The sequence below is a fragment of the Acinetobacter defluvii genome, from assembly GCF_001704615.3.
Lineage (GTDB): Bacteria > Pseudomonadota > Gammaproteobacteria > Pseudomonadales > Moraxellaceae > Acinetobacter > Acinetobacter defluvii.
In genome coordinates this window covers 461,374-519,044 of record NZ_CP029397.2, presented here as the reverse complement: position 1 = coordinate 519,044, position 57,671 = coordinate 461,374, and the positions used below count along the sequence as shown (strand labels likewise).

Annotated in this window: 56 protein-coding genes (1 of these 56 running past the window's edge); 26 read left to right on the top strand and 30 right to left on the bottom strand. The window is 38.9% G+C overall.

The window, feature by feature from the left end:
• Positions 1-259 precede the first annotated feature (259 nt).
• Positions 260-2,050 (bottom strand): DEAD/DEAH box helicase, encoded by a 1,791-nt coding sequence (locus DJ533_RS04780; RefSeq protein ID WP_065994067.1) that lies wholly within the window; start codon positions 2,048-2,050, stop codon positions 260-262.
• A gap of 466 nt (positions 2,051-2,516) precedes the next feature.
• On the opposite strand from DJ533_RS04780, the gene DJ533_RS04775 reads away from it, so the two are divergent.
• Positions 2,517-2,957: an immunity protein YezG family protein gene (locus DJ533_RS04775; RefSeq protein WP_065994066.1), complete on the top strand. Its 441-nt coding sequence runs from the start codon at positions 2,517-2,519 to the stop codon at positions 2,955-2,957.
• 76 nt (positions 2,958-3,033) lie between these two features.
• Here the strand turns inward: DJ533_RS04775 and DJ533_RS04770 are convergent, their stop codons facing one another.
• The gene (locus tag DJ533_RS04770) at positions 3,034-3,864 is read right to left on the bottom strand and encodes an inositol monophosphatase family protein (protein ID WP_065994065.1); all 831 of its coding nucleotides are present in this window, start codon (positions 3,862-3,864) and stop codon (positions 3,034-3,036) included.
• A 129-nt stretch (positions 3,865-3,993) separates the two neighbouring features.
• Positions 3,994-5,898 carry a 1-deoxy-D-xylulose-5-phosphate synthase gene (dxs, locus tag DJ533_RS04765; RefSeq protein WP_065994064.1) on the bottom strand — a complete coding sequence of 635 codons (1,905 nt, stop codon included), beginning with the start codon at positions 5,896-5,898 and terminating at the stop codon, positions 3,994-3,996.
• 302 nt (positions 5,899-6,200) lie between these two features.
• Between dxs and ribA the strand changes: the two genes are divergently transcribed.
• Positions 6,201-6,803: a GTP cyclohydrolase II gene (gene ribA, locus DJ533_RS04760; protein WP_171488532.1), complete on the top strand. Its 603-nt coding sequence runs from the start codon at positions 6,201-6,203 to the stop codon at positions 6,801-6,803.
• A 112-nt stretch (positions 6,804-6,915) separates the two neighbouring features.
• On the opposite strand, the gene hemN is transcribed toward ribA, so the two are convergent.
• A complete protein-coding gene (gene hemN / locus DJ533_RS04755) occupies positions 6,916-8,280 on the bottom strand; it encodes an oxygen-independent coproporphyrinogen III oxidase (protein ID WP_065994128.1) in 1,365 nt (454 codons plus the stop codon).
• A gap of 287 nt (positions 8,281-8,567) precedes the next feature.
• On the opposite strand from hemN, the gene hemF reads away from it, so the two are divergent.
• The 3 genes from hemF to aroE all read left to right on the top strand — a co-directional run bounded on the left by hemF (position 8,568) and on the right by aroE (position 10,853).
• Positions 8,568-9,515, top strand: coding sequence for an oxygen-dependent coproporphyrinogen oxidase (hemF, locus tag DJ533_RS04750; protein WP_065994062.1), 948 nt, complete (start codon positions 8,568-8,570; stop codon positions 9,513-9,515).
• Positions 9,516-9,771: 256 nt separating this feature from the next.
• Positions 9,772-9,978, top strand: coding sequence for a hypothetical protein (locus tag DJ533_RS04745; protein ID WP_065994061.1), 207 nt, complete (start codon positions 9,772-9,774; stop codon positions 9,976-9,978).
• A gap of 86 nt (positions 9,979-10,064) precedes the next feature.
• Positions 10,065-10,853 (top strand): shikimate dehydrogenase, encoded by a 789-nt coding sequence (aroE, locus tag DJ533_RS04740; RefSeq protein ID WP_065994060.1) that lies wholly within the window; start codon positions 10,065-10,067, stop codon positions 10,851-10,853.
• Between the two features lie 448 nt (positions 10,854-11,301).
• Here the strand turns inward: aroE and DJ533_RS04735 are convergent, their stop codons facing one another.
• Positions 11,302-13,644 carry a hypothetical protein gene (locus DJ533_RS04735; RefSeq protein WP_065994059.1) on the bottom strand — a complete coding sequence of 781 codons (2,343 nt, stop codon included), beginning with the start codon at positions 13,642-13,644 and terminating at the stop codon, positions 11,302-11,304.
• 235 nt (positions 13,645-13,879) lie between these two features.
• On the opposite strand from DJ533_RS04735, the gene DJ533_RS04730 reads away from it, so the two are divergent.
• Both DJ533_RS04730 and DJ533_RS04725 read left to right on the top strand, forming a co-directional pair.
• Positions 13,880-15,703, top strand: a complete 1,824-nt coding sequence (locus tag DJ533_RS04730) for an acyl-CoA dehydrogenase C-terminal domain-containing protein (RefSeq protein WP_065994058.1) — start codon at positions 13,880-13,882, stop codon at positions 15,701-15,703.
• 85 nt (positions 15,704-15,788) lie between these two features.
• Positions 15,789-16,226, top strand: a complete 438-nt coding sequence (locus tag DJ533_RS04725; RefSeq protein WP_065994057.1) for a GNAT family N-acetyltransferase — start codon at positions 15,789-15,791, stop codon at positions 16,224-16,226.
• A gap of 12 nt (positions 16,227-16,238) precedes the next feature.
• On the opposite strand, the gene DJ533_RS04720 is transcribed toward DJ533_RS04725, so the two are convergent.
• The 3 genes from DJ533_RS04720 to DJ533_RS04710 form a co-directional block, all read right to left on the bottom strand.
• A complete protein-coding gene (locus DJ533_RS04720; RefSeq protein WP_065994127.1) occupies positions 16,239-16,721 on the bottom strand; it encodes a hypothetical protein in 483 nt (160 codons plus the stop codon).
• 74 nt (positions 16,722-16,795) lie between these two features.
• Positions 16,796-17,947 carry a radical SAM family heme chaperone HemW gene (gene hemW, locus DJ533_RS04715; RefSeq protein ID WP_065994056.1) on the bottom strand — a complete coding sequence of 384 codons (1,152 nt, stop codon included), beginning with the start codon at positions 17,945-17,947 and terminating at the stop codon, positions 16,796-16,798.
• A 106-nt stretch (positions 17,948-18,053) separates the two neighbouring features.
• Positions 18,054-18,509 (bottom strand): surface-adhesin E family protein, encoded by a 456-nt coding sequence (locus tag DJ533_RS04710; protein ID WP_065994055.1) that lies wholly within the window; start codon positions 18,507-18,509, stop codon positions 18,054-18,056.
• A gap of 421 nt (positions 18,510-18,930) precedes the next feature.
• On the opposite strand from DJ533_RS04710, the gene DJ533_RS04705 reads away from it, so the two are divergent.
• Positions 18,931-19,392, top strand: coding sequence for a DMT family transporter (locus tag DJ533_RS04705; protein ID WP_065994054.1), 462 nt, complete (start codon positions 18,931-18,933; stop codon positions 19,390-19,392).
• Between the two features lie 95 nt (positions 19,393-19,487).
• Positions 19,488-20,783 carry an MATE family efflux transporter gene (locus DJ533_RS04700; RefSeq protein WP_065994126.1) on the top strand — a complete coding sequence of 432 codons (1,296 nt, stop codon included), beginning with the start codon at positions 19,488-19,490 and terminating at the stop codon, positions 20,781-20,783.
• Between the two features lie 62 nt (positions 20,784-20,845).
• Here DJ533_RS04700 and DJ533_RS04695 read toward each other — a convergent pair whose 3' ends face one another.
• Positions 20,846-21,058, bottom strand: coding sequence for a DUF1737 domain-containing protein (locus tag DJ533_RS04695; RefSeq protein ID WP_065994053.1), 213 nt, complete (start codon positions 21,056-21,058; stop codon positions 20,846-20,848).
• A 196-nt stretch (positions 21,059-21,254) separates the two neighbouring features.
• Between DJ533_RS04695 and DJ533_RS04690 the strand changes: the two genes are divergently transcribed.
• Both DJ533_RS04690 and DJ533_RS04685 read left to right on the top strand, forming a co-directional pair.
• Entirely contained in the window at positions 21,255-22,553 is a 1,299-nt protein-coding gene (locus tag DJ533_RS04690) for an ABC1 kinase family protein (protein WP_065994052.1), read from the top strand.
• A gap of 226 nt (positions 22,554-22,779) precedes the next feature.
• Positions 22,780-23,028, top strand: coding sequence for a type B 50S ribosomal protein L31 (locus DJ533_RS04685; protein ID WP_065994051.1), 249 nt, complete (start codon positions 22,780-22,782; stop codon positions 23,026-23,028).
• Positions 23,029-23,096: 68 nt separating this feature from the next.
• Here DJ533_RS04685 and crcB read toward each other — a convergent pair whose 3' ends face one another.
• From crcB to DJ533_RS04670, 3 genes are all read right to left on the bottom strand, one after another.
• Positions 23,097-23,477, bottom strand: coding sequence for a fluoride efflux transporter CrcB (crcB, locus tag DJ533_RS04680; RefSeq protein ID WP_065994050.1), 381 nt, complete (start codon positions 23,475-23,477; stop codon positions 23,097-23,099).
• 76 nt (positions 23,478-23,553) lie between these two features.
• Positions 23,554-24,393: a DUF2071 domain-containing protein gene (locus tag DJ533_RS04675; RefSeq protein WP_065994049.1), complete on the bottom strand. Its 840-nt coding sequence runs from the start codon at positions 24,391-24,393 to the stop codon at positions 23,554-23,556.
• Complete coding sequence (locus tag DJ533_RS04670) at positions 24,362-25,270, bottom strand: DUF2071 domain-containing protein (RefSeq protein ID WP_065994048.1); 909 nt, start codon at positions 25,268-25,270, stop codon at positions 24,362-24,364. The genes DJ533_RS04675 and DJ533_RS04670 overlap by 32 nt, the downstream gene beginning before the upstream one ends.
• A 159-nt stretch (positions 25,271-25,429) precedes the next feature.
• Here DJ533_RS04670 and DJ533_RS04665 point away from each other — a divergent pair, with 159 nt between their 5' ends.
• A complete protein-coding gene (locus tag DJ533_RS04665; protein ID WP_065994047.1) occupies positions 25,430-25,762 on the top strand; it encodes a HopJ type III effector protein in 333 nt (110 codons plus the stop codon).
• A 73-nt stretch (positions 25,763-25,835) separates the two neighbouring features.
• Here the strand turns inward: DJ533_RS04665 and DJ533_RS04660 are convergent, their stop codons facing one another.
• The 3 genes from DJ533_RS04660 to DJ533_RS04650 all read right to left on the bottom strand — a co-directional run bounded on the left by DJ533_RS04660 (position 25,836) and on the right by DJ533_RS04650 (position 28,182).
• Complete coding sequence (locus tag DJ533_RS04660; RefSeq protein ID WP_065994046.1) at positions 25,836-26,246, bottom strand: GFA family protein; 411 nt, start codon at positions 26,244-26,246, stop codon at positions 25,836-25,838.
• A gap of 84 nt (positions 26,247-26,330) precedes the next feature.
• On the bottom strand, positions 26,331-27,533 hold the full coding sequence (locus DJ533_RS04655; RefSeq protein ID WP_065994045.1) for a TIGR03862 family flavoprotein: 1,203 nt from the start codon (positions 27,531-27,533) through the stop codon (positions 26,331-26,333).
• A complete protein-coding gene (locus tag DJ533_RS04650; RefSeq protein ID WP_171488591.1) occupies positions 27,523-28,182 on the bottom strand; it encodes a class I SAM-dependent methyltransferase in 660 nt (219 codons plus the stop codon). The genes DJ533_RS04655 and DJ533_RS04650 overlap by 11 nt, the downstream gene beginning before the upstream one ends.
• Before the next feature lie 81 nt (positions 28,183-28,263).
• Between DJ533_RS04650 and DJ533_RS04645 the strand changes: the two genes are divergently transcribed.
• Positions 28,264-28,437: a DNA gyrase inhibitor YacG gene (locus tag DJ533_RS04645; protein WP_065994043.1), complete on the top strand. Its 174-nt coding sequence runs from the start codon at positions 28,264-28,266 to the stop codon at positions 28,435-28,437.
• 118 nt (positions 28,438-28,555) lie between these two features.
• Positions 28,556-28,732, top strand: coding sequence for a hypothetical protein (locus DJ533_RS18625; RefSeq protein WP_171488530.1), 177 nt, complete (start codon positions 28,556-28,558; stop codon positions 28,730-28,732).
• Between the two features lie 82 nt (positions 28,733-28,814).
• On the opposite strand, the gene DJ533_RS04640 is transcribed toward DJ533_RS18625, so the two are convergent.
• From DJ533_RS04640 to DJ533_RS04620, 5 genes are all read right to left on the bottom strand, one after another.
• Entirely contained in the window at positions 28,815-29,459 is a 645-nt protein-coding gene (locus DJ533_RS04640; protein WP_065994042.1) for an MBL fold metallo-hydrolase, read from the bottom strand.
• A 9-nt stretch (positions 29,460-29,468) separates the two neighbouring features.
• Positions 29,469-30,488: a ferrochelatase gene (hemH, locus tag DJ533_RS04635; protein WP_065994041.1), complete on the bottom strand. Its 1,020-nt coding sequence runs from the start codon at positions 30,486-30,488 to the stop codon at positions 29,469-29,471.
• An 84-nt stretch (positions 30,489-30,572) separates the two neighbouring features.
• Positions 30,573-31,589 carry a DUF4062 domain-containing protein gene (locus DJ533_RS04630; RefSeq protein WP_065994040.1) on the bottom strand — a complete coding sequence of 339 codons (1,017 nt, stop codon included), beginning with the start codon at positions 31,587-31,589 and terminating at the stop codon, positions 30,573-30,575.
• Between the two features lie 126 nt (positions 31,590-31,715).
• Positions 31,716-32,594 carry a glutamate racemase gene (gene murI, locus DJ533_RS04625; protein WP_065994039.1) on the bottom strand — a complete coding sequence of 293 codons (879 nt, stop codon included), beginning with the start codon at positions 32,592-32,594 and terminating at the stop codon, positions 31,716-31,718.
• A 50-nt stretch (positions 32,595-32,644) separates the two neighbouring features.
• Positions 32,645-33,256, bottom strand: coding sequence for a DUF1285 domain-containing protein (locus DJ533_RS04620; RefSeq protein WP_065994038.1), 612 nt, complete (start codon positions 33,254-33,256; stop codon positions 32,645-32,647).
• 203 nt (positions 33,257-33,459) lie between these two features.
• On the opposite strand from DJ533_RS04620, the gene DJ533_RS04615 reads away from it, so the two are divergent.
• Entirely contained in the window at positions 33,460-35,172 is a 1,713-nt protein-coding gene (locus DJ533_RS04615; RefSeq protein WP_065994037.1) for an electron transfer flavoprotein-ubiquinone oxidoreductase, read from the top strand.
• Positions 35,173-35,258: 86 nt separating this feature from the next.
• Here the strand turns inward: DJ533_RS04615 and DJ533_RS04610 are convergent, their stop codons facing one another.
• Positions 35,259-35,810, bottom strand: a complete 552-nt coding sequence (locus DJ533_RS04610) for a hypothetical protein (protein ID WP_228716512.1) — start codon at positions 35,808-35,810, stop codon at positions 35,259-35,261.
• 58 nt (positions 35,811-35,868) lie between these two features.
• Positions 35,869-36,126, bottom strand: coding sequence for a sulfurtransferase TusA (gene tusA / locus DJ533_RS04605; protein WP_065994036.1), 258 nt, complete (start codon positions 36,124-36,126; stop codon positions 35,869-35,871).
• A 190-nt stretch (positions 36,127-36,316) separates the two neighbouring features.
• On the opposite strand from tusA, the gene DJ533_RS04600 reads away from it, so the two are divergent.
• Together DJ533_RS04600 and lnt are read left to right on the top strand one after the other, a co-directional pair.
• Positions 36,317-37,156 carry an HlyC/CorC family transporter gene (locus DJ533_RS04600; protein ID WP_065994035.1) on the top strand — a complete coding sequence of 280 codons (840 nt, stop codon included), beginning with the start codon at positions 36,317-36,319 and terminating at the stop codon, positions 37,154-37,156.
• Complete coding sequence (gene lnt / locus DJ533_RS04595) at positions 37,153-38,712, top strand: apolipoprotein N-acyltransferase (protein ID WP_065994034.1); 1,560 nt, start codon at positions 37,153-37,155, stop codon at positions 38,710-38,712. Before DJ533_RS04600 ends, lnt begins: the two co-directional genes overlap by 4 nt.
• 38 nt (positions 38,713-38,750) lie before the next feature.
• Here lnt and DJ533_RS04590 read toward each other — a convergent pair whose 3' ends face one another.
• On the bottom strand, positions 38,751-39,089 hold the full coding sequence (locus DJ533_RS04590) for a tRNA-binding protein (protein WP_065994033.1): 339 nt from the start codon (positions 39,087-39,089) through the stop codon (positions 38,751-38,753).
• A gap of 88 nt (positions 39,090-39,177) precedes the next feature.
• Between DJ533_RS04590 and DJ533_RS04585 the strand changes: the two genes are divergently transcribed.
• Positions 39,178-39,606 carry a GFA family protein gene (locus DJ533_RS04585; RefSeq protein ID WP_065994032.1) on the top strand — a complete coding sequence of 143 codons (429 nt, stop codon included), beginning with the start codon at positions 39,178-39,180 and terminating at the stop codon, positions 39,604-39,606.
• Between the two features lie 102 nt (positions 39,607-39,708).
• Here DJ533_RS04585 and DJ533_RS04580 read toward each other — a convergent pair whose 3' ends face one another.
• From DJ533_RS04580 to gspF, 3 genes are all read right to left on the bottom strand, one after another.
• Entirely contained in the window at positions 39,709-40,044 is a 336-nt protein-coding gene (locus DJ533_RS04580; protein ID WP_065994031.1) for a hypothetical protein, read from the bottom strand.
• Between the two features lie 271 nt (positions 40,045-40,315).
• Positions 40,316-40,753, bottom strand: a complete 438-nt coding sequence (gspG, locus tag DJ533_RS04575) for a type II secretion system major pseudopilin GspG (RefSeq protein WP_065994030.1) — start codon at positions 40,751-40,753, stop codon at positions 40,316-40,318.
• Between the two features lie 50 nt (positions 40,754-40,803).
• The gene (gspF, locus tag DJ533_RS04570; protein ID WP_065994029.1) at positions 40,804-42,009 is read right to left on the bottom strand and encodes a type II secretion system inner membrane protein GspF; all 1,206 of its coding nucleotides are present in this window, start codon (positions 42,007-42,009) and stop codon (positions 40,804-40,806) included.
• Positions 42,010-42,174: 165 nt separating this feature from the next.
• On the opposite strand from gspF, the gene DJ533_RS04565 reads away from it, so the two are divergent.
• The 6 genes from DJ533_RS04565 (at position 42,175) to DJ533_RS04540 (ending at position 49,698) form a co-directional block, all read left to right on the top strand.
• Positions 42,175-44,412 (top strand): primosomal protein N', encoded by a 2,238-nt coding sequence (locus DJ533_RS04565; protein ID WP_065994028.1) that lies wholly within the window; start codon positions 42,175-42,177, stop codon positions 44,410-44,412.
• A gap of 409 nt (positions 44,413-44,821) precedes the next feature.
• Entirely contained in the window at positions 44,822-46,723 is a 1,902-nt protein-coding gene (locus tag DJ533_RS04560; protein WP_065994027.1) for a monovalent cation:proton antiporter-2 (CPA2) family protein, read from the top strand.
• Positions 46,724-46,777: 54 nt separating this feature from the next.
• On the top strand, positions 46,778-47,653 hold the full coding sequence (gene hslO, locus DJ533_RS04555) for an Hsp33 family molecular chaperone HslO (protein WP_065994026.1): 876 nt from the start codon (positions 46,778-46,780) through the stop codon (positions 47,651-47,653).
• Between the two features lie 349 nt (positions 47,654-48,002).
• Positions 48,003-48,965 carry a DnaJ C-terminal domain-containing protein gene (locus DJ533_RS04550; protein WP_065994025.1) on the top strand — a complete coding sequence of 321 codons (963 nt, stop codon included), beginning with the start codon at positions 48,003-48,005 and terminating at the stop codon, positions 48,963-48,965.
• 28 nt (positions 48,966-48,993) lie between these two features.
• Positions 48,994-49,323: a chaperone modulator CbpM gene (locus DJ533_RS04545; RefSeq protein WP_065994024.1), complete on the top strand. Its 330-nt coding sequence runs from the start codon at positions 48,994-48,996 to the stop codon at positions 49,321-49,323.
• Between the two features lie 111 nt (positions 49,324-49,434).
• A complete protein-coding gene (locus DJ533_RS04540; protein ID WP_065994023.1) occupies positions 49,435-49,698 on the top strand; it encodes a YdcH family protein in 264 nt (87 codons plus the stop codon).
• A gap of 12 nt (positions 49,699-49,710) precedes the next feature.
• Here DJ533_RS04540 and DJ533_RS04535 read toward each other — a convergent pair whose 3' ends face one another.
• Positions 49,711-50,931 (bottom strand): magnesium transporter CorA family protein, encoded by a 1,221-nt coding sequence (locus tag DJ533_RS04535; protein WP_065994022.1) that lies wholly within the window; start codon positions 50,929-50,931, stop codon positions 49,711-49,713.
• Positions 50,932-51,235: 304 nt separating this feature from the next.
• Between DJ533_RS04535 and DJ533_RS04530 the strand changes: the two genes are divergently transcribed.
• Positions 51,236-51,454 (top strand): YdcH family protein, encoded by a 219-nt coding sequence (locus DJ533_RS04530; RefSeq protein WP_065994021.1) that lies wholly within the window; start codon positions 51,236-51,238, stop codon positions 51,452-51,454.
• A gap of 66 nt (positions 51,455-51,520) precedes the next feature.
• Here the strand turns inward: DJ533_RS04530 and pnp are convergent, their stop codons facing one another.
• On the bottom strand, positions 51,521-53,608 hold the full coding sequence (gene pnp, locus DJ533_RS04525) for a polyribonucleotide nucleotidyltransferase (RefSeq protein WP_171488588.1): 2,088 nt from the start codon (positions 53,606-53,608) through the stop codon (positions 51,521-51,523).
• A 272-nt stretch (positions 53,609-53,880) separates the two neighbouring features.
• Entirely contained in the window at positions 53,881-54,150 is a 270-nt protein-coding gene (gene rpsO / locus DJ533_RS04520) for a 30S ribosomal protein S15 (protein WP_065994019.1), read from the bottom strand.
• A 261-nt stretch (positions 54,151-54,411) separates the two neighbouring features.
• On the opposite strand from rpsO, the gene DJ533_RS04515 reads away from it, so the two are divergent.
• Positions 54,412-55,710, top strand: coding sequence for a serine hydrolase domain-containing protein (locus DJ533_RS04515; RefSeq protein ID WP_065994124.1), 1,299 nt, complete (start codon positions 54,412-54,414; stop codon positions 55,708-55,710).
• A 649-nt stretch (positions 55,711-56,359) separates the two neighbouring features.
• On the opposite strand, the gene recD is transcribed toward DJ533_RS04515, so the two are convergent.
• A protein-coding gene (gene recD / locus DJ533_RS04510) for an exodeoxyribonuclease V subunit alpha (protein ID WP_065994018.1) crosses the window boundary here: on the bottom strand, positions 56,360-57,671 show its 3' portion. It continues 440 nt past the right edge of the window; only the last 1,312 of its 1,752 coding nucleotides appear in the window; the start codon falls outside the window, past its right edge; its stop codon occupies positions 56,360-56,362.

The window sequence follows — 57,671 nt, the reverse complement described above, 5'->3', positions numbered from 1 at the left end:
TTTATCTATTCAAGTTTTAAAATTTGGCTCAAATTAGGCTACTGTAAATAAAATACGCAATGTTTGAGATGAGTAATATCGAAAAGATATATAGCATAATTTCTCCATAATTTTGTTTAATCACAAATACACCCCCCTATGTAAAGATAGGCATATTAACATTAATGTGATTAAAATCACAAATATTAAAATTAATGTCAGAAAATTATCCACAAAAAAAAACCAGCATAAATGCTGGTTTTTAAAATCAATTAGGATCTTAGTCGTTAAATTTACGACGACGATCGCCACCTTCACGACGTGGACGATCTTCACCGAATGAACGCTTAGGACGGTCATCACCAAAAGAACGTTGCGGACGATCGGCACCAAAATCACGACGTGGGCGATCTTCACCAAATGAACGTTTAGGGCGATCACCAAAACCACCTTCACGGCGTGGTTTGTAATCTACACGGTTGCCACGGTTGTCATCATTCGAGTCAAAACGTGGTTTATCATTAAAACCACCTTCACGGCGTGGACGATCATTATTGAACTCGCGACGTGGACGATCTTCAAAACCACCTTCACGGCGTGGGCGGTCATTGTTAAACTCGCGGCGTGGACGATCCTCAAAGCCACCTTCACGACGTGGACGGTCATTATTAAACTCACGACGTGGACGATCTTCACCAAATGCTGGACGTTCACCACGTGGTTTGTCATCAAAATTACGACGTGGACGATCTTCAAAACCACCTTCGCGACGTTTAAAATTGCTTTCGCCTTCGAAACGACGACCACCATCACGACCACGACCACCGCCGAAGCCACGACCGCCATCACGACCACGACCACCGCCATTGCGACCACGACCATCACGGCTACCACGTGCAGGTGGTGGAGATGGCTCTAAACCTTCGATTTCAGACACGTCTAAACGTGTTTCTAGATAATCTTCTAAAGCACGGATTTTACCGCGTTCACGATAAGTCGCCAATGTAATCGCTTTACCTGTACGACCTGCACGACCTGTACGACCGATACGGTGTACATAGTCTTCGTTTTTCATTGGAAGACCAAAGTTAATCACGTGCGAAATCGTAGGTACGTCTAAACCACGTGCTGCAACGTCAGTTGCAACTAAGATTTTTGCACGACCTTCGCGGATACTGCGTAAACGACGGTTACGAACTGTTTGCGGCATTGCACCGTGGAGCGCAACAACAGAAAGACCCGCTTCTGTTAATTCTTCAGCAAGCATATCTGTGTCTTCTTGAGTAGACGCAAATACCACTGCTTGATCCAAATCTTCTTCATTTAACCAATGGGTAAGCAATTTTTTCTTATGCTCAAAGCCATCTGTCCAATGTAAAGTTTGGGTAATATCTGTATTAGTAGAATGTCCTGTTTCAATCGCAATACGCTCAGGATCATTCATCATGCGTTCAGCAAGGTTAATGATACGTGGTGCAAATGTTGCAGAGAACATTAATGTTTGTTTACGGTTTGCAGCTAAGTCGCTAATTGCTTCTAGGTCTTCAGAGAAACCTAAGTCAAGCATACGGTCAGCTTCGTCCACAATTAAAGAATCAACTTTATCAAGTTTGATCTGACGACGATTAACAAGGTCAAGTAAACGACCTGGCGTTGCAACAACAACTTGCGCGCCTTTTAATTGTTGAATTTGTTTACCAAATGGCATACCACCCATGATTGCAGCGATACGAACACCTTTCATGTGACGTACAAATGCAATTGCGTCTTGACACACTTGTTGTGCAAGTTCACGCGTTGGAGAAATCACCAAAATATTAGGTTGTGTTACTGCTTTCATGCGTTCTTTAAAAGGAACAAATGTGTCTTGTCCTGCTAAAACGTTTAATGTTGGCAATAAAAAAGCTGCTGTTTTACCAGAACCAGTTTGGCTAGATACTAAAAGGTCTTTACCTTCTAAAGCCGCTGGAATTGATTGTTCTTGAACAGGTGTAGGTGTAGTAAAACCAAGAGATTCGAGTGCTTTATGTAATGACTCGTCTAAAGGAAAATCAGCAAAAGTTTTGCTCATAGAGACTTTCACCCGAATGTGGGTGCTCCATTTAAATATATGATCTGATGGACATCGGCAAAAAGCGGCACAGCAATAATCGCTGAAAATATAGAATCAGCGGCGATCCGAGAACGACGATGCGTATAACGCACACATGATTACAGCCGCAACCTGAAGGAATCGCTTAGGCGATTGGGTGGGGCGCGAAATATTGTCCTCTCTTTGGACCGGACGCGCATACACAATATAGAAGAGAAATGTTCAGGTAATGAACGAATTTAGTGCGTGCGCAGAGTATAGCAGAATTTAAAATAATGTCACGCAGTTTTATTGTTTTTCCTGTGAGTGATTTTTCCATATCCACTTTTCATAATATCTATAGATATACTTCATTCAAATAAATGAATTTAAATCCATTGATTCTACAAACCCACTCACTCACAATCTCAACAATTCAAGAAGTAGCAAAAAATGGAACACATTTATGCAAGAACAAGAAATTTATCAAAAAATCGGTGAGCTTTTGTGGTCAATCATGCCTGAGGAAGCAACTGACATATATTTTTTAGGGTGTGTTTATCCTGACTATTCAGCAGGAGGAGCTGAATGGCTAACACCCAACAATAAAATTAGTAGCTTTGTAATGGGCAAGAGACCTTATGATATCGAAGATCAAATCATGAATTTAATTGAAGGATTGAGAAGCCTTACAAATTTTAAAGAAAAGTGGTCACATTTTAAATTTTCACTCAATAATAATACTATTTTTAATGCAGAGTTTGATTACATTCCTAGAGAAGATAGTTGGGTAAATTTATATATGCGACGAGTAAGTGATTTAAAATTGGAAGAGCTAGATGAATACAATATTCCATTCGAAGAATGGGAAATGCGTATTAAGCTCAGAGAACAAAACAAAGCATAAATTAGCAAATTCTAAGACATAAAAAAGCCTTCACTACTATGAAGGCTTTTCAAAACTCAAACTACAAAAGCATAAATTACTTCGCAGCTTCACCCCAAGCAGGAACAACTTGTTGCATCAATGGTTTTAACATTTTCATAGAACATGCGATCACTTGACCGTTTTCCATAGAATCAGAACCACCACGTGCATCCACCACTGTACCGCCTGCTTCTTTCACGATGAGCTCGCCTGCAGCGATATCCCAAGGTTTCAAACCCAGTTCAAAATAACCGTCTAAACGACCTGCAGCCACATATGCCAAGTCCAATGCAGCAGAACCAGCACGGCGATATTGCGCACCTGCTTCTGTTACATTCAATAATGAATCAAAATGGTTTTTCGCATATGAAACCACTTCACCATTACGGATTTTACGGAATGCATGACCAACACCCATGAAAGTATTTTCAAGGCTGTCTTTAACATTTACACGGATACGGCGTTGGTTCAACATTGCACCGCGACCACGGCTTGCAGAGAATAACTCATCTTTCACAGGGTCATAAATAACACCGTGTTGTGTAATACCTTTATGTTGAACAGCGATAGATACGCAGAAATGAGGGAAACCATTGATAAAGTTTAAAGTACCATCCAAAGGATCAATCACCCAACACCAATCAGCGTCATGACCTTTACCTTCTTGCAGACCAAACTCTTCACCAAGGAAGCTGTGATTTTTATAACTTTTACGAAGCGTATCAATCGTCAACTGCTCAATGTAGCGATCTACACGTGTTACAGGACCATCGATACCTTTTTCTTCGACTTGTAGATCGAGTTTATGACGATTTTGATGCGCTTTTAAAAGCTCTTGACCAACTAATTGAGCCGCACGCGCAGCCATCACCACCATAGGTTCCATTGAACACCCACTACAAATTTGAAGATACTGATAAAGAATAATGCATAAAAGCCCGACCATTTTAACAAATAATCAGGCTGAAAGGGAAATTTTGTTTCTAAACTTTTAAATATGCCATTTAACTTGCTGTTAAATATGCTGAATCATCTTTAACCATGCTTGCTCAATTGAGTTTTGAATGCCTTGCGCATCCAAACCACAAGTTTGCAACATTTCAGCATGTGACGCTTGTGCAAGAAACGCATCAGGTAAACCTAGATTCAGCATCGGTTTAACAATCTGTGCTTGCGCTAAAAATTCATTTACCGCACTACCCGCACCTGCCATTACTGCATGTTCTTCTACAGTGACAAACAAACTGGTTTTTTCAGCCAAATCTCGAATGATTTGTTCATCCAGTGGTTTCACAAAACGCATATTAATCACACGAACTGCGATCTCTAAGTGTTCAGCCAGTTTTCTTGCAGCCTCAATAGCCACGCCGACCCGACTACCAAAAGCGAGAATACTAATACATTCCTCATGCTCAAGGTTAAACTCAGCAACAATTTCAGCTTTCCCAATTTCCAGTGGAGTGAGTTGCTTTTGAATTTCAACGCCTAAACCATTGCCACGTGGATAACGCACTGCGGTTGGACCTTGGTGCAAATACGCAGTGTGTAGCATTTGACGACATTCATTTTCGTCTTTTGGTGCCATGATCACCATATTGGGTACGGTACGCATAAACGCATAATCATACGCACCTGCATGCGTAGGTCCATCTTCACCGACCAGACCTGCACGGTCAATCCCAAAAGTCACATCCAAATTTTGTAAAGCAACATCGTGAATCAGTTGGTCATAGCCACGTTGCAAGAAAGTCGAATAGATTGCAACCACAGGTTTTAAACCTTCACATGCCATGCCTGCAGCCAAAGTTACCGCATGCTGTTCAGCAATCGCAACATCGAAGTAACGCTCAGGAAATTGTTTGGCAAATTGCACCATGCCTGAACCCTCACACATGGCAGGTGTAATAGCTAAAAGACGTTCATCTTGTGCTGCCTCATCACATAACCATTGTCCAAATACATCCGAATATTTTGGTGCTATATTTTGACTTGGTGTGGCATTAATTTTGCCAATCGCATGGTATTTGATTTGATCAGCTTCGGCAGGTGCAAAACCTTTACCTTTCACTGTATAAATGTGAATTAAGCGTGGTCCTTTACGTTTTTTGAGTGCATTGAATACTTGTACAAGTTGATCAACGTCATGCCCATCAAAAGGACCAAAATAATCAAAACCAATCGCTTTAAATAAGTTGTCTGCGGCATCTGTAGCAGATTGGTGCAAACGAGAGGTATATGTCCATTCAGGGCATTCTTGGATAAAAGCTTGACCTTGCTCATCAATATTTACAAACTGACCTTTTTCCCAAATAGCGGCTAAGTGCTTGGCAAAACCACCCGTACTGCAGGAGATCGACATATCATTGTCATTTAAAATGACCATCAAATCAGCATTATGGGCAACCGCATCATTCATTGCTTCAAATGCCATACCCGCAGTCATTGCACCATCCCCGACAATGGCAACAACTTCACGTGGTGTATTTTGATAGCGACTTGCCAAAGCCATTCCAAGTCCTGCTGAGATCGCAGTAGAGGAATGCCCAACACCAAAGGTATCGAACTCAGATTCTTCACGGGCAGGAAATGCCGCCAGCCCCTCTTTGGCACGAATGGTAGTAATTTGTTCTCGACGACCAGTTAAGACTTTGTGTGGATACGCTTGATGCCCCACATCCCAAACTAGACGATCGTATGGCGTATTAAAACAATAATGCAAAGCCACACTCAGTTCGATCACGCCAAGATTTGCACCAAAATGCCCACCGCTTTGACCAGCAGCATAGATAATATATTGACGTAACTCATCCGCGACTTGTGCCAATTGGTCTTGCGCAAGTTGACGCAATTGTTGAGGATGGTCAATCCCATTTAACAATGGCGTAACAGGACGTTGACTTGGTATTTCGGTATACAACATATGTGGCAAAGCCTTCTTAAGCCTGGCAAATCCTAAGCTAGGTAACGGGTTAGCGTAATTGTGAGAACGAATAATATCACATTCGAACGGCCACATTTATAGTAGTGCCGATTTGAATCATTTCAATTCAGCATATATTTGTGCTGCGATTATCCTGAATAATCTTAGTACTTATCAACCATTATCGTGTTGTTTATACAAAAAAGAAATTATTCTGTATAAATTCATGGTTCACGAATATAGCAATGCCCTAGCATTACGCTATACTTTAGCCAATTTATCAGAAATTGATGGAAGAAACTGTGCCTATTGAGTTTGTTGCAACATCAAAATTACCAACTGCTTTTGGTGATTTTAAAATCACCGTATTTCAAGACCCTAAAACTGGTGAAGAGCATGTCGCACTTTCAAAAGGCTTAGACCTTCCCCCAACCACACCCGTTTTGGTTCGCATTCATTCTGAATGTTTAACAGGTGATGCTTTTGGTTCACTCAAATGCGACTGTGGACCACAACTGCACAACACAATGCAAATGATTAATGATGAAGGTCAAGGCGTGATTTTATATTTGCGTCAGGAAGGTCGTGGGATTGGGCTGACCAATAAAATCCGTGCTTATGCCTTGCAAGATCAGGGGCATGATACGGTGGATGCGAACTTGTTGTTAAATTTGCCTGCTGATGCACGTACTTACGACATGTGTAGCATTATGCTCAATCACTTACACGTTCAACAAGTCAAACTCATCACCAATAATCCTTTAAAATTAAAGGCATTAACAGATTTAGGCATTGCTGTGGTAGATCGTGTACCTTTGACAGTTGGTTTAAATAAATTTAATGAAGATTATTTAAAAACCAAACATGATCGTATGGCACATATGTATGATCAGGATGATTTTTAAGTCATCACCTTTTCAACAGTACTTTTCTAGAAGATTGATAAATAAAATTCAGCCATATAAATCACACGCTATAAACAAGGTTTATATGGCGATAAGGTTTCTCGCTGTCCAATCAAATCGTCATCGAAAAAATCTGCGTTTCAGGTTTACGACGTTTTAAATGTAAATCAAAAGCCATACAAATATTGCGTACAAAAGGTTTGCCTTGCTCAGTAATCATGATTCGCTCTTGCTCAATCACGAGCAAATGATCATTCTGCATTTCTTGGAGTCGCTGAAGCACATCTGAAATTTCAGGAAAATACATGGCTGGGTCAGCCCAAGAGGTTTCAAAAGCGCACATGAGATTTAAAATATGTTGACGAATAATTAAATCTTCTGGCGATAAAACATGCCCTTTCACCACAGGAATTTCATTTTGTTCAAGGCGTGAATAATAGTCTTCTAATTTTTTTTCATTTTGTGCAAAGCTATACCAACTATCACTAATCGAGGAAGCCCCTAAACCAATCATAAGTTGCGTTTTCGATGCGGTATACCCCATAAAATTACGATGTAATGTTCGATTTTTAAAAGACTGATACATGCCATCTTGCGCTAAAGCAAAATGATCCATCCCAATTTCATGATAACCATGCGCTAAAAGCTTTTTCTTACCTTCCTCATAACATTGACGCTTCAAATCATCTTTTGGAACATCCTGATCTTTAAAACCCCGTTGACCATTTCCCTTAATCCACGGCACATGCGCATAACTATAAAACGCCAAACGATCTGGCATTAAGCGCTTAGTTTGCTCTATGGTAAATAAAACATCGTCTAAGTTTTGAAATGGCAAGCCAAAAACCAAGTCATGGGAAATAGAACTATAGCCGATCTCTCTCGCCCACTGGGTGACATTTTCAACATTCTCAAAAGGCTGAATACGATGAATCGCTTTTTGTACCGTTTCATTATAATCCTGCACACCAAAACTCACTCGGCGAAAACCAAGATCATATAAGGCTTGTAAATGTTCTCGTGTAGTATTGTTTGGATGCCCTTCAAAGCTAAACTCATATCCATCTGCAATACTTGCTTTGGCTAAAATCCCTTCAATCAACTGCTGTAAATGTGCTACAGAAAAGAAAGTTGGTGTTCCTCCACCCAAATGGATTTCTTTAATATGGGGTTTATCACCTAATAATTGACAATACAAATCCCACTCTTTGAGTACCGCTTGAATATAAGGTTGTTCAACATCATGACGCTTTGTGATTTTCTTATGACAACCACAAAAAGTGCATAACGTTTCGCAAAATGGCAAATGAATATAAAGACTGATTCCTTCGCTTTGATTCGACTCATCAAAAGATCGTTTTAAGGTTTGCTTCCATAATGGCAATGAAAATGTGTGCTCATCCCAATAGGGTACCGTTGGATAGCTAGTATAACGAGGACCTGCAACATTGTACTTTTGAATTAAAGAACTACTCATATCCACCACTCGGTAAACCCTTCATATATAAAGCTAAATCAACACATTTTTTGGCATTCATTTCTATGTTATTGTGCGGTGTTTATGAGCAAAACTCAACCTAGTAGATCAGTCGGATTTATGACTTTAATTTATTCTTTTGTAGGGTCAGTCTTTTGACTTAAGCATGTATTGTGGTGCAAATCGAGAAAACAAATCATTAAAACCTTACTTTTTTTATGGTTTTATGTTTTTATATACTTCAGTTAATACGACTTTAACTTTCCATCTTCCCAATGAGGATCATCATGCAGAATCCTACTTCAGTTGATATTCAACGTGTTCGTGAATTTCTCCTCGATTTACAAGCACGGATCTGTGCAGGCTTAGAAAAACGAGAACTCGAAAGTGGCGGCACAGCAACCTTTGAAATTGATGATTGGACGCGTCCAGAAGGTGGCGGTGGTCGCTCACGTGTTTTGCAAAATGGTATTGTGATTGAAAAAGGTGGTGTGATGTTTTCACACATTAATATTTCAAAACTGCCAGCCTCTGCCACAGAACGCCATCCAAATATTGCGGGCGCAAAAGCCCAAGCTATGGGCGTTTCCTTAGTAATTCATCCTAAAAATCCAAACGTTCCAACCTCACATGCCAATGTGCGTTTATTTGTTGCTGAACCAGAAGGTCAAGATCCTGTTTGGTGGTTTGGTGGTGGTTTTGACTTAACGCCATTTTATCCAGATGATGCCGATGTATTAGCATGGCATCAAAAAGCGCATGATCTATGTACGCCATTTGGTGAGCAGATTTATACCGAACATAAAAAATGGTGTGATGATTATTTTTATTTAAAACATCGTGATGAGCAGCGTGGAGTTGGTGGATTATTCTTTGATGATCTAAATCAATGGGATTTTGAAAAATGCTTTGAATATATCCAAGCAGTAGGTAATGGTTATCTCAATGCTATTTTACCTATTTTCCAAAAGCATCAAAATCAACCCTATACCAAGGCACAACGTGACTTCCAACTGTACCGTCGTGGTCGCTATGTTGAATACAACTTGGTTTATGACCGTGGTACGTTGTTTGGGCTACAAACAGGTGGACGCATTGAATCCATCTTAGTCAGTATGCCACCGCTTGCAGCATGGTCATATCGTCCTGAATGGGATGAAAACTCTCCAGAAAAACGCTTAACGGAATATTATTTAAAACCAAGAGACTGGCTCAAAGAACTCAAAACTCAATAAAAAAATCTCAATTTCATAACCCTAATGACAAGAGATGAGCATTAGGGTTCTTTTTAAACTTGCTCTGACATGCGGATTGAATACCTTCTGGATTTATAGCGTTTTTCCTTACAGGCATAATTTGTCACATTTGCATACAGCTTTTAAACCTATTTCAGCGACATTTCACGTAAACTGAAATAGTATTCAAATAGAATGACATCAAAATGACCTATTCCACTGTTATTTTGCGTACTCATGCACACAGGAAATTAAAATGCACATGAAATCTATCAATCTAAACTGTGTCATTTTTTGCACACTTTTTATAGCCTTAATGAGTGCGATTAGTACTGTGATTTTTTCAGAACAAACTTTGCATGATAATTTTGGCTTTAGTTTAATCATTTTTGCAATCATAGGCTTATGTTTGAATGTAGGTTCTATTTTTGTGAATACCATCCGTGATATTTGTAATCCTTAAGTTTCCCCTTCAATATTCTTGTTCATCTTTAGCACTGTGCATTTTTGACGTATATTAGGCTCATTTAAGTCTAAGGATGTTGCAATATGCGCAAACAGTTTGCCGTTATTGGTAATCCCATCGAACAATCTCGCTCTCCTGAATTACATCATGCGTTTGCTGAAAAAACCGGCATTGAACTTGATTATGTAAAACGTTTTGCGCCTTTAGATGGTTTTGAAAACAGCGTTGCTACTTTTTTTGCTGAAAATGGTCATGGTATGAATGTCACAGTGCCATTTAAAGAGCAAGCTTTTGCGCTTTGTGAACATCTTTCTGAACGTGCCAAAATCGCCAAAGCAGTCAATACCTTATGGATGAAAGATGGCAAATTACACGGTGACAATACAGATGGACAAGGTCTTGTTGCAGCGATTCAAGCGTTAGACTGGTCACTCGCAAATACCTCGATTCTAATCATTGGTGCAGGTGGAGCAACCCGAGGCGTGATTTATCCTTTAGTACAGGCAGGTGTGAAAAAAATCGTCATTGCCAATCGTACTCTTGCACGTGCAGAACAATTGATTACTGACTTAAAAGATGCAGTACCTGAAGCACAATTATCTGCATGTGGTTTAGATGATTTAAACGGTACGTTTGATATTGTCATTAATGCTACCTCTGCCAGTTTATCAGGTGATGTTTTGGTTTTACCTGAAAATTTGAAATTTAATCATGCCTATGAAATGGCGTATGGCAAAGCATCCTCTTTTCTAGATCAAGCCAAAGCTCGTAATGTTCCAACTGCTGAAGGTTTTGGGATGTTAGTGGGACAAGCAATAGAAGCATTTTATATCTGGAATGGGGTTAAGCCAAATATTAAAGATTTTCTTTAAAAAATGGTTTCGCTTTAACATAAAAAGAACCTCCGTAGAGGTTCTTTTATAGTCTTTACTTATTATACCATTCTTGGAAAATGACATCATATAAGTGGTTTATTTTTGACGAAGTCTTACATAGTCTTACATCTAAAGTTTGTATTTAGAGACTAGCCACTGCGTCTTGCGATTCGTCAAAAGTATACTTTGACTTACTCAGGCTCGACCTACTTTTGTTTCGACAAAATGAGAAGTGAAACTTCGCAAGAAAACCATCTTGCGGAGCGTTGCTCCTCACTGCAAAATTCGACAAATACCGCAAATTGATTGATGTATTGCAAAAACATGATCAATCATTGGTAGTCCCGCCTCAGACAATTGCGGATGACGTTTTCGCGTCTCAACTTATGATTGAAAGCAGAAAAATCATTCCAAAAATATATTATAAAACTTTTATAGATTGGTATTACTTTAAGTTAGCATCACTCAAAGCCTCATAAGTTTCTTTAAATATTGCATAATCAATAAACTCAACTGAGTCTTCAGTTAAGCTTGCAATCGTACTGTCTTTAAACTTGTTATTTTTTAAAGCCACGTAAGCCTTACCAAGTATATTGACTGTTTTCTTAAACTCCGCTTGCTGTGCTGCTTCAAGCTCATTGTCTTCCTTAAATTTTTCTGCATAATGATGTGCAAATACTGCTTCAGTGGTTTTATACTGCTTTAACAGCTTTTGCATTTCAAGCATGCTTTTTTGTGCACTCATTGCCTCAACCACGATTTCATCTACATCATTGCCCATATCGTGATCAAACTGTTCATTTTCTTGCAAATGATGTTTTTTCTGAAGTGCCTGAACTTGCTTTAAGGCTTGACCTTTCAAATTATAAATATCTTCATCGCTATAAGCGTAAGCATAAACGGCTGCAATTTCTTGTAAATCCTGTGCCGAATATTGTTTCACAATCTGTGGATAGTCATGCGTAAGTTTTGCAATAAACACGGCTTTATAGGTTTTTTCATAAGACTGTGTTTGTTGATAGAGCTTTTCTGCCAATTGATTTAAATATTCAGAAAAATCAACTGCTGGAGATGCGGATGTTGGATCAGCAGCGCCAAACACCTGTTGCATCGGACTGCCTTTAAAAATATCTTTAAATGACTTGGCTTGATTTAAAATTCGACGATCGATTTTGCTGGCATTGCCATAATTTTTGAACTGCATATCAAACTTAACGTTTAATTTGCGATCAAATTCATCGAGATCATATTTTAAGTCATAATCGGCTTTGACCATACGCCCTTGTTGATCCAACGAAATATCCATAATGAATGGATTACGCTTAGCTTTCGGTACTAAAATAGCATCAATATCCGCTTGATGATCTGACCACAATTGTTTAAAGCGTTGCGCAGTAACCAATTCATCTTTTGAGCCTAGAGAGGCAAACTTCTCAGTCAATGCCTTACTTTTTTCTGATAACTGCAGTTCTAGCAATGATGGTGTTGAAACTGTTTCAAATACATCAATGTCGTAAGAATCTTGGCAATACGTGACATCTCCCATACGCAGACTAGATTTATTTTTACTTAAATCCTCACATTGTTGCTCTGTTAATAATGCACCAGCCGTAGACTCTGCTTCCTCATCCTCTGACGCTGTTTCATCCTCTTCACTGCCAGCTGTTGCATCTGTAGCTGCTGCAATCGCTGCGTCTGTGGCATCTTCAGCTGCTGTCGCTGTTTCTGCTACTGCAATTTCATCCTCTTCATCAGAAATCTCTAAAACAGTTTTATTCACTGCTTCATAAAGTTTATACATCGCAGCAGTCGCTTCATCACGCTCATCTTCACTATCTTCTGCAGGCTCAGCCGCCGCCTCTGCCACTGCTTGGGCAGCTAAAGCTTCTATTGCTGATTGCTCTGCTGCTGCAGCATCTACACCAAATACAGATTGCATCAAATATTCACGGTTAACCGTATTATATAAACTTGCCTGTAAAAATAACTCTTCCACACTACTATTAAGGCGAATTTTTTCCACAATACCTTGCTGTCTTTCAGCATCGGTTAAGCGTAAACTTTGTAGTTGATCTTGCGAAGCTAGAGCATAACTGGTTGCACTCGACTGTTTCAAATACTCAATCAATGCCTGTTTATTGACTTTAGAAAAGTGATCTTTATATTTTGAAAAATCAAAATAAGCGTACTTATCTTGGTCTTGTGGATTGGCTAAATAAGGAACCAGTGAAAAAATCTGTGTGTAAAATTTATAGTCATTAAAATCCACTACCATAGGGACACGTACTGCAACCAATAAATTTGGTTTTTTATACTCAGTTGAAATATTCATTGAAGCCATTTTCTGACGATAATTGACCGTACCGTCATATTGGATATTCAAATCATTTAACATCGTTTCAACAAAATTAGCCCCTTTGCCGAGCACATCAGCTAATGAAGCCACATCTTTTTTTGCGACATTTTTATACAGTGCTTGTTTTTCAGCTGTGTTGAGCTTGATGTTTTGTGCTGCTAAATATTGGTTTAATTTTCTTTCAATTTCAGGCTCTAAGCGCACTTCTGGATTGGCAAGAGTGCTTGTTTTCTCCCCCTGATCTTGAGCTAAATTGACCTTGACCTGACCAGAATAATCAAAACTCGGATATTCATAAACTGCGTTTAACGCTTTGCTTGCACGTTGTGCTTGGTCTAAGCTTGAATGAGCAGGATTGGTTTTAATGACATGAGATGAACATGCTGCCAAACTTAAACTCAATAAACTTAAACTTAAATATTTTAATCGCATAAGATTGCCTAACACCTTGAATAATTATAATTACCAACAGAAGTCTTTAAAATAATATTTTAAAAAATGGTTAAAACTATACCAAACTAAAAGAGAAATAGCTTGTACTAATTCTTACAAATTAGCCTTTCTGACATTTTATTTAGTGACTATTATCAATGTAATTCAAGTCCAATTATGAATAATAAAACTATCGTTAAAAAATCCACAACTATTTTTAAATTAGGATTAAACCATGCCTGCATATAAAGCCCCGCTCCGTGATATTCGTTTTTTAATCAACGAAGTTTTTGACTACGCTGGTCATTATAAGACTTTATCTATTGGCGAAAATGCTGATGCTGATACTGTTGATATGATTTTAGAAGGTGCTGCAGATTTCTGTGAAAATGTACTTTCTCCTTTAAACCAATCGGGTGATGAAGAAGGTTGTCATTTTAAAGATGGCGAAGTGACTACACCGAAAGGTTTTAAAGAAGCTTATGAACAGTTCATCCAAGGAGGATGGCAAGGTCTTTCTTACCCAGAAGAGTTTGGGGGGCAAGGCTTACCTATGTCTTTAAATCTGATCAAATCAGAGATGATGGGGACTGCAAACTGGTCATTTACCATGTACCCAGGTTTAAGCATGGGCTGTATGAACACCATCATGCAGTTTGGTACTGATGAGCAAAAAGCAACCTATATGCCACACCTTACAGCGGGTACGTGGTCAGGTACGATGTGTTTAACTGAGCCACAATGTGGTACTGACTTAGGGCAAGTGAAAACCAAAGCTGAGCCAAAAGAAGATGGTACTTATGCCATCACAGGAACAAAAATCTTCATCTCTGCGGGTGAACATGATTTAACTGAAAATATCATTCACATCGTACTTGCTCGTCTGCCAGACGCACCTGCAGGCACCAAAGGCATTTCACTCTTTATCGTGCCTAAATTCATCCCAACAGCGGATGGCGGTGTAGGTGAACGCAACCCTGTAAGTTGTGGTTCAATTGAACACAAAATGGGGATCCGTGCTTCTGCAACTGCAGTTCTAAACTTTGACGCTGCAACAGGTTATTTGATTGGTGAAGTAAATAAAGGCTTACATGCAATGTTCACGTTTATGAACACTGCTCGTATTGGTACTGCGGTTCAAGGTTTAGCACATGCTGAACTTTCTTTCCAAGGTGCTTTACCGTATGCCAAAGAACGTATGTCTATGCGTGCGCTTTCTGGGAAAAAAGATCCTGAAAAAGTTGCAGATGCCATTATCCATCATGCTGACGTGCGTCGCATGTTATTGACCCAAAAAGCAATTGCTGAAGGCGGTCGTGCAATGATTTATCATGCAGCACAGCTTGCAGATAAAATGGCAGATGCACTTGCACAAGACGACCAAGCAAAATTTGATGAATATGACGACAAGCTTGGCTTCTATACTCCAATTTTAAAAGGTTTCTTAACTGAAATGGGCTTAGAAGCTGCAAACCACGGTATGCAAGTCTTTGGTGGTCATGGTTATATCAAAGAACATGGCATGGAACAAATTGCCCGTGATGCACGTATCGCAACCTTGTATGAAGGTACAACTGGCGTGCAAGCACTTGATTTAATTGGTCGTAAGGTTCTACTTTCTTCTAAAGGTAAAGTCGTTCGCGAATATACTGCTGAAATCTTGAAATTCTGTGGTCAACATGCACGCAACAAATATATGCGTCGTTTTGCATGGGATTTAACCAAAATCTGTGCACAGTGGAACGCTTTAACTGTTCGTATCATGCTTGCTGCACGTAAAGATCGTGACATCGTATCAAGTGCGTCTGTAGACTTCTTAATGTTCTCTGGTTATGCAATGATGGCATATTATTGGGCACAACAAGCAGCTGTAGCTTCTGAAAAATTAGCTTCAGGTGAGGGTGCTGAAGTTCCAGAATTCTATAAAGCAAAAATCAAAGTGGCTGACTTTTACTTTGAACAATTGTTGCCGCGTGCACAAGGTCATGCTGAATCTATGGTCAATCCATCTAAGACCATGATGGCACTTGAAGCTGAACATTTTAGCTTTGATTACTAAGATTGAATGCTTTTAAGCTAGAATAAAAAAAGAGCGCTTCGGCGCTCTTTTTTTTATTCAACTCAAATATCAAATTGGATGACCTATGATACAGATCGCCACTAAAGAAGACTTTCCTATTTTAATTGAAATATGGGAACGCTCTGTCAGAGCAACACATGATTTTCTACCTGAAGCTGAGATTAATGAACTAAAACCATTAATTTTGAATGAATATTTCCAGCATGTATTGCTACATAAATATACACAAGATAATCAAATTATTGGATTTATTGGCACAAGCCCTGACAATATTGAAATGTTATTTATTGAACCTAACTTTAGAGGTCAAGGAATTGGTAAAGCCTTAACACTGTTTGTTATTGAAAAGCTTAATATTCAAAAAGTGGATGTAAATGAGCAAAATCCACAAGCTGTTGGTTTCTATCAAAAACTTAACTTTGAAGTCATTTCCAGATCTGAATTAGATGGTCAGGGCAAAGCCTATCCTCTTTTACATTTAAAACACAGCGCTAAATTTTAGCGCTGTTTATTTTCACTTTTCTTTCTGCACAGTCTCTTTTACTGTTTTTAGTAATTTAAATTTATTATTTTCAAATAGATAAAACCGTGTTGTGATACTCTCCACTTCCCAGTTTTCATCCATATGTTCTTCTTGAGTCACCAATAAACGACTATTGGCTTTGCTTGCAATCACATCCTCCTGGCTACCCTCACCACCAAAACCGCCCTCCAACAACTTTCCTGTACGTTTATTGATAAATGCATAACTACGACAACTCGCACCACAACCCCACATGGTAATGACATATTCACCTGCAAAATTTGGCTTTTCTTTTAATGCATTACGTAGCCGAGTGCGAAACATTCGGGCACTTTCATCCGTCATATCCAATTGTGCGGTTTTGCCTGTATAAGGTTTAACAGGATAATCCTTAAATTGAGGGACATGGGTTTTGGCATAAGCCACTGTCATCCCCAATACGAAGAATGACAGTACGATGAGAATTTTTTTGATTATTTTTTGCATTTTTAGAGACAACACTGATTTATCATTTTCCTGCTCATCATAGCAAAATAACAGGAAGATTTTTACAAAAACGTTTCCAATACTGAATTTAAAAACACATGCCCTTTCTCAGTACAATTCAATATCTTAGTATTATCCACCATTAACTGACGTTGTTTTAAAGCATCTAAAACCGCTAAATCTGCCAAATCTAAACCTGTACGCTCTGCATATAACTGAGCTTCGACACCATCCACCAACCGCAGCGCATTCATCATAAATTCAAACGGCAAATCTTCATCTTCAATCCGTTTAAATTGCAAATTTTCCGCAGGAACTTTGGCTAAATAGTCTTTCGGTAAGCGGGTTTTCTGAAAACGATACACGCCATCCACCTGAGTCACTTTACCATGCGCCCCTGCCCCAATCGCCAAATAATCGCCAAATTGCCAATAATTCAAATTATGTGCCGAGGGTTGTTCTTTACGCCAAGCCGATACCTCATAATTGATAAATCCATTGACTTTTAAGTACGCTTCGCCCTGTTCCTGAATATCTTCCAAAATATCTTCGGCAGGTAAAATTGGTTGCGTACGAAAAAATACCGTATTCGGTTCAATGGTCAGTTGATACCATGAAATATGTGTTGCACCATTTTCTACCGCAAGTTTTAAATCATTTAACGCTTGTTCTAAAGTTTGTTCAGGCAAGCTATGCATTAGATCCACATTGACACGTTTGAAGCCTGCTTGTTTGGCATGCTGAATCGCCAAGATCGCATCGTCATTGGAGTGAATCCTTCCTAATTTTTGTAAATGTTCCCTATTAAAACTTTGTACACCAATCGATAAGCGATTAATTCCCGCAACTAAATAATCTGCAAATGGATCGTGTTCTACCGTTCCGGGATTGGCTTCTAAGGTTATTTCACACTCCTGTTCGAACGGAATCAGTGCTTTTAATTGAGCAAATAACCATTGATATGCTTTTGCTGAAATGAGAGATGGCGTACCGCCACCAATAAAAATACTATGTATTGCACGCCCCTGCGCAAACTCAACTTGAGTTTTAAGATCCTCAACCAATGCTTGTAAATATTCTTGTTCCAGTTCTAATGATAATTTTCCATCAGGTACAGCATGCGAGTTGAAGTCACAGTAAGGACATTTACGCACGCACCACGGCATGTGAATGTAGAGGGACAATGGAATATTTTGAGGGTTTAAATCAGCCAAAGAACAAGCTCGAAATAGTGTAAAGAATGAGGAATTTTAACATGACTCAGGGTTATTCAAATCAAACAAATGAAAAGTTGTTCTATTCATTCGTGTTAATTGTTTTTTATTTTCCAATACAGACCCGCTTATAAATTTTTTGACCAACAAAACTATTCTTAATGGATTCAAATGTTAGGTCATCATAAAATTCAAAGGATTGACCAGTTTCTCCATCCATGCCATATATATTTTGCATCCTATTGATCATTTCGCTGTTGGATGTTTGTCCACTATAAAATTTTGCTTCTCCTACAGATAACGCTTTATATGGACAATCAACAATATAACTCTTAATTGCAGACTGATAATTTCTTGCATATTCATCATTCTTTTTATATTCATATTTCTCATAAATCACAACCCGCATCAGACTTTTATCAATTCTAGTAATCGATTTTTCATCTAAAAACTGTTTTTCCATATATCCTTGATCTATTAATAGCAGTTTAGGTGTATATGCCATTACTGATATTGATAAAAATACAGTTGATAACAAAATAAACTTATTTCTAAATTTCAAAATCTTAAATCCAAAAACATCATTACGCTATTTTTACATTCTAAACCATATTAGGAAACCTCTACCTTTGTCATTTTTTCTACTATGCTTAATCCCTAAATCAAAGTTTTTAATGAAAGTCTCTATCAAGTAAGCTTTAAAAATAGCAAGCTTCTTGCGAAAGTTAATTTCGGCAAGATCTGAAGCAGTATTGAATGTTCCCTCTCCTTTTAGGAGAGGGTTAGGGAGAGGTTTTCTATGTAAGAGCGCTCATCCTCTTGCATAGCTCCCCCTCCTCCCAAAGGGAGAAGGAATCCCCTATATTCTTTTGAGTGTGTAACATCAATTATTAACAGATCATTCAACCCATCAATATTTTCATTCGCTCATGTTATAAATTTCCATTAGACTAAAAATTATCAAGGAGGGAGATAATAACAACATGATGAAACTCACTAGCCAATTTCTGTTATTTTTACCATTGGCAATGGGAATAGGCATTGCTATGAGCATCCAAACTGCGATCAACACCCAACTAAGAGAATATTTATACTCGCCTTTACAAGCTGCCCTTTTGTCATTTTTAATTGGTACAATAGTGCTCGCAATTTTTGTGTTTTTTCAGTCTACCCCCAAACCAAGTTTACATAGTTTAGGACAAATTCCGTGGTATCTCTGGCTTGGAGGTTGTTTGGGTGTCTATGCGATCAGTATTAGCATTTATACTGCGCCAAAACTTGGTTTTTTGAGTTTATCTGGTTTAATTATTTTTGGGCAAATCATGATGTCCATGCTGTTAGATCATTTTGGCTGGCTCGGTGTGGAAAAAACACAACTGAATTGGCAACGTCTTTTTGGTGGCGTGGTGATTTTTATTGGTGTGCTTCTCACTCTACAACGCTAACCCTTCATTTTTCTAAGCACATTTAAAACGAGTAATACGTGTCAAATCATGCTGCCACTACGACCCGCTTTGAATTAAAGCAACTTTTTCATTTAATGTTACCCATTTTGGTCACACAGTTTGCCCAAGCAGGCTTTGGTCTGATCGACTCAATCATGGCGGGACATATGTCTGCACAAGATTTGGCAGCCATTGCGGTGGGTGTGGGCTTGTGGATTCCTGTGATGCTATTGTTTAGTGGCATTATGATTGCAGCCACACCATTGGTCGCTGAGGCACAGGGCGCACGCACCCCTGAAAAAATTCCATCGATTGTCCGTCAGTCTTTATGGATTGGTTTAGTTTTGGGCATTATCGCAGGGCTCATTTTACAAGTCATGCCATTCTTATTACCCTTGTTTAATGTACCTGAAAGTTTGATTCCTAAGGCAAGTTTATTCTTGCATGCGATTGGTTTGGGTATGCCTGCAGTAACGATGTATGCCGCATTGCGCAGTTATTCTGAGGCAATGGGCTATCCTAGACCTGTTACCTTGCTCAGCTTGGTTGCTTTAGTGGTACTGATTCCACTGAACTTTATTTTCATGTATGGACTTGGTCCTATTCCTGAATTAGGCAGTGCAGGTTGTGGTTTTGCCACCGCAATTTTGCAATGGCTTATGTTTATTGCCTTGGCGTTTTATGTCTTGAAAGCCGAGCGTTATCAGAAAACCCAACCATTGAAAGCATGGGAAAAAATTAACCCTGTACTGATCAAGCGCATTTTGAAATTGGGCTTGCCGATCGGTTTGGCGATTTTCTTTGAAGTCAGCATTTTTAGTACAGGCGCAATTATTCTCAGTCCTTTGGGGGATATTACCGTTGCAGCACACCAAATTGCGATCTCTATCACTTCCCAATTGTTTATGATTCCAATGTCTTTAGCAATTGCGCTGACCATTCGTGTCGGCATGTATTATGGTGAGAAAAATTGGGCAGCGATGCGTAAAGTCCAATGGGTCGGTTTAATGACGGGCACATGCTTTGCTGCATTCACCATGTTGTTAATGTGGTTTTTACGCCCTGAGATTGTGGCTGCTTACACTTCAGATATCGAAGTTTCTCAAGTTGCGATTTACTTAATTTTATTTGCGATTGGTTATCAATTAATGGATGCTTGGCAAGTCAGTGCCGCAGGCTGTTTGCGTGGTATGCAAGACACCAAAGGTCCAATGTGGATTACCATGTTTTCCTATTGGGTGATTGCATTCCCTGTTGGGATTTATTTGGCACGCTATACACCTATGGGTGCAGCAGGCGTTTGGACAGGATTAATTGTGGGTTTAAGCATTGCTTGCGTACTTTTAATCAGTCGCTTGTTAGTTATGAATAAACGGCTAAATCAGATTTAACAAATCAGGGCTGCTTTTTTGGAAACTCCTTACTTTATTTGAGTGAGGAGTTATTAAAGTCATCATTCTTGATTTTGTAACGCATCCTTCAACCCTTGCGGTACTTCACTTTCATTGGCAACCTCTTTTACAATTGCCTGCCCCACGATCACCTCTGTACCATTAAAGGTCATCGTAGGCGAACCATACAGTTCATAACCGTCATTTAATGCCTTGGTCACCCTTGCACAAAAATTCACATCATCCCTACCTGTCAAATAACGATAAACTTTCATAGTCATAATTCATTTTTTAAATTAAAATCATTTTAACGCTATGCGAATAATTAATATACGATTAAATAGATAAAAGCATATTTAAAAAAATAGCAACGCAGAAACAATATCTTAACAATTTAAAGTAGGCAGTTTAAGAATAGTCGCCTATGATCAAAATGAGAAAAACTTCATCAAAGTTTAAGGATTTGTCTGAATGTCTAAGAATTCAAGTACACCCGGTCGCCGTTTTATGAAACTTGCAGGTATGACCGCAAGTATCGCCACCAAAACTGTGTCCAATTCTATTCGTAATTTTAATGCTGATGAAGACAAAAAAAACGAAGCTCGCAGTAAACTTTTTCAAGACATCGGCTTACAAATTGCGGATACACTTGGAGAAATGAAAGGCGCGGTCATGAAAGTTGGACAGATCGCTTCTCAGTACAAAGACATTTTCCCACTAGAAGTTGCCAAAGCCATTGCAAAGTTACAACGCCAAGCTCCTGCAATGCCTTTTGCTGAAATCAAAGAACAAGTTGAAAAAGAGCTGGGTAAACCTTTAGATCAAATTTTTAGTCACTTTGAAGAACAACCATTTGCCGCAGCTTCAATTGGACAAGTCCATAAAGCAACGCTACCCAATGGTGATCAAGTCGTCGTGAAAGTGCAATATCCAGGGGTAGATGAAGCCTGTGAAAGTGACCTTAAACAAGTCCGTTTAGCTTTACGTTTAATGGGCGTTTTGAAAGTTGATAAAAAACTACAAGATCGTTTGTTTAAAGAGATTCAAGACAGTTTATATGAGGAACTCAACTACGAAATCGAAGCACAAAACTTACAAGTTTTCCGCACCTTTCACCAAGCCTTAGATCGTCAAATCATTATTCCTCAAGTTTTTCCTGAGTTTTCTAGCCGTCGTATTTTAACGTTAAGCCTAGAAAAAGGTGAAAGTATTGAAACAGCCAGTACATGGGATTTGGAGATTCGCAACCAAATTGGTGAACGTCTAATTCGCGCTTTGGGACAAGAAATATTTTTCTTAAAACGTTTTCATTGTGACCCCCACCCAGGCAACTTCGCCTTTCGTGAAGATGGTAGCGTGATTATTTATGACTTTGGTGGAGTGAAAACGCTGTCTAATGAAATTATCCAACACTTTAAAAACTTAGTTCGTGCGGGTCGTAAAGCGGATATTCGCACCATTGAAAATGAATTAACCGCACTGGATGCTTTGGCTGAAAAAGATAAATTTCCTGAAGCGTTATACCAAGAATGGCTTGAGGTTCTATTACGTCCGCTGACCACACACTATGATTTTGCTGAAAATTCTGCGCATCATGATGGTATGAAATTGGTGAAAAAATCCTTGAAATATTGGGATGTTTTCAAACCTTCACCGGATACCCTAATGGTCAATCGTACCATTTCTGGACATTATTGGAATTTGATTCAACTGAAAGTATATGACGATTTAAGTGATTTATTTGAAGAGTTATTACCTCAGCAAGATTAAGATTATCGCAATTTTTGATTCAGTCTATTTTAAGAATGATATTTTAAAGTAAACTTAATTTGAAGCCTAAACACATCCTCCAGTTTAGGCTTCATTTTTTTGTTTCTTCATTTACAAAATAATTTTTTAATATTCGCATGCACATTTTAAACACTCAGAATTTACTTTACATTTTATATGTTATGTTATAACATTTTACTAAATACAAAAATGATTGGAGTCTACCATGCGTCCGAATATCCATCCTGAATATCGCCAAGTTCTGTTTCACGATACCAATGCCAATGCCTTTTTCTTGATTGGCAGTACCATTCAAACCAAACAAACACGTGAATACGAAGGTCAAGAATATCCTTATGTGGCTTTGGATATCTCGAGTGCTTCCCATCCGTTCTATACAGGTGAAGTACGTCAAATCAATAATGAAGGTCGTATCGCAAGCTTTAATAAACGTTTTGCACGTTTTAAACGCTAATTGTGCGCTCACATTTGAGTTACATGATTTAGCCCTAGCCTAAAGCACTCCTCCCTTTAGGCTATTTTTTATCTGCTATTTAGCATGATTTGAAAAACATAAAATCCTATCGCCAAGCACACCACACCACAGACCACACTAGAAATGCTATAAGCCAATGCGATGGGTAACTGTCCTTGTCGAATCAATTGAAATGTTTCCAAACCAAAGCTTGAAAATGTAGTAAAGCCACCCAAAACGCCTACCATCAATAAAAGTCGGGCTTCGTTGTGTAAAATGGGATATCGCTGGCTTAAGGCAAAAAAGATACCCGCCAAGAAGCAACCGAATAGATTGACTGACCAGGTTGTCCAAGGAAATAAACTGTGTGGTTTAGAAATAATGAATCCAGCGCCATAGCGCAAGCTTGCCCCTATTGCCCCACCGCATGCGACGAGTAGCCAATTCATTTGCACAGCACTCCTGATCATTATGTAATTGTGTATAAGTTAAACTTTATCCACAGGTATTAGGGTTCTTGTGTATTTACGCAACAGGATATTCATTCTGTACATAAAAATCTAAGGTTGGCACAATAAAAGCAAAAGCGTCCTGTGGGTTTACTCCCCATTCTTCAAGCAATGGACAATTCACTGCCACTGCTTGAGCGGATTGAATTTTATCAAAATCAAAAGGCATAAGGATATCGCCTTGTGACATTTTGCTGGGCTGATCCACCCATTCCACCCAAGCATGCTCTTGATCTACCAAATAACAAACCGCTTCATCCCAAGAATCAAACAATGTTTGCCATGCAATAGGCAATTGTTGTTCATCATTCAGCTGTACCGAGCTTGAGAGTTGGTATCGAGCATCGATTGATAGTTGGGTATGGATTTGTTCTGCGTGTTGTTGATGGTGAAATACTGTTGCACATTGCGCAGGCATTGCATCACTTGCCAAACGCCCACTTAAAACATACAACAATTGATCTACCGCAACTTGCTCAAAAATTACGGTTTTCTCTTGTTGTTTTGGATCAATATAAAAACGCCAATTACTTTGCTGAGGAGAGGGCATGAATTTGCGTAATTTTCCTAAAAAGGAGAATCCAAAATGTTCATGTTGGTAAGTTAATATGGTAAAGATCGTTTTACCTTGTTTCTCCCAAAGCTGTACCTGTGCTGGATAACGAGAACGAACGTGCTCAATGTCTACCAACCAAGACAGATAGACGATATTTTTAACTTGGCTTTGCAACTTTAAAAAAGGTAAAAATCGCATCAATACACGACGAATTTTTAATAAAAAAGTCAAACTTAAAATAAAGGCAATACAGGATTCGACCCAGTTACTACGATGATTTTTGTAGGTATGCCGACTCATTCTCATCCCCTTCACACTGTTTTGATGTTACGGGGGTTTCACCCATCACATGGAAATCTAAGTTGGGTATAAAAAAACATAAGGGTTGACTATCAGCACTTATACCAAGCTCAGCCAATAAAGGACAATCCAGATGTTGTATTTCCAAAGCACGGATTTGTTCAAAATCACTGACGATTTGGATATTTCCTTGGGAAAGCTGCTGTGGTTGATCGACGCACTCTACCCAAACATGTTCTTGCGGAACAAAAAATGCTAAAGCATCCTTCCATTCAGGAAATATATTAGCCCACTGCCCTGTGAGCTGTTTACCTTCAACATTTTTTAGTTTTACATCTAAACAATAACGTTCATCCATATGAATTTTTGCATGAATATTTAAATCATGTGCAGTAGTTTGTACCTGATGTTGAAAATTTGGATCATATTGCGCAGGCATTGCATCACTCAACACTCGACCACCCATGATATAGAGCATTTTATCCACCACAATTTGTTCAAATATCACTGTCTTCGGCAGCAAATCATCTGCCAAATAAAAACGCCAATTGCTTTGTCGTGGAGATGGAAATATCTTCCGAGCTGCCCCAAAACAATGAAGCCCAAAATGATGATGGTGATAAAACAAAATACTAAAAATCGTTTTGCCTTGATGTTCCCATAAGCGAATCGGCTCTGGAAAACGTTGTTTAACCAAATCAACATCAACCAACCATGACATATACACCGTATCTGTTGCTTGACTTTCAAGGCGCAAAAAAGGTAAAAAACGCATCAATCCACGACGTAAATTTAATATTATTTTTGAACGAAGCAGTCGCCCAAACAAACGGAAAAAAAGCTGGTGTTGTTTAAATTTAAATAAGTGGCGATTCATAAAGCATCTATCATTGTATTTTTATCGTGTAAGTCATTTTTATCTTAGCAAAAAATCAAAACGAAAGTATTTTTTTATATGGAATAATGATATTGCACACCCCTATTTTTAGTTATGATTTGGCAACCTCTATTCTGAATATAACTTGGAAACTCACCTATGGCACAACAACTTTTAGCACAACTTCAAGCAGGCGAAATAAAATTTGCTGATGTGATTGCATTTATTGAAGCACGTTACCAGCATATCCCCACTGCATTTCAGAATGGTCAACAGTACAATACTGCGACTGAAAATCAAGGCAGTGCTAAAGTTTTTTCATTTGCCAAACTAAATGGCTTAAATCACCACCAAACCTTAAGTTTATTTGCCGAACATTATGCGTCTGTGCAGGCTACACCTCAAGCTACTGACCATCAAAATATTCGCCAGTTTATGCAAAATGGTTGGGATGGGATCAAGTTTGAAGGCACAGCTTTAATAGCTAAATAATCTATTCAAATCATGACACTCCCTCTCCCTTTGGGATAAGGAGTGAAACGCCACAAGCGAATGAGGGGGTCAATCACGGGCGTTCATCATACTGCGGTAAACCATCACAAATCGTTTCCCATTCCGCTTTATATGCAGTAAAAATATGTTGAGTTGGCTTCTGCTCAAGGGGGGTATCCAAAGTCCCGATTCTCAACCGATACGTATCAGGTGTTTCTGCTTTAATACTGATAATGGGTGAAGCACATTCACTACAGAAACAGCGTTGTGTCGTTTCACTTGACTGATATTTCTTCAGTAATGTTTCACCTTGCACAATTTTAAAATCAGCCTTTTTGATAGGTGCATTGGTCGCAAAAGCGGTACCATTTGCCTTACGACAACGACGGCAATGACACTCGATAATATCCCCAATTTGGCCATGAATTTCATAGCGAATGCCACCGCATAAACAACTTCCTGTGTATAATTTTTCCGCAGACATGCACTAAATCCTAAAATATAAAACCATTTCAAATTAGCATATATTGCAAGAGTTAATCTAAATATAATTTTATTAAATTGTTGTTCACTTCATTAAATACTGATGCACACCATTCCCTGCTGCACGACCTGTCGCAAAGCACGCTGTCAGTAAATAACCTCCCGTTGGCGCATCCCAGTCCAACATTTCCCCACAACAAAATACATGCGGATTAGATTTTAATTGTAATTGTTCACTCAGAGCATTTTGTTTGATCCCCCCTGCACAACTAATAGCTTCTTCAATGGGGCGAAATCCTGTCAGTTCAACTTTTAAGTGTTTAATGTGATCCGCTAATTCTTCCGTTTGATGCCATAAAGATTTGTCTACAATTTCACGGATGAAATTAGACTTTACAATATCTAAACCCGCTTTACGCCAAATATTGGCTGTTGATTGCTTCTTTGATGCTTGTAATTTTTGAACTAATTGAGACATGCTGAGATCAGGCAACAAGTCTAAATATAAACTCATATTTTTGTGCTGCTTAAGCTGCTGTCTTAACGCTCGTCCTTGCTTATAAATCAAACCACTTTCCAACCCATAGTGCGTGATGACAATATCGCCTTGTGTTTTACCGCATCCCTTAACCCAAGCATCAACACGTTTTAATGGCTGTCCAAAAACAGGCTGCATAAACTTAGACCATGCTTTTTCAACCCCTGCATTGCTGGCTTGAAAAGCTTCGATCTGTGCTTGATCAAACCATTTTTGCCACGCTCCATCACTGCCTAACTGCGACCAAGACACTGCGCCACAGGCTAAAATAATTGCATCAAAATCTTGTGTGGAGATTTGTTCAGATTTGAGATTTTGAATGGTTAGTGTGTGCTGTTTTAAATCTAAAATTTGATGCCGATAATGGAACTGTATTTTATTTTCAATTAAACGTTGCAACCAAGCACGCAGTAAAGGCGCAGCTTTCATCTCATTAGGAAAGATTCGCCCTGAACTGCCGACATAAGATTCTATTCCTAAACCTTGCATCCACTGTCGAATCCAAGTGGCATCCCATTGCTTGATCCATGGACTGAGCCATTCGACTTGATCATAACGCTGCACAAACTGCGCAACTGGCTCAGCATGAGAAATATTCAGCCCTGTTTTTCCCGCCATTAAAAATTTGCGTGCTGCTGAAGGTTTTTGCTCATACACATGCACCTCATAATCAAATGCACTCAACACTTCAGCAGCCATTAACCCTGCAGGTCCAGCCCCCACAATGGCAATGCGCTGCTTACTTGACATTTTTGGGCTCAATTACTTGGGTATTTTGCCCTTGTAAAGGTTGAAAGCCATCAAAACGTGTTGCATAGTTTTCAGGTTTAGAGATAACCAACTGCTGGCACAACTCTCCACGTTCTAAATATTTAATCTCAAAATGAGTCCGTGCTGAATCAGAGGCAATCACTTGTTTCTCATACGGTAAATTCCAGACTTTTTGTAGTTGTTGTTCGGCTTCTACAATATATTCAGGAATATTACTGGCTAAAGTAATCGTACCGTGGGTTTGTAAGCGAGAAATTAAAAATTCAAAAAATGGCATATTCAACCAGCGTTGTGCTGGGTTATGCGGTTCAGGATTTGGATATAAAATAAAAAAATGTTGAACTTGCTGCGGATACAAAGCATGCACCACCCAAGGCAACGCATCCGCATGAATCGGTGTTAAATTATCTTGACCTTCGAGTTGATGCTGTTTTTGCATGGCTAGAAATTTTTCACGGGTTCTTTCTACAGCGACTAATTTAAGTTGCGGATTTTGCTCAGAAAAAAGTAAGGCATGTTTGCCTTTACCTGCACCAATTTCCACACAAATTGGACTATTTTCAATAGATTGAAAATCACGTGGCGCATGCATACGCTGTGCTTGAAATTGACGAATCGGCATAATCAGATCAAACTAGTAAAAAACGGCACAAGTCTAGCAAGTCTTATGCACTTTGCCTATTTCACTTTGCAAAATGAGGATTAAATCATGCCACGCACTTTTCCATGCCCACGTTGTGGTGAAGCGAGCACTTGGGAAAATAATGAATTTCGTCCATTTTGTTCAGATCGTTGTAAACTAATTGATCTCGGTGCTTGGGCGAATGAAGACTATAAATTACCGACAGAAGATGCGCCTCCAGCAGAAGATGGAGAACCGTAGGTAATATTTTATTACAATATAACAAACCCGACGTAAACAGTTTGCATTATAAATAAACAATACTCTTATAAATTATTCTTATCTTATTACACTTCACTGGTCGTAATTGAGAAAAATTATGCTTCTTATATTAAAAATTAGTTTCACTCTTCTTCTTGTTTTCAGCTTATTTTTTATTGGTTTAGGCATTTATGCGGCTGATGGTTTATTCTTTGCAATCGCATTTCTCTTTATTATTGCAACGCTTTTAGTGGGCTTAGAAATCCGTAAAAGGTTTTCAAATCCTTTTGAATAAAAAGTTCAAAAATCTTATTCACCGATGTCAATAAGATTTCTTTCCTTTATATTTTACCATTCAACCATTTTAAATTGACCTATTAGCCTGCCTGACCTGCAACAAATGGATTATGTTGCTTTTCAAAACCGATCGTACTCATTGGACCATGTCCTGAAATAAACTGAGTTTCATCAGGTAAACTAAAACACTCTCTTTGAATCGAGTCGAGCAGTTGCTGATGATTTCCTTTAGGAAAGTCGGTACGACCTATTGAGCCTTTGAACAACACATCGCCTGTCCACAGTACGCCATATTTGGCATTATAGAACATCACATGTCCAGGTGTGTGCCCTGGTGCAAAACGCACTTCAAACTCTTCTTCACCTAGTTTCAGAACTTCTCCGCCTTCCAGCCATTGATCGACATGCACCGCTTCTGGAATAGGAAAACCATAACGTGCAGAAACTTCTTTGATCATGTCTAACCAGAAAGCATCTTCTTTCTGCGGCCCAATCACAGGAACATTCCATTCTTTAACCAATGCACCGACTGCACCAGCATGATCTAAATGCCCATGCGTCAACCACAAGGCTTTTACAGTTAGACCGAGTGCCTCAACTTCTTTTTTTAACTTTTCAGGCTCACCGCCTGCATCGATCAATACCGCTTCTTTACTTTCACTGTCCCAAACGATCGAACAATTTTGAGCAAATGCAGTAACGGGTACAATTTTAACTTGCAACATATTCTTTCCTTAATTTGGCTCAAATGTACTAAATGTTGTGCGCAAAGGCTCTAAATTTGCCTGTAATAATTGCGCTAATAGTTCAATGTGTGCAGCATCATTATTTAATGCAGGGATATATTGGTAAGACTGCCCACCTGACTGTAAGAATAGTTCTGCATTTTGTAATGCCAATTCTTCTAAAGTTTCCAAGCAATCTGCTGAAAAAGCAGGACTCATAATCTGTACCGATTTAACCCCTTGTGCTGCCCAATCCTGTAATACTTGATCAGTATAAGGCTTCACCCATTCTTGCTTACCAAAACGAGATTGGAAACTAATTTGCCATTGATCATCTTTTAAATTTAAGGCTTGTGCTACTTTTTGTGCAGTTACATGACAACGTTCCGCATAAGGATCACCTTTGTCCGCATAAGGCTGTGGAATACCATGAAAAGACATTAATAATTTTTCAGCTTGTCCATGTTGTCGCTGAAATTTCAAAACACTATCCGCCAGAGCCTGGATATATAAAGGATGTTGATAGTAATCACGAAGAATCGTCAATGCTGGCAAATTACGTTGGGTCAATACCCATTTTGCCACCGCATCATAAAGTGGTGCGGTTGAGGTTGCTGAATACTGTGGAAATAACGGCAATAAAATGATTTGATCATATTTTTGTGATGCTGCATCTTGTAACGCCTGATTAATTCCAGGATTACCATACGTCATTGCAGGAACGACGTGCAGATCCAACTGCGGGTTTTGTACAAGTAAACGTTGTTTTAAAAGTGCTGTTTGCTGCAATAAGATTTCTCGCATAGGCGAGTCCTTCATCCATACTTGCGCATAAGCATGTGCCACTCTTTTAGGACGAAAAGGTAAAACAAAAGCATGTAAAATGATTTGCCAAATAAATTTAGGAATTTCAATCACACGCCCATCAGATAAAAACTGCTTTAGAAAGCGTCGTACAGCAACTTCAGAAGGTTCATCAGGCGTTCCTAAATTAGCAACAATCACTAATACCTTGGGTCTAAAAAGCATGATTTTTTAACCTTATTGAATCAATCTATGCAGTCAATGTATCAGAACTTCAGGCATTTTTTTAACAGATCAAAAAACATTTATTTAAAAAATAGAAGAATGTTTCCCAATCATTTGTGAACCTTCTAACAACCTTAAGCCTTTGTTGGTTATTTGCCACAACATACGTTGTCGATCATCCCTTCCTACTGGCGCAATCCAGTCATTTTGACGCATTTGTTGCTTAATGGTATGTAAGGCACGAATATTGATCTGCGCTCTTGCAACAGCATGCGCTCTAGGCATAGACACTTGCACATCTGCCAAACCCGTTCTATTTAAATATTCATTCAACACTTTAGAAAAGCTATCTTCTAAAGTTGACTCTCGAAACTCAACCGATAAAACTTTTAAAATCTCAATCCATGTCATTTCACGAATTGGATTCATTTCCTTAAAGTTACCATCCTGATAAGCATGCACACGATAATCAAAATTAAAGACATCGTGAATAGAAACCTTAGGTAGGGTTAAAAATGGATCGACTTCTTTACGTTCCTGCGTATTTTTAACTTGTGCCAACTGCGTTTTTAAACGATCAATCTCATCTTGTAAAACTTGGATATTTTGTGGACGTACCCAGCCAACCACAGGATAACGCTCTAACATTTGTGGCATATAAGAACGCACACTAAGTTCTAAATCCCTCAATGTACGATAAGTGACCACTTGCTCGACTTCTTTTTGTAATTGATTGCGAAATTCGTAAAATTTTTCTTTTAAGTCAGCACGAGACTCTTGTAAAGTTTCTTCACGCAACTCAGGTGCTTCATGCAAAAATACAATCACTGGTTTTTGTTTAGTGACTGCGTAGATATATTCTAAATGCATATAACTCACACCAGACACGGATTGCTCACCGTACTGGCTACCTAAAAGCAATAAAACATAATCACAATCATCAATTTGCCGACGAGCAAAAGCCGTACTCAAAGGTGTACGCTGCTCTAATCCCCAAGAAAAGAAACCCATTCCGATGAGCGTTTGTGACACGATCATACGTTCTGGTTGCATATCTCTACCAGAAGTTGTAATAAACACCTGATAACGTTTGTCGAGCATAGGTTAACCCATCCTTCTCATATAGCTTAAATATTGATCCGCCCCAAACAGATCACGAAGTTATATGCCCTACACTTATAAATATAAATAAAATTAAAACTGTCTTAATTTCATATGTTGGACTGCCTACTGCAGTTTATCAATAACGTCACAAATTGACCATGAAATTTTTTCTTGAATTAAATGTTTTAGGACTGGTGTTAAAGTATCCGCATTATGACCACTCACATAACAGCTCAGTTGTGTTTTATTTTGTAATGGCAACTCTGATAATAGATTATTTTTAATTAAAATTCGTGCGGTTTGCCGAGCGACAGCAAGCCCTGAATCCACTAGAGTTAACTGATCGCCATAGAGATTTTGAATGGCATTTTTTAAAAATGGATAATGCGTACAACCTAATACCAAATAATCTGCCTGCTTTGCCAATATGGGGTCTAAAACATTTTTTAATGCAGTTTTACATTGTTCACTGTTTTGTAACCCGGCTTCCACAAAAGGAACCAGCTCTAAACAAGTGACAGGCATCACATCTACACCCGAAGGTTCTGCAAAACGTAATACCACATCCTTGATCAACTGACCTCGAAAGGTGGCAGGTGTAGCAAGCACAGCCACCACCTTAGACTGGGTTTGCAACACCGCTGGTTTCAATGCAGGCACTAATCCCACAATGGGGAAATTTTCACCATAATGCTCACGCAAAAAATCTAAACTAAATGCAGATGCAGTATTACACGCGACTACTGCAATTTTGCAGCCTTGTCGATATAACCATTCAATCGCCTGTGCAGTTAACTCACGGATATTTTGATCATCTCGTGCACCATAGGGCACATGTGCAGTATCGGCATAATATAAAATACGCTCATTCGGTAAATAGTTGGCAATCTCCTGCGCCACGGACAATCCACCTATGCCTGAATCAAAAATACCGATTGGTGCATCTGCAGATGCTTTTGGCATAGGATTTTCTAAAGGATATAAAGGGAGAATGGCACGCATTTGATCCACTATTTGTATGAGTCAAAATATTAAGCTATCAAGCTTAAACCTCAAGTGCCTAATTGCAAGTGCAAATCACCACTTGTTAACGATAAAATCGTGTCGCCTTGCGCATTTTCAAGCAATTCACCATATTCAATTAAGTGAAAAAATGCAGCACGTTGAATTAAAGCATTTATGCCAAAGCGTACATGCACATAAGGTCGGGCTTCGCCTTGGAACTCTCGCATAAAAATAGGATGCGCTGCATCGACAATAATCACATCTTGATTGGTTGTGGTCAGTTGTAAATATTTTTTATTTTCAACCTCTACTTGCTCAACAGTGTTGATAAATAACGGTTCATCCTCAACCTCAATTTCGATTTGTTCAACAGGTGTTTTTAAGTAGAACTTTCCACTTTCTTTCCAAAGCACACTACTAAACAGGTCCAATAAGGCTTGCCGACGAATCAATTGACCTTCGTGCCACCATTCACCGTTGGCTTTTACACACAAATCCATTTTGCCACAATGCTTTGGCTGCCACTTCTGCAAAGGAGGAATTGACCTTTTGTGACCCAACTGTACAGCTTTTAGGTATTGTGCTATGTCCATTAAGTTTTTATCATCAGAATCTAGTGATTGATTCACCTCTGATGTTGAATTATTTTGATTTACCATGGTTTATGCCTTGCTGACCAAAAAATAATACGACTCAGCCAATTGGCTAGATCAAGGTTTATCCCTATACTAGCGCAACATTATAAAAGGTACGATAACAGAATTGTACCGCGTAATTAAGAACACTCATGGCAGCACCGATTTTTTTATTGTAATAATGAAATGACTACGGTTGCCACCTTTAGACATATGAGGAGTCCTACATGGAACACATCGAACGTGAATCGATGGAGTTTGACGTAGTGATCGTAGGCGCAGGTCCTGCGGGTCTTTCTGCTGCGATTAAAATTCGTCAATTAGCAATTGAAAACAACCTTCCAGACCTTTCGGTCTGTGTGGTTGAAAAAGGCTCTGAAGTTGGTGCGCATATCTTATCTGGTGCTGTACTTGAACCTCGTGCAATCAATGAACTCTTTCCAAACTGGAAAGAAGAAGGTGCGCCTTTAAACGTGCCTGTCACTGAAGACCACACCTTCTTCACACTCTCTGCAACAACGTCTAAACAAGCACCGCATTGGATGGTACCAAAAACCATGCACAATGAAGGCAACTATATTGTTTCTTTAGGCAATGTGGTGCGCTGGTTAGGAACTAAGGCTGAAGAGCTTGAAGTTTCAATCTTCCCTGGTTTTGCTGCATCTGAAATCCTTTACCATGAAGATGGTTCAGTAAAAGGTATCCAAACAGGTGACATGGGCATCGGTAAAGATGGTGAACCTACGCATAACTTTACCCCTGGTTATGAGTTACATGCAAAATACACCATTTTTGCAGAAGGCTGCCGTGGTCACTTAGGTAAACGCCTAATTGCCAAATATAATCTTGATCAGGACGCTGACCCACAGCATTACGGTATCGGGATCAAAGAACTTTGGGAAATCGATCCTGCAAAACATAAACCAGGTTTAGTGATGCATGGTACAGGTTGGCCTTTAAATGAAACGGGTTCTTCAGGCGGTTGGTGGTTATATCATGCAGAAAACAACCAAGTTACTCTAGGTCTGATTGTGGATTTATCTTACCAAAATCCACATATGTACCCATTTGCAGAAATGCAGCGTTGGAAAACTCATCCACTGATCAAACAATATCTTGAAGGCGGTAAACGTATCTCTTATGGTGCGCGTGCGATTACCAAAGGCGGTATTAACGCATTGCCTAAATTAACTTTCCCAGGTGGTTGCTTGGTGGGTGATGATGCAGGTTTCTTAAACTTCGCAAAAATCAAAGGCTCACATACTGCAATGAAATCAGGTATGCTCTGTGGTGAAGCTGTATTTGAAGCCATTCAAGCAGGTGTTGCAAAAGGTGGCGAAGTTGGTTATGCACGTGTTGTTGAAGGTGAAGATTTCTTCATTAAAGAACTGACTTCATATACTGACAAGTTTAATAACAGTTGGTTAAAAGAAGAATTACACCGTTCACGTAACTTTGGTCCAGCGATGCATAAATTTGGTCAATGGATTGGTGGTGCATTTAACTTCATCGATCAAAACATTTTCCAAGTGCCATTTACTTTACATGATTTAGTGCCTGACTTCAGTGCCTTAAAAACAGTAGATGCTGCAACGTTTAAACCGGATTATCCAAAACCAGATGGCAAATTAACATTTGACCGTTTGTCTTCGGTGTTTGTATCAAATACAGTGCATGAAGAAAATCAGCCAGCGCATTTAAAACTTACTGATCCAACAATTCCTGTAAACGTCAACTTACCGAAATGGGACGAGCCTGCTCAGCGCTACTGCCCTGCGGGTGTGTATGAAATCATGGAAAATGATGATGGTTCTAAGCGTTTCCAAATCAATGCTGCAAACTGTGTACACTGTAAGACTTGTGATATTAAAGACCCATCACAAAACATTACTTGGGTAACCCCTGAAGGTGGCGGTGGTCCAAACTATCCAAATATGTAATTTGGATAGCCATTACACAAGGCTCAGAGTTGAATAGCTGATCCATCTGAGTTAGATAAAATACCTCGATACCATCGGGGTATTTTTTATTTCTGGATACTTTCCCAAATATCAGAATATTTGCTAAACACCATGATTGTAGGTCCGACTGCCGATTTTACTGCACCATGATCTTGAATAATATAAATTACATAGTCGTGGCAACGATATACATAAGCATTGTCTTGGGCTTTCCATCCTACTTTTGGAAGATTAGAATGCTTTAAAATATTTTGCTTAAATCGTTCTAAATCTGTTTCATAAGTTGCCAAAGGACCATCTAGAAAGCTGGCACTAAATGAGGTAATAATCTGCTTTTTACTGTCAAAAGCGATGTGCCCGAAATAAGTCACTCCTACTTTTTTGGCAAGATCATCTACCCCGTCTTTAAACTCAAAACGCTCATGATCATCACCTAACACCTCAACACTTGCTGTCGGATGTTGCTTTTTAAACTCAAAAATAGGTTGCGCCAGTCGGATACTCGCCACTTCAATTTGTTGCATTGGAAGCGCACACGGTTTAGCCCAGACAGCTTGCAAGATGCTCAAAGTAGTTAAAATAAATGACAAAGCTGTTATTTTTCTCATTCGGTGCATATGATCTGCTCATTTTTATTAACATGAATGTTAGCTCTAGCAACTTTAAAAACTGCTTTTAACCTTTTTGCACCAAATAATGAAACTCTTTATTGCCATTTTCATCCAATTTTTCTTCTTGTAACAACAACTCATGCCCCAAGTGCATACAGAACTTTGGAATATCCCATGAAGTGGAATTATCCGTTGCAAAAACCTCGACCACATCACCCGATTTAGATTTACGAATGGCTTGATGTAACATCATCACAGGCTCAGGACAACGCAAACCACGAGTATTAAGCTGGATGCTCGGTGTAGGCAACTGTTCAGACATGTTCATTCTCAAAATCAGAAAAATAGTCATTGAATTTTAACACAAACTGAATTTATGAATAAGCGCTGTAATTTCTCTACAAAATGACGCATTGTTTCATAGAATCAATGCATTTATTCGATAGACATCTTTATTTTCTAAGGTATGATAAAATTCGATTATTTGATATTTAGAGTCTTTAGGAAAGATCATGCACGAGGAATCAGGCACGTCGTGGGGAATGCGTGGCTTACGCAAATGGTTAGGCACTGCACCCGAAACACGCGATGAACTGCTAAAACTAGTACAAGATTCACGTCGTTTTTTAGAACCCGATACTGTTGCTATGTTAGAAGGCGTTTTAGACCTTCCTGCAACCAAAATTCGTGAAGTCATGACCCCACGTACTGCAATGGTGAGCTTGCAAGAAGACGATCAATTGCTCGATATTTTGCATGTTTTGATTGAGTCTGCTCACTCTCGTTTTCCTGTATTTTCAGCAGATCAACCTGAAAATGTGGTGGGCATTTTACTTGCCAAAGATTTATTACCTTATTTAACTGATCGTACGATTAAAGTCGATGTGCATAGCATTATGCGTCAGCCATTATTCGTCCCTGAAAGTGCGCGTTCTGACCAAGTGCTACGTATGTTAAAAAACACCCAAACACATATTGCGATTGTGATTGATGAATATGGTTCAACCGCAGGTTTAGTTACTTTAGAAGATATTTTGGAAGAGATCGTGGGAGAAATTGAAGACGAACACGACAATGTCGATGAAGAAGCACAATTTATTCTCCCCGACCCTTCCCATAACACAGCCAATGCATGGATTGTACAAGCACTTACACCAATCGAACACTTTAACAATGTTTTAGATGCTGATTTTTCTGACGATGAAGTAGAAACTATGGGCGGTCTATTGCTTCAAGAAATTGGCTTGGTGAGTGATTTACAAGGTCAAGTAATTGAACTTGATGCTTGGCAATTTACCATTATTGAAGCAGATGCCCGCACTATTCATCTGATTCGAGCTGTACGTAAATGAGAGCCTACTTTGACAAATTGCTGAAACCATTAGAACAACAAAAGCAACTTCCTTTTATTATTCCATTTTTAATCAGCCTCATCTCAGGTGCAGTGTTTAGTTTTGCACTCGCACCTTTTCATTGGTGGTGGTTGGCAATTTTATCACCTGCTTTACTGTATGCCTGCCTAAAAGGGCGTAACCCAAAACAAGCTTTATTTTTAGGTTGGAGTTACGGTTTTGGTTTATGGTTTGTTGGGGCATTTTGGCTGTATACCTCGATCCATACCTATGGAGACACCAACGCTGTTTTAAGCGTCTTGATGATTGCGATTATGGCTTTGGTGATGGGCTTATTTACCGCTGTACAAACATGGTTGTATCGACGCTTTTTTCCAGAAACGCCGCTCACTTTTGCACCGCTTTGGGTGGCATTTGAATGGACTAAAACTTGGGTCTTTACAGGTTTCCCATGGTTGTTTGCAGGTTATGCCTTTACGGAACGCTTCTTAGATAGTTATGCACCATTGTTTGGTGTCTTTGCTGTGTCTTTTGTGGTCATCATCCTTGCTTGTGCTTTGGTTGAGATTTTACATCGCAAACTAATTTGGATAATTCCCTCCACCTTGTTATTACTTGGCGCATGGGGTGCATCATTCATTACGTTTGTACAACCTAAAGCGGAAAAACCACTGAGTGTTTCGCTGATTCAAGGTAACATTCCACAAGATTTAAAATGGTTAACTGAATACCAAGTTAAAACTTTACAGATTTATGTTGATCTTACCCGGAATGAATGGGGGCGTGATCTGATTGTTTGGCCCGAATCTTCGATTCCTTTATTTCAAAGTGATATTCCTGATTTTTTAAAGATGATGGATCAAAGAGCCAAACAAACAGGTTCAGCATGGGTTACAGGCATTCCATATTGGGACTTAAAAGAGTCACAGCAAGTCGGTCAGCCAATGTATTACAACAGTATGATGGCATCTGGTGCAGACTCCTCAGGTTTGTATAAAAAACAGCGCTTAGTACCGTTTGGGGAATACATTCCTTTGTCTGGTTTACTCAGTTGGGTGTTGCCTGCTTTACAAAATGATCCTTCAATGAGTGGTTTTTCGCGTGGTGAAAGCGACCAAAAACCCTTTAAAATCAAAGATCATAAACTTGCAGCAGCGGTTTGTTATGAAGTTGCCTATCCAAATTTGACGCGTCGTAATGCAGAAAACAGTGACTTTTTGGTGACCGTTTCAAATGATGCTTGGTTTACAGGTACCGCAGGTCCCCAACAACATTTACAAATGGTACAAATGCGTGCCAAAGAAAATGGGCGTTGGTTTATTCGTGCCACCAATACAGGCGTAACGGCTTTTATTGATCACAATGGACATATTGTGAAACAAGCCCCAATCGATCAAAAAGCGGTGTTACGTGGTGATTTACCTGCGATGCAAGGTGAAACGCTCTATACACGTTTAAGTGATTGGCCAATTTTAATTTTGTCATTGCTTTTGTTAATCGTAGGATGGATTTATCGTCCACGTAAAGTTGATGTGAGTTTTAAGTCTCGACGATAAACTCAAAAAAACCTCTCTTAGAGAGGTTTTTTTATGGCTTATAATAATTTTGTACCCAATGGCACCTCCGCATCAGGCACACAAAGTGCTACATGCCCATCCGTATTATGAAAACCTGTCACCAAACATTCTGATTGGATCGAACCAATTTGTTTTTTAGGAAAATTGATCACTGCGACCACGAGTTTTCCAATCAAATCTTCTATTGAATATAAGTCTGTAATTTGTGCACTGGACTTTTTAATACCAATCTCAGTCCCAAAATCCACATGCAGGATATAAGCAGGTTTGCGTGCTTTGCTAAAAACTTCCGCTGATCTAATTTTCCCAACACGTAATTCAACTTTGAGAAAGTCGTTCCATTCAATGTGTTGCATAACTTCACCTTATTTTCATTTTTCATATTCACTGTGCTATTTTAAACTACAAGAAAAATAACACTTAAGGCAAAACGGACAAGAGATCATGTTAAATGGACAATGTTTATGTGGCAGTGTGCAGTTTCAACTAGCATTAAACGATATTGAATTAATTTACCAATGTCATTGTAGTTTATGCCGAAAACAATCAGGTACACACGCTAATCATGCTAGTATGCTCAAAGTTGAAAATTTTGCATGGACGATGGGTCAAGACCACATCAAAACCTATAAAAAAGACACAGGATTTACATCATCATTTTGTCAAAATTGTGGCTCACCTGTCCCTAACCGAATCGGGCAACATCCCTATATGTGGATTCCACTCGGTTTGATTGACAGTGACATTCAACCCAAACAACGACTTAATTTTTGTATGAGCTCACAAGCAGCTTGGGAGAAGAATACACACTATATAGACTATTCTAAACTGCCAACCTGGGACGAATTGAAAATGCTTTTTAAGTTGGAATGAATTTTTATTTCAACGACAATTTTTTATAGCAAATTAAAATAAAAAATGCTGATCATGTCATCACATCATCAGCATTCAAATTTGGTTTTCACACTCAAAATCTTAAATTTGTGTTGCCAAATAAGACAACATGCCTGCCAAGAACAACATTGGCAAATAACGATAAATTTTTACTAAAAGTACATCAGATGCCGATAAATGAGCAAAATTGAATTTAGACACTGTGGCATTTAAAGCATGATAAAAACTAATAATCGCAAGTGAACTAAATACACTCATGCCTAAAAAGCCCATCATAATTTGGCTATTGGCATCTAAGTCTTGCCATACATTAAAAAATACTTGACTCATTGGCAATAAGCTCAAAATCAAAAGAACAGATTTGAGCATAGACCAATGAAATTGATTAATTTCATCTGATAAAAATAATGCTTTCATCCTATTCTCCTAGTAATCTGATCGCCTTTAGAGAACATTATGCAAGCTTTTAAATAAATAAAAAGTCTATTTTTATCCATCATTTAACTTTCTTGTAACTATTCAATATGGAAATAATTCTTATTATATCTCTCAACAAATACATTTATAAATTATTAAAAAATATCAATACATTACTATTAACTTCGGAACTAAGAAACATTATCACTTCACTCAATATTGATTTACTCGATTCAGTGAAGTGATTATTTCCATGATTTTAAATCAAGGATTAAGGCGTGTAATAAATATCTGCATCATTCCCTTCACCACCTTGTTTACCATCTGCACCAAAAGAATATAAATCAAATGGGCGACCTTCAGAACCTGGGATGACATATTGCACATCATTTTCCCAACTGTCTTTTGGATAACCACCTTTTAAGTACCCGCCTGGCATCCAGTTTTTAGCATTCGCAGGTTGATTTACTAACGCATCCAAACCACCTTCTTGTGTATTTGGAAAATGCCCATTGTCCAATTTATATTGATCTAAAGCACCTGCAACGCCTTTTAAGGTAATTTTCGTGGTGTCCACTTTGGCTTTCTCACCACGTCCCATTACATTGGGTACAATTAATGCTGCTAAAACACCCAAGATTACAATCACTACCATTACTTCAATGAGTGTAAAACCCGATTGTTTGTTGCTCTTCATTTTCCGTTGCATTGCAATTCTCTCTTTACACAATTCATTCTAAAAATAATTAAATTCTTGGCTTAAATCATATTGTTCATATTGACGATTGGCAACATCACAGCGATCACGATCACTAAAACGATACCTGCCATAAACACCAACATTAATGGTTCTAACAATGCCAACAATGTTGAAATAAAAGTCGTCACTTCTCGATCCTGCATATTCGATGCACGTTCTAACATCCGATCTAACTCACCTGACGCTTCACCACTTTTAATCATTTGCACCATCATCGGAGGGAAATAGCCACAACGTTCTAATTGTGTTGCCAAGTTTCCACCTTCTGTGACTTTCTCAGCAGCAATATTCACCGCATCTCGAATGACCCAATTACTACTCACGGCTGCTCCAATTTTTAGAGCATCGACTAAGGGTACACCTGATTTTGTTAAGATCGACAAGGTACTGGCAAAGCGTGCTGAGTTTATACCACGTGATAATTTACCAAATAATGGCAGTTTGAGTGTTAAACGGTCAAAAGCATAATGCCCTGCTTGTGTCTTTAAAAAACGTACTAGTAGAATCAGTCCTAATACACTTGCCACTAACACAAATGGCCATGACGTGCGGATAAAGTCACTGGCTTTCATTAGAGCCACCGTAATCCAAGGCAACGCTTGCTTACTTTGATCAAAAGTTTTAACGATGTCAGGCACGACATAGGTCATCAAGCCCATCACAATGCCAAAAGACATCAGCATCAAAATGATTGGATAAATCATGGCACCTTGTACTTTCTTTTGCATGGCAAAACGGTTTTCGGTGTAGTCGGACAATTGATCTAAAATTAAATCTAAATGTCCTGAGCGCTCACCTGCGGCAACCGTTGCAATATATAAATCAGGAAAACGTCCTGACTGCTGCATGGCTTGTGCTAAGGAATGTCCTTCCAAAACTTTAGCACGTACCGCCAAAAGTAAATTTTGCACATGCGTTTTTTCACTTTGCTTGGCAACCGCACGCAAAGCCTCTTCTAAGGGAATAGAAGCTGCCACCAGTACCGAAAGCTGACGTGTCATCAAAGCCAGATCATACGCTGAAAACTTTTTCTGAAATAAACCCGAACTTTGGGTTTTATCTTTTTGCTCAACAGCATCAACTGTGACAGGAATCCATTCTTTGTCCCGCAATTGTTGTCGTATTTGACGTGCTGAATCTCCCTCCAACACGCCTTTTTGCTGCTTTCCTGAAGCATCAATGGCAGTAAATTGATATGCAGGCATTATAATGCTCTAGTTTTCCAAAATTTTTGTGTCTTTTGCAGTTGCATTAGACCCTTAAAATCATTCATATTCTGAACAGTTATTCTAAGATATGTATGAATGCTACACTCTACCATAAGCACAAACCGACACGATACTTTTTCATTCAAGTGTAATTAATCATTTATGCCAAATTCAGAAAATATCAACGTAACACCACAAAACATCATATATCGTGTACGGGTCGCAGTACCTGTATTTTTATATGATTGTTTTGACTATAAAGTCAGTGCTGAACAATATGCGCAGGCAGATGTCGGTATGCGTGTTGCAGTATCTTTTGGTCGGCAAAAGCTGGTTGCAATTATTACTGAAAAGTTAGCAATAGATACCCCGATTGATCCTCGCTTTCAACTCAAATCAGTGACTGAGTTTTTAGACGATCGTGCGATTTTAAATGACAAAGTTTTAAGTTTGTTGACATGGGCTGCACACTATTACCAATTTCCTATCGGTGAAGTCATGCAAACAGCTTTGCCTATATTATTACGTCAAGGCAAACCCTATAACTTACTGGCACGGATTTGGAAAGTGTTAGACTTAAATGCCGAAGACAAAGTCAAACGCTCTGAAAAACAACAAGAAGCCTATAAAATTTTAAAGTTACATCCACAAGGTACACAAGAAAATATTTTAAATCTGAGTGGAATCGAAACTGCAACCCTGAAAGCATTAGAAAAGAAAGAAATTATTATTTGTGATTTAGAGCCACAAAACTTTAAGCCTGAACCTGTTAGTTTGGCGCAAATGCCACTCACTGCCAATGAAGATCAGAAAAAAGCCATTCAAACTATTTTAAAAGCACAAAAAAAATATCAAGCATTTTTACTGGATGGTTTAACAGGCAGTGGTAAAACCGAAGTTTATTTACAAGTCATGCAAGAGATTTTAAAACAAGGCAAACAGGTCTTAGTACTTGTGCCTGAAATCGGCTTAACCCCCCAAACAGTCAGCCGTTTCCAATCTCGTTTTCATTGTAATATTGCGCTACTACATTCAGGTTTAAATGATACTAAGCGTCTACAGGCTTGGCAACATAGCGAAACTGGTAAAGCGTCTATTATTTTAGGAACACGTTCTGCGATCTTTACCCCAATGCCTCATTTGGGTTTGATTATTCTAGATGAAGAACACGATCTTTCGTTCAAACAGCAAGACGGTTTTCGTTATCATGCTCGAGATGTCGCACTCTATCGTGCCCATCTGGAGAATTGTCCGATTATTTTAGGTTCTGCTACACCAAGTATTGACAGTTATTTTCTCGCCCAACAAGGCAAACTCACTCGCTTAGAGCTAAATCAACGTGCTGGTACGGCCATCATGCCTAAAATGCATGTGATTGATTTAAAAATCAGTAAAAAAACCGCAGGTTTAAGTGAGCAACTGATCAGTGAGATTGGCAAGCGCTTAGAGAAAAAAGAGCAAGTACTGATTTTTCTCAATCGGCGTGGTTATGCGCCTGTACTGATCTGTGAAAGCTGTGGTTGGCAAGCCAATTGTCCTCATTGTGATGCACATTTTACCCTACATTTAAAGCCGTATTCACACTTACATTGTCATCACTGCGGCACCATTAACCGCTTACCTGACGCATGTCCTGCGTGCAATCAAAATACTTTAAAGCCGATTGGAATGGGCACAGCCAAAGTTGAAGAAGCTTTAAATGAGCTATTTCCAAAATACCCAGTGGTACGTGTAGATCGGGATTCAATCAGTCGTGTCGGCAGTTGGCAGAAAATTTATGACCAAATCCAAAAAAGTGAACCGACGATTTTACTTGGTACGCAGATGTTGGCAAAAGGACATCATTTCCCCTATGTCACTTTGGTTGCGATTTTAGACATAGATGCTGGCTTACTCAGTGTTGACTTTCGAGCAACTGAACGTACAGCGCAGTTGATCGTGCAAGTGGCGGGTCGTTCAGGACGTGGTGAGAAAAAAGGTGATGTTTATTTACAGACCTTACGCCCAGACCATCCGCTACTAAACATATTGTTGGATAAAAATTATCGAGCTTTTGCCAAACAAACCTTAGCAGACCGAAAAATAGCAGAAATGCCACCTTATCGTTATGCCGTTTTACTGCGTTGCGAATCGAAAAGTCAGGATGAAAATCAAACCTTCTTGACAGAAATGACGCAACAATTACGCCTCAATAGTGAGGAAAATTTGATTGATATTTGGGGACCGATTCCTGCACCAATGGAGCGTAAAGCAGGTCGTTATCAAGCCCATGTTGTACTGTTATCGCATGACCGTGCCAAGATGCATTTTTATATTCGTCAGTGGTGGCAATATGTGCTTCAGCAAAAACCTTCTCAGATGAAACTGACGATTGATGTAGATCCGCAAGAGTTGAGTTGATTTATATATAAAAACCCTACCAAACTATAAAAAACTTTTAATTTTATAAGATTCAACACCGTTATTGCGATCACGTGAGGCGACATGGATGTCGCCATGTTGGAACAAGATTCAGGGATGAACCTTTGCTCCAACAAAAGGGTTTTGTTACTTTTGCCCTGTCAAAAGTAAGGCATTGCCTACACAAATTAATCTAAGTTGTTCATGAAATATGTGGCTGTGCTGAAAGTAAGGATTCATTTAGAAAATCTAAAATAGAAGGTTGATACATGTTTTCATTACATTCTTTTTCATACAATATTCTTTATATAAAAACATTGTACTTATAGAACACTCTATCTCAGTGAAAGTACTGAGCAGATTTCAAATTCAAGGTACAATTTCCAAAGTAAAAAATTAGGACAGCTCAATGTCACCGTTATTGCAAATAACTATCTTTTTGGGTGCTGCGTTATTATTTGTTCCCTTAGGCAAAAAACTCGGCATCGCCACAGTCTTAGGTTATTTATTTACAGGGATTTTACTCGGTCCGAGTGTTTTTAATATTGCCCGCGATCCTGAAGAAATCATGCACCTTGCTGAGTTCGGTGTGATTTTACTGATGTTTCTCATCGGGCTTGAATTACGACCACAACGTCTTTGGGAAATGCGCCAATCTATTTTTGTGATGGGGAGTTTGCAAGTACTCGTGACAGGTATTGTGCTCATGGGCACAGCATTTTTATTATTACAACAATCACTTTCTGCAAGCTTTGTCATTGGATTTGCATTAGCACTTTCCTCTACCGCATTTGTACTGCAACTCTTATCTGAAAAACAACAACTGAATACCACACATGGTCAGCAGTCCTTTTCAATTTTACTGTTCCAAGATATTGCTGCGATTCCGTTACTTGCAGTTATTCCCTTGCTTTCTGGCGCTGAATCTACACATCACGGTATTGCTTATTTCGCCGCAATCATTGCGACATTTACAGGGTTATTTTTATTTAGCCGTTATGTGATGCGTCCGTTTTTCAGATTTGTAGCAAAAAGTGGCGCAACCGAATTGCTTACTGCTGTGGGTTTATTCATTGTTCTAGCAGTTGTGTTGCTGATGGACAGTTTAGGCATCAGTACTACTCTAGGGGCATTTTTAACTGGCGTGCTGTTGGCAGATTCAGAGTTTCGTCATGAAATTGAAGCCAGTATTTCCCCGTTTAAAGGCTTATTACTCGGCTTATTTTTTATGACTGTGGGCATGACCACACAGTTGAATTTATTGGTCGATATTCCTGTACAAATCATTGGCGCTGCTTTGTTGTTGATTGTCATCAAAATGCTAGTCATGACAGCGATTGCTCGATTTAAGAAAATAAGTTGGTCAAATAGTTTGATGATCGCAACCTGTTTGGCACAAGGTGGGGAGTTTGCTTTTGTGGTGTTGAGTGTTGCCAAAAGCGAAAAAGTCCTCACTGCTGCAATTGTAGAACCGATTACTCTGGTGGTAACTTTATCGATGGTCTTTACGCCAGTCATCTTTTGGCTTGTGGGGACATTTATTTTGCCATTATTCGATAAACCTCAAGCACCCCATTATGATGAGATTCCAAATCAGCATCCACCCTTGATCATCGCAGGTTTTGGGCGTGTGGGGCAAATTGTGGCACGTTTGGCGCACATGCAACATTTTTCATTTACAGCGATTGATCAGAGCTTACAAAAAATAGATTTTGTTCGTCGTTATGGCGGTACATTGTATTATGGGGATGTAACCCTACCTGATATTTTGCGTGCAGCAGGGATTGAGCAAGCCAAAGTCTTTGTCCTAGCAATTGATGATGTTGAGGACTCGATGAATGTCGCGCGACATATTCGTCTGAATTATCCAAATCTCACCTTATTGGTACGTGCTCGTGATCGTTATCACATGCATTTATTACGTGACTTAGGGGTTAAACATATTTGGCGTGAAACCTATTTAACTTCTTTGGGTATAGGATATCGGACTTTATGTGCGTTAGGTTTGGACAAATCTGCTGCTTATGACAGCATTGAATTGTTCCGAAATTATGATGAAGAACTGCTCTCTCGCCAGCAACGCATTTATACCGATGAACAAAAAGTCTATGAAAGTTATCGTGATTTCTTGTCTGAACTTGAACATTTATTTGAGAGTGATGCCGAAGCCACACAACATGATCCGAAGCAATTTCAAGACAACCCTGACTTAGATGAGTCAGGCTTGGAACGCAAAACTGTTTTAGCACAGCATCCTGAGCATATTCGTATCAATGATGAAACAAAAAACTCATCTGATATTCAACATTAAATGGCTTGTGATTTAGAATATCGTCACCATTTAAACAGGGATTTGGAGAATTTTATGTCTGATTTACGTCAACGTTTTTATATTGAAGATAGCCCTGTTCGTGGTGAAGTTGTGCATCTAGAAACTGCACTACAAACCATTTTAGCCCAGCGCCAATATGCGCCTGCGGTACAAGTACTTTTAGGTGAAATGCTCAGTGCAACAGCTTTACTCGCCAGTACATTGAAAATTAAAGGGCGAATCAGCTTACAAATCCAAGCACAAGGTACATTTAAATGGGCAATGGCAGAATGTAATCACTTAGGAGAAATACGTGCCTTAGCTGACTATGAGGAAGACCCTCGTTTTATGGAGGGTGAAGACAGCAGTACAGTACTTGCAGCCCTCACTTCTCCAGTCTTATTTATTAACATCGAACCTGAGTTCGGTGAGCGTTATCAAGGTATTATTGCTTTAGAAAAGCCAACGTTGGCTGGCTGTTTGATGCAATACTATGATTTATCAGCACAAATTCCAACACGCATTGTTTTAGCAAGCAACGCAACTCGTTCAGGGGGGTTACTGATTCAACTCTTACCCCGTAACAATGAAGAAGAACAGCAACGTGTCGATGAGGATTTATGGCCTCGCCTGACCATGTTGACTGAAACATTAAAGCCTGAAGAATTAACAGATTTAGATGCTCAAGATATTTTATATCGCCTCTATAACGAAGAACAAGTACGTTTACCTGAAGCAGAACAGCTCAAGTTTGGTTGTACCTGTTCTCGTGAAAAGTGCGCCAATGCTCTCATTCAAATTGGTTTAGAGGCAGTCAAGGAAACCTTGGAAATTAACAATCCAATTGAAATGGATTGCCAATTTTGTAATAAACGTTATATCTTCACAGCCAAAGATGCCTTAAGTTTGTTTGGTGAACATTTAAGCTAAATATTTCAGCTAGGCTTTATAAAAAGAGCAAATAATCTTGCTCTTTTTATTAAAACTCTATCCCTCATTGAACTCTTCCATCTTACGATGAATAACCAGGTTTCAATTTCACATTTTCATCAGTATTCAAATTTTAAAAACCATCTTTCACAAATAATTCTATTTATTTTTTCTTATTGTATTCAGCAGAGATTCTTTTCTCCTTTTAAAACTGCGATTTATAATTTTAAAAGCTGAGTTTTATGCCTCTTGTTAGCTTTTGAAACAATATCTTAACCAAGTAGTCCTTTCAACTTTGCTCAAAATGGCATATTAATGAATGAAATCAAGATCAACAATGAATCAGAACATGGCACAAAATTATTATGAAGACTTAGGAGTTTCTAGAGATGCAACTCCAGATCAAATCAAAAAAGCATATCGAAAATTAGCACGTAAATATCACCCTGATGTCAGCAAAGAAGCTGATGCAGAAGAAAAAATGCAAGCCATCAATGTTGCCTATGACACATTAAGCAATGAAGAAAAGAAAAAGCAATATGACTTTGAGTTAGATCATCCTCAAGGGTTTGCAGGGGGTGGCTTTGGTGGACAAGCAGGTGGACAAGGCTTTGATGGTAGCCAGTTTTATCGTAGCAGCACGGGTGGTCAACAAGACTTTAGCGGTTTTGAAGATTTATTTGGACGTTTTGGTGGTGGGTTTGGTGGCGGACATCAACAAGACTTTGGACAACGTCAATCTCGTCAACAGCGCAGCTTTCGTGGTGAAGATCAACATGCCAGCATAGAAGTACCGATTCATGTCGCATATGAAGGCTCCACTCAAACCATTACCCTACAAATTCCCACCTACAATGCCTATGGTGAACCTGAAGTACAACGAAAAACCTTACAGGTTAAAATCCCAAAAGGGATGAAAGAAGGTCAACAAATTCGCTTATCTAAACAAGGACAAGCAGGAATTAATGGCGGTGAAAATGGTGATTTATATATTGAAATTCTGTATCAAGACACAGATCGAATTCGTGTCGAAGGTGCGGATGTGTACTACACAATAGATATCACACCTTGGGAGGCAGCACTTGGACAAAACGTAGAAATCAACACACCTGCGGGCAAAGTACAAGTGAATATTCCTAAAAATGCAAAACAAAACCAGCAATTACGCTTAAAAGATAAAGGGATTCCAAATAAAACTGCGGGACATTTATATCTGGTTTTAAATATTGTGTATCCAAAAGCAGATACAGCCCAAGAGCAACAAGCATATCAAGACTATGCCAATGCTTTTCCGAACTTTAAAGCGCGATAAACTTTCGACATCTTAAAGGAGCATACTCATGACAACTATACATTACCGTGAAATTGTCTGTAATGGCTATCAAGACGCTGAGATCGTCGATGAACGATTATGTTTTGATTTAACGCATTTTGCCCAAGCGTGTGGCCAAAGCCCTGAATGGGTATTACAACTATTAGAATATGATATTTTGGCAGCCCGTCCTGAAGACCGTATTCATCAATTTTTTGGTGAAGATGTCACCCGTGCCCGACGTGCTTATCGTTTACAGCGTGATTTTGAAGCCAGCTTTTCGGCAGTTGCCATGATGATGGATTTGATTGATGAAGTTCAACAATTACGCAAGCAAGTCAGACATATTCATCATTAAAGTTCATTAATTCATTTCAAATTGTTAAATACAGATGACAGGTTAATCTTCAACCTGTCATGATAGTTTTCTTATACAATCAAAACTGGTGTGAAGAGGTGATCTGCTCCTATGAATTCCAAAATTATGAATAAGAAAATCAAGCATATGTTTCCTGAACATAGTGAACTTGTAAACACGCTCAAAGATGAAAATCCACATTTTTCCAAACTCTTTCAAGAGCATGAGGAGCTGGATAAAACCATCACCCATTTAGAGCTTGATCCAATTAATCATATTCATGATGATATCGAAATTTTAAAGCGTAAAAAATTAAAAATTAAAGATGAGCTTTATCTACTTTTACAGAAAGCTTCAACACTTAGCAACAAATAGCATAGTTAGAAATTATTTCATTTTTGTGATTTTTTCGACTTCTTTCATGGTTTGCCTAATCGGTTCATAGTCTAAAAACCAAAGGAGATTGACGTGTTGATTTTTATGTTGCTGCGCCAACATATCAATGACGCTTCTTTCTCCACGCCCGACCAAATGGCGACGATAAAAATAAACCAATAAAACCACGGTGCAGATCAACATGGCAGATAACATAAGCCAGAAACCGAGTGGACTTTTTAGCCCCGGAATAAACTCAAAGTTCATTCCATAAATTCCAGTCAGAAGCGTAAGTGGTGCAAAAACTGCCGTAATTATCGCTAAAATTCGCATATTTTCATTGGTTTGATTGGCAATTGCGGAGAAATGTAAATCAATCGCGGCTTGGATGGCACTGCTCAAGCGTGCAGTATATTTTTGGATACGCTCTACGTGACTACTTAAGTCATCCACGCGTACCAACATTAAATCTTGTTTATCTGATTTTTTCTTGCCTTTCAGATGTGAGTAATTGTCCACGATTTCATCACGTAATTCTTGTAACGCATCCATTTGTTCTTCGCATAGATTCTCAATTTGTTGAAAAACCATCATTTCTTGGAATAACTGATGCCATTGTGCAAAGCGTCGATTGCCCTGCAATAAGTCTTGCTGCCAATATTCTACACGGCGTGTTAAAGGTTTCCGCAAATCCAAGTAACCATCAACCATACTATTTAACAACCTTAATGCAAGGTCTAAAGGTGTAGATGGTAATTTTCGAGGTTTGTTTTGCTCATTAAAACCTTTATTCATAATATTCATGATACGGTTTAAATAGCTCTCAAAGGCATAATTGCCCTTTTCATGAATACTAATCAGTACTTGTGGTGTAATCACAAAACTGATTGGAGATGAAGTTAAACCAAATATACTTTCATGCTGCTCGACTGCTGCCTCACCACTCAAAATATGGTCATCTGGTGTAATTAACTTTCTAAAAATCAACAAATCATAATCCTCCATCGCATCAAATGCACAAGGATGTTCAAGATTTAAAATGTCGCGAATATGATATTCATTCAGATAGACATCGGTTAATTCTAAAATTTCTTGTTGCCAAAGTTCGCTACGATTGACCACATCGTCACGGGTGCAATCTACCCATACAAACTGTTGTTCTGCTTGTGCATTTGGCTGATTTTGAATACAAGTCTGTTGTTCCGAAGCTTGAAAAAAATAAAAGGTCTGCATAAATCATATTCTCAAACACAATTTTATTTACAAAAAATTGGCTTTATTTTTAGAAAATTAATTTGGAATATCTTACTGTAAATTAAACGTCGACTTTGTTGTGAATCCAGCATTTTTGTAGAAAAATAGCGCCTGTTGCAACGACTCAACATACAAGTACATTGAAATATAGACGAACCCGATACAATCCCATAATATATTTATGGAATGAAGAAAATCTAAACAACATGCTTGAAGGTTTACTTGACTTAAGTCAGCTACAAGCAAAATAGAACAATATTTTCAAAACCAATGAGGATCATCTATGTTTCCAGAATACCGCAACTTAATCAGTCAACTTAAGCAAAATGATGCCCATTTCTCTAAAATTTTCGAAGAACATAATGGGCTAGATCATGAAATTATTCGCTTAGAGCAGAATCCTGTCACGCAAGGTATTGATGAAATTGATGTTTTAAAAAGAAAGAAGCTAAAACTTAAAGAGGAATTATATGAGATTTTACAAAAAGCTGATCAAGACTGATCTTTTTTAGCAAATCTTAAAAAATAAAAAGTCCGCATCTAGCGGACTTTTTATTCAACTTAAATATTAAGCTTGTTCGATGTCTTTCATGGTAAGTTTGATACGACCACGGTTATCTACATCTGCAACTTGTACTTTGATTTCCTGACCTTCAGCAAGAACATCGGATACATTAGCAACACGTTCATTTGAAATTTGAGAAATGTGAAGTAAACCATCAGTCCCTGGAAGGATGTTTACGAACGCACCAAACTCAACGATACGAATAACTTTACCTGTATAGATTGTACCTGGTTCAACTTCAGCAGTAAGCGCTTGAATTTTAGCAATTGCAGCTTGAGCAGCCGCTTTAGACTCACCAAATACACGCACTGTACCATTGTCTTCGATATCAATCGCAGCTTTCGTTTCTTCAGTGATTTGACGAATCGTTGCACCACCTTTACCAATCACATCACGGATTTTGTCTGGGTTAATGCTGATCACTTGGAAAGTTGGCGCATGCATTGAAATTTCTGGGCGTGCACGTGAAATCACTTGGTTCATTGCATTCAGGATGTGCATACGACCTGCATATGCTTGGTTCAATGCAACTTCCATGATCTCTTCAGTGATCCCTTCAATTTTGATATCCATTTGAAGTGCAGTGATCCCATTTGCAGAACCTGCAACTTTAAAGTCCATATCACCAAGATGGTCTTCGTCACCTAAGATGTCAGACAGCACTGCGAAACGCTCGCCTTCTTTTACAAGACCCATTGCGATACCCGCCACTGGTGCTTTCAATGGAACACCTGCATCCATCAATGATAATGAAGCACCACATACCGAAGCCATTGAAGATGAACCGTTAGATTCAGTAATGTCAGATACGATACGAATCACATATGGGAAGCGGTCAGCAGGTGGAAGTACCGCTTGTACACCACGACGAGCCAAACGACCATGACCGATTTCACGGCGTTTAGGACCAGATTCACGACCTGTTTCACCTACAGAGTATGCAGGGAAGTTGTAGTGCAACATAAAGTTGTCAGTTTTTGTTCCTGCTAAAGTATCTACCATTAAGGCATCACGTGTATTACCTAGTGTTGTTGTAACCAACGCCTGTGTTTCACCACGTGTAAACAATGCAGAACCGTGTGCACGATCAAGTACACCTGTTTGAATATCTAAAGCACGTACAGTTTTGGTATCACGACCATCAATACGTGGTTTACCTGAAAGGATGTTGTCACGTACTGTACGGTATTTAAGGTCTTCAAATAATTCGTTAACTTCGTCAGCAATACCCGTTTCATCACCTTCTGGAACAAATTGAGCCAATGCCTCTTCATGTAAAGCATCTAATACCGCATAACGGTCATGCTTCACTGCAATGGTATACGCTTCAGAGATTTTCGCTTCAAATGCTTCTTTTAATTTTGCACGTAATTCTTCATTTTTTGTTGGTGCAGTCCAAGTCGACTCTGTTGCACCTGCCGCAGCAGCAAACTCTTTAATTGCTTGAATCGCAATTTGCATTTCGTCATGACCGAAAAGCACAGCGCCCAACATTTGGTCTTCTGAAAGTTCTTTCGCTTCAGATTCAACCATCAATACCGCAGATTCTGTACCCGCAACGACTAAGTCTAGATCAGATTGTGCAAGTTGCTCTAAGTTTGGGTTTAGAACGTATTCACCGTTAATTAAACCTACACGCGCACCACCAATTGGACCACGGAAAGGTGTACCTGCGATTGCAAGTGCCGCAGAGGTACCAAGCATTGCAGCGATATCTGCTTCCATGGTTTTGTCAGAAGATACAACTGTAGCAGTCACTTGAATTTCGTTGTAGTAACCTTCTGGGAATAATGGACGGATTGGGCGGTCAATCAAACGCGAAATCAAAGTTTCAGCTTCCGACGCACGACCTTCACGCTTACCATAACCACCTGGGATACGACCCGCAGCATATTGTTTTTCTTGATAGTTTACAGTTAACGGGAAAAAGTCTTGACCCGCTTTTGCTGTAGGTTGTGCAACAACAGCAACCAATACAGTGACACCACCCATGGTGATCAATACTGTGTTGGCTTGACGAGCAACACGACCTGTTTCTAATACAACTTGATGTTGACCGTATTGGAATTCTTTACGAACGATATTAAACATCGACATATAATTTTCTATCCTAGTTCTTTTGAACAGTTATTCTAGTGGAGACCCCTAAGGTTTGGCATTCACTTCAAAACTCAAAGCAAGGGTAAATGACAAAGCTTAGAAGCCGACCTCACTAGACCATCATTTATAAAACCTACAATTTAGACACGAAGAAGGAGCGAATATTCGCCCCTTCCATTATCTAGCCAAAGCTAGACAGACTTTAGTTTTCATCAGTACAGCATTGGTCATGCAATAATCCGAAAATAAAAGTTTAAATCGAATTAACGACGTAAACCTAAAGCAGCAATCAAATCGCTGTAACGTGTAGAGTCTTTACCTTTAAGGTAGTCAAGAAGCTTACGACGTTGGTTAACCATACGAATCAAACCACGACGGCTATGATGGTCGTGTTTATGTTCTTTGAAGTGACCTTGTAAGTCATTGATTTGTGCAGTCAATAAAGCTACTTGAACTTCTGGTGAACCTGTGTCGTTTTCAGCACGAGCGAATTTTGCAATGATCTCTGCGCGATCTGCGTTTGTTAAAGCCATTCGATTTCTCCGAGATGCTTAAATTTAAATATTTGATACAAATCAAATTGATTCTTCAAAACCAATTCAACTGCCGTGCATCACTACAGCAGTCGACTATTTTAAAGGAACTACCCTCAGATTGCAAAACTATCCTGAGAATATTTCAACTTGATCACAAAGCTCTTGCAAATTTATGACAATGTCTAGGCAGTTCGGACACTGACAAGCGAAGTACTGAAAGGCAGACTGCTTGGTTAGAAAAATAAAATGGAAAACATTGTGAAAATATTTTCAACCAATACTTGCTATGTGCCGAAAGACCTAAATAGCATCACTCAAGCCAAAGATGAAGTAAATGCCGAACTTGGAGGAATGAATCCAAAACAAGTGCAAACCATTTGGCGTAGTGTTGAAGCACTTTATAAAACAGGTAATCACCCGCTCATTAGTGTGTGTATTCGACGGCAAGGGCAAATCATGCTGAATCGCAGCATTGGCTATGTCAAAGGAAATACCGCACAAGGCTTAAGTCGGGATGCCGCCATTGCAAATCCAGATACTCCGATTTGCTTATTTTCAGCATCTAAAATCGTAACAGCCATGCTGATTCATATGTTGGATGAAACAGGGGAAATAAACCTACTAGATCCCATCAGTTATTACATTCCTGAATATGCACAAAATGGCAAACGCCGTGCCACGATTTTCCATTTACTCTCACATCGTGGCGGTATTCCCCGTATCGAAACAGAAGTCACGCCTGAACTCTTGTTTGACCGTGAACAAATTTTACAACACCTTTGTGCGGCTAAGCCGATCACAGCCGCAGGCACACACTTGGCTTACCATGCGGTAACAGCAGGCTATATTTTAGGTGAATTGATTGAACGGGTCACAGGACAAGATATTCGTCAGTTTTTACATGAGCATATCGAAAAACCAATGGGTATGGATTATTTTAATTATGGGCTTCAACCAGAATTTCGTGATCAAGTGGCACTCAATGCTGCAACAGGTATACATCCCAAACTCGGCACTGATTTATACCTTGATCATGTCTTAGGAGGGGGATTAGAACTCGCCGTCAATGTCACCAATGACCAACGTTTTATGGATACGGTTTGTCCTGCAGGAAATATTTATACTAGCGCTGAGCAAGCCAACCGTTTTTTTGAAATGCTGCTCAATGGTGGTCAATATAATGGCAAGCAAATCATGAGCCCACAGACTGTATTTAGAGCAACGTTACCGACTTCATCGACCAGTATAGATCGCACTTTGCTTGCGCCTATGCGTTATGCACTTGGTCCAATGCTTGGAAGTAATCCTGTGGGTATTTTTGGTCCATCTACAGGACAGGCATTTGGACATATTGGCTTCTCCAATATCTTATGCTGGGCAGATCCTGAACGTGATATTAGTGTGAGTATTTTAAATACAGGAAAATCTGTCATTGGTACACACTTACCGACTTTGGCAAATGTTCTGATGCAAATCTCACGACAATGTCCAAAAATCTCTAAAGAACAACGTCGTGGTTTATTTGGTACAGATGCGACTGAAACTGATTTGGTTTAAAGGGCTTAGTCTAAATAAAGCTTAGACTTATTTTGAATGAAAGGGTATTGCGACTCATGTTCTCCATGTTGTGAAATACTTGATATTAGCTCTTCTGATTTTTAAGTTATAGTTAAGAAAAAGCCCTTAGATTACTCTAAGGGCTTTTCCATTGCGCTGTAGTTTCGTTATTTTCTGATTTTTGTTTTTTTATTTATTTTTATTGTTATTTTGCTGTTCATTTATAAATGTGTATTCATCCGTGCTTCACTCAACCCAATCTAATCTATGATTTCCTTATGAACACATCATGACATATTCAAAATATGATGGAAGTCGCATTTTTCTTATATTTTTGTAAGAAAAAACGTACATTATGTATACTATGTTGATTTTATGTAAATCACATAGACATAAAAAAGCCCTGTAGTCTCTCCCAAAACTACAAGGCTTAGCGGCTGTAAGTTTCCTCTTTATGCCCTACTTCATGTAAGTTCGCAGTCTCTCGACTTTAAATTATTGTTATTGTGCGATTTTTGCTTAGTGCTCCATACCAAGCTCTTTATGTAGCCATCATCTCAAAATCTTTACGCTAGCTCTATGCGTCAATATCTTGAATTCATGTAAGCTATTTCTTACAAAAGTCACTTTATTAAGTTTTAATTAACAATTAATGCAGATTTTTAATTTTTTTAACCAATCCACTTTGTCGCTGTGTAGCAACAGTTAAAGCTTGATAAAAAGCATTTTCTTGCACCAATAAACTTACTGCCGATTTAGCACGAGTGATCGCAGTATACAGTAGCTCTTGACTCAATAGTTTCTGTGCAGGTGTGTCCAAAATCACCATCGTATGTTGGAATTCAGAGCCTTGTGATTTATGAATCGTAAGTGCAAAAGCCGTCTGAATCGACTTCGGTAAACGTGAAGCCAGCACCCATTTATTTAAACTTGGAAAATACACTTCAAACTGTTCAGCATTTTGACGATGCTTAAAGCACACACCAATATCTCCATTGGATAAACCAAGCTGATAATCGTTGTAATCCATCATCACAGGACGTCCAATATACCAGTCTCCTTGTCGATATAAATGTGGAATAGCTTTAAATAAAGCTTGCTCCATTTCAACATTTACTGCGTTTAAACCCAACTCACCATGTCGTACTGCTGTTAGAATTCTGTATTGGTCAAAAGCTTGAATAACCTTGTTGATTTTTTCTGATGGCTCAGGATCATCCAAATACGCTTTTAGACTGTCAAAATAGTCCTGAAAACCTAGACTTAATTTTTGATAATAATCTGCATAGGCAGTAGTCGAGATCGTTTCAGGCAAATATTCCAACTGAATGACATCTTGCATGTCTGCTTTAAGCTCAACATGTTGAATCTTACTTGCAACCACAATTTTCTGTTCAAACTGTTGCAAAAGTTGTGGCATCCCGATGTCTGCAATCGCTTCTTGTTGAATAAACTGTGCTAATTTACCAATCGCAGCATCTTGTTTAAAGCGATGGGTCGTCACTAAATTTACTCGATTTTGTTTTAAATCTGGAACTTGCTGTAAGTCAGCTAAAACCGAACCCACATCTACAGAAGCCAACTGATTGGCATCACCCAATAAAATCAATCGGCAATGTTCAGGTAACGCTTCAAAGAGCATAGTCGCGAGATTTAAATCCAACATCGAAGCTTCGTCCACCACGATCACGTCATAAGGCAAAGGTTGTGTCAAATAAAAACGTGGAATATGCTGATTTCCTAAGCCTAATAATCGATGAATCGTCACAGGATTAAACATCTCTAAACGTAGTCCAAACTGCTGTAGTTTGGGATCATTTAAAGATTTTTGTAGAGCTTCTCCCATACGCTGTGCGGCTTTACCCGTTGGCGCTGCCATCGCAATACGAATCTCTGGTAAAGCTTGATGTAAAACCGCAATAATTCGTGCCAAGGTATAGGTTTTTCCTGTCCCAGGTCCA

Bases quoted from the DNA above. Each gene is read 5' to 3' on its own strand.
- rpsO (WP_065994019.1), bottom strand. From the start codon at position 54,150: ATGGCTTTAACAAACGCAGATCGCGCAGAGATCATTGCAAAATTCGCT.
- DJ533_RS04545 (WP_065994024.1), top strand. From the start codon at position 48,994: ATGACAACTATACATTACCGTGAAATTGTCTGTAATGGCTATCAAGAC.
- DJ533_RS04590 (WP_065994033.1), bottom strand. From the start codon at position 39,089: ATGCAACACATTGAATGGAACGACTTTCTCAAAGTTGAATTACGTGTT.
- murI (WP_065994039.1), bottom strand. From the start codon at position 32,594: ATGCGTGCCATTCTCCCTTTATATCCTTTAGAAAATCCTATGCCAAAA.
- DJ533_RS04705 (WP_065994054.1), top strand. From the start codon at position 18,931: ATGATGAAACTCACTAGCCAATTTCTGTTATTTTTACCATTGGCAATG.
- DJ533_RS04730 (WP_065994058.1), top strand. From the start codon at position 13,880: ATGCCTGCATATAAAGCCCCGCTCCGTGATATTCGTTTTTTAATCAAC.
- DJ533_RS04610 (WP_228716512.1), bottom strand. From the start codon at position 35,810: ATGCACCGAATGAGAAAAATAACAGCTTTGTCATTTATTTTAACTACT.
- DJ533_RS04535 (WP_065994022.1), bottom strand. From the start codon at position 50,931: ATGCAGACCTTTTATTTTTTTCAAGCTTCGGAACAACAGACTTGTATT.
- DJ533_RS04655 (WP_065994045.1), bottom strand. From the start codon at position 27,533: ATGTCAAGTAAGCAGCGCATTGCCATTGTGGGGGCTGGACCTGCAGGG.
- DJ533_RS04700 (WP_065994126.1), top strand. From the start codon at position 19,488: ATGTTACCCATTTTGGTCACACAGTTTGCCCAAGCAGGCTTTGGTCTG.
- DJ533_RS04735 (WP_065994059.1), bottom strand. From the start codon at position 13,644: ATGCGATTAAAATATTTAAGTTTAAGTTTATTGAGTTTAAGTTTGGCA.
- DJ533_RS04670 (WP_065994048.1), bottom strand. From the start codon at position 25,270: ATGAATCGCCACTTATTTAAATTTAAACAACACCAGCTTTTTTTCCGT.
- DJ533_RS04620 (WP_065994038.1), bottom strand. From the start codon at position 33,256: ATGGTAAATCAAAATAATTCAACATCAGAGGTGAATCAATCACTAGAT.
- lnt (WP_065994034.1), top strand. From the start codon at position 37,153: ATGAGAGCCTACTTTGACAAATTGCTGAAACCATTAGAACAACAAAAG.
- DJ533_RS04565 (WP_065994028.1), top strand. From the start codon at position 42,175: ATGCCAAATTCAGAAAATATCAACGTAACACCACAAAACATCATATAT.
- DJ533_RS04585 (WP_065994032.1), top strand. From the start codon at position 39,178: ATGTTAAATGGACAATGTTTATGTGGCAGTGTGCAGTTTCAACTAGCA.
- DJ533_RS04690 (WP_065994052.1), top strand. From the start codon at position 21,255: ATGTCTAAGAATTCAAGTACACCCGGTCGCCGTTTTATGAAACTTGCA.
- DJ533_RS18625 (WP_171488530.1), top strand. From the start codon at position 28,556: ATGCTTCTTATATTAAAAATTAGTTTCACTCTTCTTCTTGTTTTCAGC.
- tusA (WP_065994036.1), bottom strand. From the start codon at position 36,126: ATGTCTGAACAGTTGCCTACACCGAGCATCCAGCTTAATACTCGTGGT.
- DJ533_RS04645 (WP_065994043.1), top strand. From the start codon at position 28,264: ATGCCACGCACTTTTCCATGCCCACGTTGTGGTGAAGCGAGCACTTGG.
- dxs (WP_065994064.1), bottom strand. From the start codon at position 5,898: ATGTTGTATACCGAAATACCAAGTCAACGTCCTGTTACGCCATTGTTA.
- hemH (WP_065994041.1), bottom strand. From the start codon at position 30,488: ATGCTTTTTAGACCCAAGGTATTAGTGATTGTTGCTAATTTAGGAACG.
- DJ533_RS04550 (WP_065994025.1), top strand. From the start codon at position 48,003: ATGGCACAAAATTATTATGAAGACTTAGGAGTTTCTAGAGATGCAACT.
- DJ533_RS04685 (WP_065994051.1), top strand. From the start codon at position 22,780: ATGCGTCCGAATATCCATCCTGAATATCGCCAAGTTCTGTTTCACGAT.
- DJ533_RS04530 (WP_065994021.1), top strand. From the start codon at position 51,236: ATGTTTCCAGAATACCGCAACTTAATCAGTCAACTTAAGCAAAATGAT.
- DJ533_RS04770 (WP_065994065.1), bottom strand. From the start codon at position 3,864: ATGGAACCTATGGTGGTGATGGCTGCGCGTGCGGCTCAATTAGTTGGT.
- DJ533_RS04780 (WP_065994067.1), bottom strand. From the start codon at position 2,050: ATGAGCAAAACTTTTGCTGATTTTCCTTTAGACGAGTCATTACATAAA.
- DJ533_RS04600 (WP_065994035.1), top strand. From the start codon at position 36,317: ATGCACGAGGAATCAGGCACGTCGTGGGGAATGCGTGGCTTACGCAAA.
- DJ533_RS04660 (WP_065994046.1), bottom strand. From the start codon at position 26,246: ATGTCTGCGGAAAAATTATACACAGGAAGTTGTTTATGCGGTGGCATT.
- DJ533_RS04560 (WP_065994027.1), top strand. From the start codon at position 44,822: ATGTCACCGTTATTGCAAATAACTATCTTTTTGGGTGCTGCGTTATTA.
- DJ533_RS04745 (WP_065994061.1), top strand. From the start codon at position 9,772: ATGCACATGAAATCTATCAATCTAAACTGTGTCATTTTTTGCACACTT.
- gspF (WP_065994029.1), bottom strand. From the start codon at position 42,009: ATGCCTGCATATCAATTTACTGCCATTGATGCTTCAGGAAAGCAGCAA.
- DJ533_RS04615 (WP_065994037.1), top strand. From the start codon at position 33,460: ATGGAACACATCGAACGTGAATCGATGGAGTTTGACGTAGTGATCGTA.
- DJ533_RS04630 (WP_065994040.1), bottom strand. From the start codon at position 31,589: ATGCTCGACAAACGTTATCAGGTGTTTATTACAACTTCTGGTAGAGAT.
- hslO (WP_065994026.1), top strand. From the start codon at position 46,778: ATGTCTGATTTACGTCAACGTTTTTATATTGAAGATAGCCCTGTTCGT.
- DJ533_RS04665 (WP_065994047.1), top strand. From the start codon at position 25,430: ATGGCACAACAACTTTTAGCACAACTTCAAGCAGGCGAAATAAAATTT.
- DJ533_RS04580 (WP_065994031.1), bottom strand. From the start codon at position 40,044: ATGAAAGCATTATTTTTATCAGATGAAATTAATCAATTTCATTGGTCT.
- hemF (WP_065994062.1), top strand. From the start codon at position 8,568: ATGCAGAATCCTACTTCAGTTGATATTCAACGTGTTCGTGAATTTCTC.
- hemN (WP_065994128.1), bottom strand. From the start codon at position 8,280: ATGAGTAGTTCTTTAATTCAAAAGTACAATGTTGCAGGTCCTCGTTAT.
- pnp (WP_171488588.1), bottom strand. From the start codon at position 53,608: ATGTTTAATATCGTTCGTAAAGAATTCCAATACGGTCAACATCAAGTT.
- DJ533_RS04725 (WP_065994057.1), top strand. From the start codon at position 15,789: ATGATACAGATCGCCACTAAAGAAGACTTTCCTATTTTAATTGAAATA.
- DJ533_RS04775 (WP_065994066.1), top strand. From the start codon at position 2,517: ATGCAAGAACAAGAAATTTATCAAAAAATCGGTGAGCTTTTGTGGTCA.
- DJ533_RS04640 (WP_065994042.1), bottom strand. From the start codon at position 29,459: ATGTTGCAAGTTAAAATTGTACCCGTTACTGCATTTGCTCAAAATTGT.
- aroE (WP_065994060.1), top strand. From the start codon at position 10,065: ATGCGCAAACAGTTTGCCGTTATTGGTAATCCCATCGAACAATCTCGC.
- DJ533_RS04695 (WP_065994053.1), bottom strand. From the start codon at position 21,058: ATGAAAGTTTATCGTTATTTGACAGGTAGGGATGATGTGAATTTTTGT.
- DJ533_RS04675 (WP_065994049.1), bottom strand. From the start codon at position 24,393: ATGAGTCGGCATACCTACAAAAATCATCGTAGTAACTGGGTCGAATCC.
- gspG (WP_065994030.1), bottom strand. From the start codon at position 40,753: ATGCAACGGAAAATGAAGAGCAACAAACAATCGGGTTTTACACTCATT.
- DJ533_RS04540 (WP_065994023.1), top strand. From the start codon at position 49,435: ATGAATTCCAAAATTATGAATAAGAAAATCAAGCATATGTTTCCTGAA.
- crcB (WP_065994050.1), bottom strand. From the start codon at position 23,477: ATGAATTGGCTACTCGTCGCATGCGGTGGGGCAATAGGGGCAAGCTTG.